Source organism: Actinoplanes sp. NPDC049265, assembly GCF_043197135.1.
Lineage (GTDB): Bacteria > Actinomycetota > Actinomycetes > Mycobacteriales > Micromonosporaceae > Actinoplanes.
In genome coordinates, this window is the sequence record NZ_JBICSP010000015.1 from 1 (window position 1) to 56,806 (window position 56,806).

Annotated in this window: 48 protein-coding genes and 1 pseudogene (1 of these 49 cut by a window edge); 23 read left to right on the forward strand and 26 right to left on the reverse strand. The window is 73.1% G+C overall.

Annotated features, from left to right (window positions below; genetic code table 11):
- Nucleotides 1-404 precede the first annotated feature (404 nt).
- Together ACGFIO_RS30345 and ACGFIO_RS30350 are read right to left on the reverse strand one after the other, a co-directional pair.
- Nucleotides 405-815: a hypothetical protein gene (locus ACGFIO_RS30345; RefSeq protein WP_392831078.1), complete on the reverse strand. Its 411-nt coding sequence runs from the start codon at nucleotides 813-815 to the stop codon at nucleotides 405-407.
- Between the two features lie 1,032 nt (nucleotides 816-1,847).
- Complete coding sequence (locus ACGFIO_RS30350; RefSeq protein WP_392831080.1) at nucleotides 1,848-2,420, reverse strand: malectin domain-containing carbohydrate-binding protein; 573 nt, start codon at nucleotides 2,418-2,420, stop codon at nucleotides 1,848-1,850.
- 127 nt (nucleotides 2,421-2,547) lie between these two features.
- On the opposite strand from ACGFIO_RS30350, the gene ACGFIO_RS30355 reads away from it, so the two are divergent.
- Nucleotides 2,548-2,739 (forward strand): hypothetical protein, encoded by a 192-nt coding sequence (locus ACGFIO_RS30355; protein WP_392831083.1) that lies wholly within the window; start codon nucleotides 2,548-2,550, stop codon nucleotides 2,737-2,739.
- 25 nt (nucleotides 2,740-2,764) lie between these two features.
- Here the strand turns inward: ACGFIO_RS30355 and ACGFIO_RS30360 are convergent, their stop codons facing one another.
- A complete protein-coding gene (locus ACGFIO_RS30360; protein WP_392831086.1) occupies nucleotides 2,765-3,208 on the reverse strand; it encodes a hypothetical protein in 444 nt (147 codons plus the stop codon).
- Nucleotides 3,209-3,483: 275 nt separating this feature from the next.
- Here ACGFIO_RS30360 and ACGFIO_RS30365 point away from each other — a divergent pair, with 275 nt between their 5' ends.
- Nucleotides 3,484-3,885, forward strand: a complete 402-nt coding sequence (locus ACGFIO_RS30365) for an NUDIX hydrolase (RefSeq protein ID WP_392831089.1) — start codon at nucleotides 3,484-3,486, stop codon at nucleotides 3,883-3,885.
- 25 nt (nucleotides 3,886-3,910) lie between these two features.
- Here the strand turns inward: ACGFIO_RS30365 and ACGFIO_RS30370 are convergent, their stop codons facing one another.
- The 4 genes and pseudogenes from ACGFIO_RS30370 to ACGFIO_RS30385 form a co-directional block, all read right to left on the reverse strand.
- Nucleotides 3,911-5,098: an ABC transporter permease gene (locus ACGFIO_RS30370; RefSeq protein ID WP_392831092.1), complete on the reverse strand. Its 1,188-nt coding sequence runs from the start codon at nucleotides 5,096-5,098 to the stop codon at nucleotides 3,911-3,913.
- A gap of 146 nt (nucleotides 5,099-5,244) precedes the next feature.
- Nucleotides 5,245-5,892 (reverse strand): annotated as a pseudogene (locus tag ACGFIO_RS30375) (ABC transporter ATP-binding protein); the annotation flags it as partial.
- Nucleotides 5,889-6,917, reverse strand: coding sequence for a peptidoglycan-binding protein (locus ACGFIO_RS30380; protein WP_392831095.1), 1,029 nt, complete (start codon nucleotides 6,915-6,917; stop codon nucleotides 5,889-5,891). The gene ACGFIO_RS30380 and the pseudogene ACGFIO_RS30375, both read right to left, overlap by 4 nt.
- The gene (locus ACGFIO_RS30385) at nucleotides 6,914-7,399 is read right to left on the reverse strand and encodes a hypothetical protein (RefSeq protein WP_392831097.1); all 486 of its coding nucleotides are present in this window, start codon (nucleotides 7,397-7,399) and stop codon (nucleotides 6,914-6,916) included. Before ACGFIO_RS30385 ends, ACGFIO_RS30380 begins: the two co-directional genes overlap by 4 nt.
- A 193-nt stretch (nucleotides 7,400-7,592) precedes the next feature.
- Here ACGFIO_RS30385 and ACGFIO_RS30390 point away from each other — a divergent pair, with 193 nt between their 5' ends.
- The gene (locus ACGFIO_RS30390; RefSeq protein ID WP_392831100.1) at nucleotides 7,593-8,657 is read left to right on the forward strand and encodes a sensor histidine kinase; all 1,065 of its coding nucleotides are present in this window, start codon (nucleotides 7,593-7,595) and stop codon (nucleotides 8,655-8,657) included.
- A 140-nt stretch (nucleotides 8,658-8,797) separates the two neighbouring features.
- Nucleotides 8,798-9,157, forward strand: a complete 360-nt coding sequence (locus ACGFIO_RS30395; RefSeq protein ID WP_392831103.1) for a YciI family protein — start codon at nucleotides 8,798-8,800, stop codon at nucleotides 9,155-9,157.
- Between the two features lie 19 nt (nucleotides 9,158-9,176).
- Here the strand turns inward: ACGFIO_RS30395 and ACGFIO_RS30400 are convergent, their stop codons facing one another.
- On the reverse strand, nucleotides 9,177-9,746 hold the full coding sequence (locus tag ACGFIO_RS30400) for a TetR/AcrR family transcriptional regulator (protein ID WP_392831105.1): 570 nt from the start codon (nucleotides 9,744-9,746) through the stop codon (nucleotides 9,177-9,179).
- Nucleotides 9,747-9,836: 90 nt separating this feature from the next.
- Here ACGFIO_RS30400 and ACGFIO_RS30405 point away from each other — a divergent pair, with 90 nt between their 5' ends.
- Nucleotides 9,837-10,847: an NAD(P)-dependent alcohol dehydrogenase gene (locus ACGFIO_RS30405; protein ID WP_392831108.1), complete on the forward strand. Its 1,011-nt coding sequence runs from the start codon at nucleotides 9,837-9,839 to the stop codon at nucleotides 10,845-10,847.
- A gap of 3 nt (nucleotides 10,848-10,850) precedes the next feature.
- Here ACGFIO_RS30405 and ACGFIO_RS30410 read toward each other — a convergent pair whose 3' ends face one another.
- Entirely contained in the window at nucleotides 10,851-11,303 is a 453-nt protein-coding gene (locus ACGFIO_RS30410) for a hypothetical protein (protein WP_392831110.1), read from the reverse strand.
- Nucleotides 11,304-11,413: 110 nt separating this feature from the next.
- Here ACGFIO_RS30410 and mycP point away from each other — a divergent pair, with 110 nt between their 5' ends.
- Nucleotides 11,414-12,592, forward strand: coding sequence for a type VII secretion-associated serine protease mycosin (mycP, locus tag ACGFIO_RS30415; RefSeq protein ID WP_392831113.1), 1,179 nt, complete (start codon nucleotides 11,414-11,416; stop codon nucleotides 12,590-12,592).
- A 180-nt stretch (nucleotides 12,593-12,772) separates the two neighbouring features.
- Here mycP and ACGFIO_RS30420 read toward each other — a convergent pair whose 3' ends face one another.
- Nucleotides 12,773-13,066: a hypothetical protein gene (locus ACGFIO_RS30420; protein WP_392831116.1), complete on the reverse strand. Its 294-nt coding sequence runs from the start codon at nucleotides 13,064-13,066 to the stop codon at nucleotides 12,773-12,775.
- Nucleotides 13,067-13,076: 10 nt separating this feature from the next.
- Entirely contained in the window at nucleotides 13,077-13,424 is a 348-nt protein-coding gene (locus tag ACGFIO_RS30425; protein WP_392831118.1) for a WXG100 family type VII secretion target, read from the reverse strand.
- 128 nt (nucleotides 13,425-13,552) lie between these two features.
- Here ACGFIO_RS30425 and eccCa point away from each other — a divergent pair, with 128 nt between their 5' ends.
- Genes eccCa through ACGFIO_RS30440 form a run of 3 tightly spaced genes read left to right on the forward strand, consistent with a single transcriptional unit; the run spans nucleotide 13,553 to nucleotide 19,224 of the window.
- Nucleotides 13,553-17,617: a type VII secretion protein EccCa gene (gene eccCa, locus ACGFIO_RS30430; protein ID WP_392831120.1), complete on the forward strand. Its 4,065-nt coding sequence runs from the start codon at nucleotides 13,553-13,555 to the stop codon at nucleotides 17,615-17,617.
- Nucleotides 17,618-17,621: 4 nt separating this feature from the next.
- On the forward strand, nucleotides 17,622-17,933 hold the full coding sequence (locus ACGFIO_RS30435; protein ID WP_392831122.1) for a type VII secretion target: 312 nt from the start codon (nucleotides 17,622-17,624) through the stop codon (nucleotides 17,931-17,933).
- Nucleotides 17,920-19,224 carry a hypothetical protein gene (locus ACGFIO_RS30440; protein ID WP_392831124.1) on the forward strand — a complete coding sequence of 435 codons (1,305 nt, stop codon included), beginning with the start codon at nucleotides 17,920-17,922 and terminating at the stop codon, nucleotides 19,222-19,224. Before ACGFIO_RS30435 ends, ACGFIO_RS30440 begins: the two co-directional genes overlap by 14 nt.
- A gap of 43 nt (nucleotides 19,225-19,267) precedes the next feature.
- On the opposite strand, the gene ACGFIO_RS30445 is transcribed toward ACGFIO_RS30440, so the two are convergent.
- A complete protein-coding gene (locus ACGFIO_RS30445) occupies nucleotides 19,268-19,846 on the reverse strand; it encodes a nucleotidyltransferase family protein (RefSeq protein ID WP_392831127.1) in 579 nt (192 codons plus the stop codon).
- A gap of 50 nt (nucleotides 19,847-19,896) precedes the next feature.
- Between ACGFIO_RS30445 and ACGFIO_RS30450 the strand changes: the two genes are divergently transcribed.
- From ACGFIO_RS30450 to ACGFIO_RS30460, 3 genes are read left to right on the forward strand one after another with little or no spacing between them, the layout of a single operon-like run.
- Entirely contained in the window at nucleotides 19,897-20,727 is an 831-nt protein-coding gene (locus tag ACGFIO_RS30450; protein ID WP_392831130.1) for an alpha/beta fold hydrolase, read from the forward strand.
- Between the two features lie 23 nt (nucleotides 20,728-20,750).
- Nucleotides 20,751-23,504, forward strand: a complete 2,754-nt coding sequence (locus ACGFIO_RS30455; protein ID WP_392831133.1) for a BTAD domain-containing putative transcriptional regulator — start codon at nucleotides 20,751-20,753, stop codon at nucleotides 23,502-23,504.
- Between the two features lie 37 nt (nucleotides 23,505-23,541).
- Nucleotides 23,542-23,916: a VOC family protein gene (locus ACGFIO_RS30460; protein ID WP_392831136.1), complete on the forward strand. Its 375-nt coding sequence runs from the start codon at nucleotides 23,542-23,544 to the stop codon at nucleotides 23,914-23,916.
- Nucleotides 23,917-23,979: 63 nt separating this feature from the next.
- Here ACGFIO_RS30460 and ACGFIO_RS30465 read toward each other — a convergent pair whose 3' ends face one another.
- The 4 genes from ACGFIO_RS30465 to eccD all read right to left on the reverse strand — a co-directional run bounded on the left by ACGFIO_RS30465 (nucleotide 23,980) and on the right by eccD (nucleotide 28,499).
- On the reverse strand, nucleotides 23,980-24,204 hold the full coding sequence (locus tag ACGFIO_RS30465; RefSeq protein ID WP_392831139.1) for a TM2 domain-containing protein: 225 nt from the start codon (nucleotides 24,202-24,204) through the stop codon (nucleotides 23,980-23,982).
- Between the two features lie 83 nt (nucleotides 24,205-24,287).
- Entirely contained in the window at nucleotides 24,288-25,697 is a 1,410-nt protein-coding gene (locus tag ACGFIO_RS30470; RefSeq protein ID WP_392831142.1) for an NAD(P)-binding protein, read from the reverse strand.
- 83 nt (nucleotides 25,698-25,780) lie between these two features.
- Nucleotides 25,781-27,187 (reverse strand): type VII secretion protein EccB, encoded by a 1,407-nt coding sequence (gene eccB / locus ACGFIO_RS30475; protein WP_392831145.1) that lies wholly within the window; start codon nucleotides 27,185-27,187, stop codon nucleotides 25,781-25,783.
- Nucleotide 27,188: 1 nt separating this feature from the next.
- Nucleotides 27,189-28,499: a type VII secretion integral membrane protein EccD gene (eccD, locus tag ACGFIO_RS30480; RefSeq protein ID WP_392831147.1), complete on the reverse strand. Its 1,311-nt coding sequence runs from the start codon at nucleotides 28,497-28,499 to the stop codon at nucleotides 27,189-27,191.
- Between the two features lie 166 nt (nucleotides 28,500-28,665).
- Between eccD and ACGFIO_RS30485 the strand changes: the two genes are divergently transcribed.
- Nucleotides 28,666-29,910 carry a hypothetical protein gene (locus tag ACGFIO_RS30485; protein WP_392831150.1) on the forward strand — a complete coding sequence of 415 codons (1,245 nt, stop codon included), beginning with the start codon at nucleotides 28,666-28,668 and terminating at the stop codon, nucleotides 29,908-29,910.
- Here the strand turns inward: ACGFIO_RS30485 and ACGFIO_RS30490 are convergent.
- The 6 genes from ACGFIO_RS30490 to ACGFIO_RS30515 are packed head-to-tail and all read right to left on the reverse strand — an operon-like array spanning nucleotide 29,867 to nucleotide 37,897.
- Nucleotides 29,867-31,993, reverse strand: a complete 2,127-nt coding sequence (locus tag ACGFIO_RS30490; RefSeq protein ID WP_392831153.1) for a DUF3488 and DUF4129 domain-containing transglutaminase family protein — start codon at nucleotides 31,991-31,993, stop codon at nucleotides 29,867-29,869. The two genes, ACGFIO_RS30485 and ACGFIO_RS30490, sit on opposite strands and share 44 nt — an antisense overlap.
- Nucleotides 31,972-33,078, reverse strand: a complete 1,107-nt coding sequence (locus ACGFIO_RS30495) for a DUF58 domain-containing protein (protein ID WP_392831155.1) — start codon at nucleotides 33,076-33,078, stop codon at nucleotides 31,972-31,974. Before ACGFIO_RS30495 ends, ACGFIO_RS30490 begins: the two co-directional genes overlap by 22 nt.
- A gap of 2 nt (nucleotides 33,079-33,080) precedes the next feature.
- Nucleotides 33,081-34,031, reverse strand: a complete 951-nt coding sequence (locus ACGFIO_RS30500) for an AAA family ATPase (RefSeq protein ID WP_392831157.1) — start codon at nucleotides 34,029-34,031, stop codon at nucleotides 33,081-33,083.
- Complete coding sequence (locus tag ACGFIO_RS30505) at nucleotides 34,019-35,935, reverse strand: fibronectin type III domain-containing protein (RefSeq protein ID WP_392831159.1); 1,917 nt, start codon at nucleotides 35,933-35,935, stop codon at nucleotides 34,019-34,021. Before ACGFIO_RS30505 ends, ACGFIO_RS30500 begins: the two co-directional genes overlap by 13 nt.
- A 55-nt stretch (nucleotides 35,936-35,990) precedes the next feature.
- Entirely contained in the window at nucleotides 35,991-37,244 is a 1,254-nt protein-coding gene (locus tag ACGFIO_RS30510) for a sensor histidine kinase (protein WP_392831161.1), read from the reverse strand.
- A complete protein-coding gene (locus ACGFIO_RS30515) occupies nucleotides 37,241-37,897 on the reverse strand; it encodes a response regulator transcription factor (RefSeq protein WP_392831555.1) in 657 nt (218 codons plus the stop codon). Before ACGFIO_RS30515 ends, ACGFIO_RS30510 begins: the two co-directional genes overlap by 4 nt.
- A gap of 71 nt (nucleotides 37,898-37,968) precedes the next feature.
- Here ACGFIO_RS30515 and ACGFIO_RS30520 point away from each other — a divergent pair, with 71 nt between their 5' ends.
- From ACGFIO_RS30520 to ACGFIO_RS30535, 4 genes are all read left to right on the forward strand, one after another.
- Entirely contained in the window at nucleotides 37,969-39,171 is a 1,203-nt protein-coding gene (locus ACGFIO_RS30520) for a BTAD domain-containing putative transcriptional regulator (protein ID WP_392831164.1), read from the forward strand.
- A 242-nt stretch (nucleotides 39,172-39,413) separates the two neighbouring features.
- Nucleotides 39,414-40,379 (forward strand): hypothetical protein, encoded by a 966-nt coding sequence (locus ACGFIO_RS30525; protein WP_392831166.1) that lies wholly within the window; start codon nucleotides 39,414-39,416, stop codon nucleotides 40,377-40,379.
- Complete coding sequence (locus tag ACGFIO_RS30530) at nucleotides 40,379-40,963, forward strand: LuxR C-terminal-related transcriptional regulator (protein WP_392831168.1); 585 nt, start codon at nucleotides 40,379-40,381, stop codon at nucleotides 40,961-40,963. Before ACGFIO_RS30525 ends, ACGFIO_RS30530 begins: the two co-directional genes overlap by 1 nt.
- A 15-nt stretch (nucleotides 40,964-40,978) precedes the next feature.
- Nucleotides 40,979-41,641 carry a response regulator transcription factor gene (locus ACGFIO_RS30535; protein WP_392831170.1) on the forward strand — a complete coding sequence of 221 codons (663 nt, stop codon included), beginning with the start codon at nucleotides 40,979-40,981 and terminating at the stop codon, nucleotides 41,639-41,641.
- Here ACGFIO_RS30535 and ACGFIO_RS30540 read toward each other — a convergent pair.
- A complete protein-coding gene (locus tag ACGFIO_RS30540; RefSeq protein ID WP_392831173.1) occupies nucleotides 41,625-43,016 on the reverse strand; it encodes a S28 family serine protease in 1,392 nt (463 codons plus the stop codon). The genes ACGFIO_RS30535 and ACGFIO_RS30540 overlap by 17 nt on opposite strands.
- Before the next feature lie 85 nt (nucleotides 43,017-43,101).
- Here ACGFIO_RS30540 and ACGFIO_RS30545 point away from each other — a divergent pair, with 85 nt between their 5' ends.
- Nucleotides 43,102-44,271 carry a glycosyltransferase family 4 protein gene (locus tag ACGFIO_RS30545; RefSeq protein WP_392831175.1) on the forward strand — a complete coding sequence of 390 codons (1,170 nt, stop codon included), beginning with the start codon at nucleotides 43,102-43,104 and terminating at the stop codon, nucleotides 44,269-44,271.
- Between the two features lie 87 nt (nucleotides 44,272-44,358).
- Nucleotides 44,359-46,488 (forward strand): hypothetical protein, encoded by a 2,130-nt coding sequence (locus ACGFIO_RS30550; protein ID WP_392831177.1) that lies wholly within the window; start codon nucleotides 44,359-44,361, stop codon nucleotides 46,486-46,488.
- A 183-nt stretch (nucleotides 46,489-46,671) separates the two neighbouring features.
- On the opposite strand, the gene ACGFIO_RS30555 is transcribed toward ACGFIO_RS30550, so the two are convergent.
- Entirely contained in the window at nucleotides 46,672-49,251 is a 2,580-nt protein-coding gene (locus tag ACGFIO_RS30555; RefSeq protein WP_392831179.1) for a glycoside hydrolase family 97 catalytic domain-containing protein, read from the reverse strand.
- Between the two features lie 76 nt (nucleotides 49,252-49,327).
- Entirely contained in the window at nucleotides 49,328-50,677 is a 1,350-nt protein-coding gene (locus ACGFIO_RS30560; RefSeq protein ID WP_392831181.1) for a DUF1996 domain-containing protein, read from the reverse strand.
- Between the two features lie 191 nt (nucleotides 50,678-50,868).
- On the opposite strand from ACGFIO_RS30560, the gene ACGFIO_RS30565 reads away from it, so the two are divergent.
- Nucleotides 50,869-52,587 carry a BTAD domain-containing putative transcriptional regulator gene (locus tag ACGFIO_RS30565; RefSeq protein WP_392831183.1) on the forward strand — a complete coding sequence of 573 codons (1,719 nt, stop codon included), beginning with the start codon at nucleotides 50,869-50,871 and terminating at the stop codon, nucleotides 52,585-52,587.
- A gap of 16 nt (nucleotides 52,588-52,603) precedes the next feature.
- On the opposite strand, the gene ACGFIO_RS30570 is transcribed toward ACGFIO_RS30565, so the two are convergent.
- Nucleotides 52,604-53,272, reverse strand: coding sequence for an alpha/beta hydrolase (locus ACGFIO_RS30570; protein WP_392831185.1), 669 nt, complete (start codon nucleotides 53,270-53,272; stop codon nucleotides 52,604-52,606).
- Nucleotides 53,273-53,413: 141 nt separating this feature from the next.
- Here ACGFIO_RS30570 and ACGFIO_RS30575 point away from each other — a divergent pair, with 141 nt between their 5' ends.
- From ACGFIO_RS30575 to ACGFIO_RS30585, 3 genes are all read left to right on the forward strand, one after another.
- The gene (locus ACGFIO_RS30575) at nucleotides 53,414-53,995 is read left to right on the forward strand and encodes an RNA polymerase sigma factor (protein ID WP_392831187.1); all 582 of its coding nucleotides are present in this window, start codon (nucleotides 53,414-53,416) and stop codon (nucleotides 53,993-53,995) included.
- A gap of 70 nt (nucleotides 53,996-54,065) precedes the next feature.
- Nucleotides 54,066-55,301, forward strand: coding sequence for an EAL and HDOD domain-containing protein (locus ACGFIO_RS30580; RefSeq protein ID WP_392831189.1), 1,236 nt, complete (start codon nucleotides 54,066-54,068; stop codon nucleotides 55,299-55,301).
- Nucleotides 55,298-56,806 carry the 5' portion of a diguanylate cyclase gene (locus tag ACGFIO_RS30585; RefSeq protein WP_392831192.1) on the forward strand. 57 nt of this gene lie beyond the right edge of the window, so 1,509 of the gene's 1,566 nt are visible here — the first part of the coding sequence; the start codon lies at nucleotides 55,298-55,300; the stop codon falls past the right edge of the window. Before ACGFIO_RS30580 ends, ACGFIO_RS30585 begins: the two co-directional genes overlap by 4 nt.

Sequence of the window (56,806 nt, forward strand, 5' to 3'; positions counted from 1 at the left end):
CTATTCCCTCGGCCACACCGGCATTCTCAGGTAGGGGAATAACTGGGTTGCTGGACCATCCCGATAGGTCCACGGTAGGCGCGCACAGGCATTTTTGCGCGCGCTCACATCGGCAGATCCGGACGCCGCGGGACGGCCAACTTGACTGACTGTCGGCCGTTGCTAAAGCCAGCTCGACCGCGAGCCCGCAGCTGCACTCGCAGATGTCGATAGCTGCTCTCGACTCGATGGCGGCGTGCGCAGTTTTGCACTCGAAGCGGTACGCCGACACTCGACGCAGCAGGAGGGCTATTGCCTTTCGCTGAGCAGGCGGGACAGGTTGAAGGTTGCGATCGGCGGGCTCATGTGGGGTAGCCAGGTGGTGAGCCGGTCGGCGGGGATGCGTGGGGGCACTGCCGCGATGATCAGGGCGCTGAGCGCGATGGGGGCGGCGGCGTGAGCGTCCAGCGCAGGTAGGCGGGGTCTTGGAAATCGACGACGACGACGGCGGCGGCGATGCCCCAGAGCCCGGCGATGGCGAGCCCGCGGCCGGCGGCGGCGAAGTAGGAGCGGCGTAGCACCATCCCGGTCGAGGGCGGGTGGGCGAGTCCTTGGGGGCTGAGCCAGGTGGTCGGGACCAGTTGGGCGGCGGTGATGGCCGCGACGACGGCGAGCGCGGCGGCCAGGCTGGGAGAGCAATATCGGGGCGGGCAGCCCGGCAGCGGTGGCTGGCAGATCGAGGAGCAGGTCCGCGTCCTCCTGGCCGCCGGCTCGTCGACCGACCACCTCCGACCGCCGAGGAGGCGGCCTGGGTGATCACCTTTGGATGTCTCCACGCTCAACGGCCATGAACGGCGATCCGTCGTGGCTGGCGGCGGCGCACCGGGTCCGATACAGATCGGACCATCCGCCGCCGCGGCTGATCCACGAGACACGACCCGCCGCGGTCGGCTTCAACAGTTCGTGATCGGTCAGTCAACGAGCGTAAGCATTTCCATGAGCCCAGACATCCTGAGGTCCTTCATTGAACTGCGGTCTTCCGTGGACCGTAATGAAGTGGAGGAGCGGGGGACCGTGTCAGACCGCAGATGTCGTTCGGCCGAACGGAAGGTGAAGAGGTGCGACGAGGTAAGCGCAAGACAATCGGCATCGTCATTGCGGTGTTGGTGACCGCTGTCGCCGCGCTGCTGGCGGGTACCAACATTGCATCAGCGAGCGAAACCGGAGGGGGTAACTTCTTTCAGGGTTCCGGAGACTCGGGGAACGGCTCAAGCTGGCTGGGCTAGTCGTTTTTAGGCCGCTCTGCCGAATCCTCAAAGCCAGATCAATGCGGCGATGACTAAGCAAGGATGCGTGGTCGCGAGCTGCGCGTTCAGTCTAGTGTGCGGCCACGGCTAGGTGCACTGTCCAGCGAGGTTGGTCGAGATCGTGTGACGTCTCGCCGGCCACGGCAGCCGTCGTGACCGATCCGGCGCCGGCGCCGCCGTAGCCCATTCCGCGGCGGCGCCGGACGTCACGGTGACGATCCAGCGGCGACGCCCGGCGTCACTGTGCCAGGCGTCGCGGCGGCCGGGTTCCGGTGAACCCGCTCCGCCGGCGCAGGTTCTGGGCCTGCCAGTTGACGGATACACCGCGCAGCGGGGAAGGGCGAATCGGCGGCCGCGGCGGCCGACTCGCCCTTCTCGTACCGCATCGGGCCCTCGCGCCCTAGCGGTTGCGCTTCCAGCCAATCTAGTAGCGGTGGCGGCGGTGCCGATGTACCTGCTGCCGCAATCCGGGACGGCAGGCGCGGCACGCCATCCATCGGGCTGCGCCGGTCGCCCGGACCGATCTGGATATCGCCTGGGCCCGGGCGACCAGCCCAGCGGTCAGCCGACCGGAACCACGGCGATCGCGTTGATCAGTGGCTGATCCACCGGCCCCCGGATCAGGTCAACGGCGATGGTCCCGTCACTGCCGGCGGTCACCGTGAAGTCCTTCTCCACACCCAGGTTGCGGCCGTCGCCCCCGGCCGTTACAACGGTCTGGATGATGTCGAAGTCGTTCAGCACCACGGTGCCGTTGACCGCGACGTCGAACGCCCGCTGCCCGACCTTGCTCCAGTACCAGTCGTCGAAGTACAGCCGTACCTCGTAGCTCGCGCCCGGCGTCAGCCCCGGGACGCGGTAGGAGGACTCGAGGAACCGGAACGTGTTCCATTGTTCCTGCGGAATCGGGTGGGCCACGGTCCGGCTCCAGTTTGGCAGGCCGTTGCCTCCGGTGCGGTTGGTGTCGGTCGCGCCGCCGGTCACGTACGAGTCGGGCAGGAACCCGTTCCCGCCCGCGCCTCCGGAGTCGATCTGCACACCCACTTCGCCGGCGTGGGCGACACCACCCGTCGCCATGCCCACGACGACGCCGACCAGCGCGGCAATCATCCGACTGCGCCAAGCCATCTTCATGACCACTCCTGTCTTCGGGATCCTGCGACGACCTCTAGGACGAGATGCGGCGCACCGTGGTTCATCGCCCATTCGCGGATTGCCCGGCCGGACCGCGTCAGCGGGACATCCGCCGCCGTCGGCGGCGATGGTCTGGCCGGTCATCCCGGCCGACGTGCTGCTGGCGGAGCAGCGTGGCGTCGCTGTCTCGCTGATCCTGTGGCGCCGCACCGGGCTGGTGGGCGGCGTGATGGCCGGGTCCCGCGGGGGCACTCGACAAGTTTCTGATCAAGTGCACACCACCTGGGGCACGAAGAGCTACCGCCAGTCGAAGCTCTGACGACCAGCCGACGGCGCGCGGACCGTCAGGCGTGTCGCCGGCAGAACGCGTCGACTGCCTGCCGCGCCCGGTGCAAACCAATGAGGCGGGTCCGCAAGGGTTTCGACCCGGCGGCCAGCCCGTAAAGGTTCGCGCCGCGGATCGCATCGGTGTCGGTCAGCCGGCTCCAAGCGCCGAGCGCGAACGCCAGATCCTCCCGGCTGATCGTCGCTGGGGCCTGGCTGAGCTCGGTCTTGCACCAGATCCACCAGAGCCGCTCCACCTGCAGGTAGCGTCCGGTCCGGCGGACCGAGGTGAGGGAAAGATCGGCCGACAGCCGCTCCGGGTGGGCGAACAGCCAGGTCAGGCTGAGGACGTCATGGGTCGACCGGTGCTCGAGGGTCGCACTGGCCGTGGTGCCGCTCGCCCCTGTGATGAGATTTTCCGCGGCGACCTCAGCGGTGAACCAAGCAATGGGTACGTCGGACATGCTGACGGCTCTCCTCACAAAGTTCCTAGGGGCTTTGGCTGGTACCTCCCCGACGTTCCGAACCACCGTCCCGGTTCACGAGGAGATGAGATTTTCCGGTTTCTGCCCGAGCGCACCCGCTTCCCCGGGCCCGCTGGGCTTGGCCGGAAGCAGGTGCCACCGGGAACGTGCGCCCGCACGTCGTCGCGACGCGGGCAGCGGGCAGGGGTATGAGGTGGAGTCCGTGCCGCGTGGGCCAGGACACCAAGGGATAGTCGTGCGACTATAGTCGTGTGATGACCGACGAAAACCGACCTGCCGTCGCGGCCGCAGTCATCGTTCGTGGCGGCAAGGTTCTTCTGGCCCGTCGCAGGGTGAGCGAAGGCCGGCTCTCGTGGCAGTTCCCGGCCGGCGAAGTCGAGGCAGGAGAAGCACCGGCCGGGCGCGCGGTCCAGGAGGCCTTCGAGGAGACCGGGCTGAAGGTGCAGGTGACGGGCGACCTCGGCCGGCGCGTTCATCCCGACACCGGCCGGACCATGTACTACTTCGCCTGCGAAGTCGTTGCCGGGACGGCCTACGTCGCGGATTCCGAGGAACTGGCCGAGGTCGCGTGGTGCGACCGTGATGCCCTCGTCGACCTGGTGCCCACCCCTCTTCACGAACCGGTACAACGGCACCTGATGGCCAACCTTCGCTGATGCCAGAGGACCGCTCGATCAGGCTCTAGCCGGCCAGTGCCTCGGTCGGGCTCAGCCGGGCGGCGCGGATCGCGGGATACAGCCCGGCGACCACTCCGACCCCGATCGTGGCCGCGAAACCGCCGCCGAGGGCCCAGATCGGGATCGCCACCGGCCAGTCTCGCCACCACGCCCAGCCGGCGGTGACCAAGCTTCCCGCCGCCGTGCCGGTGCTGCCGCCGAGGGCGGAGAGGAGCAGCGACTCGGTCAGGAACTGCTGGCCCACGTGCGGCCGGGTGGCGCCGAGCGCGCGCCGCAGGCCGATCTCGCCGCGGCGTTCCAGGACCGAGATCACCATGGTGTTGGCGACACCTACGCCGCCGACCAGCAGGGCCACCGCGCCCAGGCCGAGCAACAGGCCGTCGAGTGTGGCGTCGGCCGCGCGGGCCGCGGTCAGCGCGTCGGAGGGCCGGGAGACCTTGACCTCGTGTGGCGCGGCAGGACTGACGGTCGGGGCCAGAAGCTGTTGCACGCGCTCGACGGCCGTTTCGTCGGATCTGGTGTAGAGGGTGGTGGGACGGCCGTCGAAGGCGAGCAAATCCGCGGCGGTCGTCCAGTCGATCAGTGCGGCCGCGTCCGCCTCGGGTGCGAGTGGAACCGGTGCGAGGATGCCGATGACCGAGAACCACTGGCCGCCGAGCCAGACCCGGGGGCCGGGGGTCTTGATGCCGAGCCACTCGGCCGCGGCGGAGCCGAGCACGACCGCGGGCGCCCCTGGCATCGAGGCGTCGAGCCAGCGGCCGCGGGCGGTGGTCGCCTGTAGGCTGCCGAGCAGGTTGGGACGGGCCGCGAAGACGGCGATGCTGCTGCTCTCCCCGACGGGGATGTGGTCGTTGCGGTAGACCTTCGCGTCCAGCCGGGCTACCGCGCTGACCTCCCGGATGCCGCCGATCCGGGCGACCATGGCGAGGGACTCGGGCGGCAGGACCGCCTTGTCGCCCGTAAGGGTCTGGCCGGGTGCGGCGGTGAGCAGGTCGGTGCCGAGCGCGGCGATGGCCTGGTCGAGCCCGGCCCGGCTGGACGCGGAGATGCCGACGACGGCGAGCATGGCGGCGATCCCGATCGCGATCCCGGCCGCGGACAGCACCATTCGCAGCGGCCGGGCCCGCAGGCCGGCCGCACCAAGGCGGAGGACATCACTGAAGGCCAGCCGGGCGGGGCGCAGGCGGCTCATCCGGCGACCAGCCGGTCGCACGGATCTCCACCCGGCAAAGCCGGCCGACGCGGATCTCCACCCGGCGAAGCAGACCGATCAGCCGGCCGACGCGGATCTCCACCCGGCGAAGCAGGCCGACCAGCCGGCCGACGCGGATCTCCACCGACCAGCCGGCCGTCGCGGATCTCGGCCCGGCGAGGCAGGGCGGCCGCGATGTCCCGGTCGTGGGTGATCACGATCATGGTGGTACCGGCCCGGTGCAGCTCGTGCAGCAGGCCCATGACGACCGCCCCGGCGGCGGTGTCCAGGTTGCCGGTCGGCTCGTCGGCCAGCAGCAGTGGCGGGTCGCCGACCACCGCCCGGGCGATCGCGACGCGTTGCCGCTCGCCGCCGGACATCTCGTGCGGCCGGTGCCGGGCCCGGTGTGCGAGCCCGACCCGGCTCAGCGCCTGGGCGGCGCGAGCCCGGCGCTCCCGGCGGCGTACCCCGGTGTAGAGCAGCCCGTCGGCGACGTTGTCCAGCGCGGAGACTCCGGCCGCCAGGTGGAACTGCTGAAAGACGAATCCGACGGTACGCGCCCGCAGCGTCGCCAGGGCCCGGTCGGGCAGCGCGCCGACGTCGTGGCCGTCGATGTGGACGGTGCCGGTGGACGGGCGGTCCAGCGCCCCGAGCAGGTGCAACATCGTCGACTTGCCGGAACCGGACGGTCCGACCACGGCCAGCATCTCACCGGCCTCGACCCTCAGCGTCACCCCGTCCAGCGCGGTGACCCCACCGGGATAGACCCGGCGGACATTCGTCATGGCGATCACGACGGCATCCCCACCGCCATGCCCTCGGCGACGTCGCCGCCGCTGATCTCGGCCCGGCCGTCGGCGATCATCCCCACGTCGACCGGCACCAACCGGCCGTCGGGTGCGACCTCCAGGCCGTACCCGGATTCGGGCCGTGCGAGCAGCGCCGCGACCGGCACCGTGAGCACGTTCCGCCGTTGCTCCCGGACGTAGGCGACCTTGACCGGACCTTCGCGAACCTTGCCGACCGCCTTCGGGTTCGTCAGCTTCACGGTTACCGGCACGGTCGGCTCCTCACTCGATTCGCCCGGCTCGGACTTGGCGCCGACCGACGCGATACTGCCGGGGGTCTCCTTGCCGTCCGGGAGCGTCACGCTGACCTTCACCCCGGGCCGGGCCCAGCCGGCCGCGCCCGCCTTCACGTTCACGGTCACCACCGATCCGGCCCCGGTGTAGGCGAGCACCTCGCCGGTCGCGGGCGCGCCCAGCCGTACCCGGCGGTCGGCGACCCGGATCGCGCCGTCGGTCACCACCACCCAGGAGGCGTCCACCACCCCGGTCTCCTCGCGGCCCAGGTCCCGCTGCCAGCGGCGCACGGCGGCCCCGGTCAGCTCGGTGTACTCCTCGTCGACGGTGAAACCCGCGTAGCCCAGATCGCGCAGGTTCCTCTCGACCAGGGCGACGTCGGGGCCCCGTACGCCGGGCCGCACCTCGCGGTAGAGCGGCAGCAGACCGTACAGCAGCACCACCGGGGTGTTGTCGGCCCGCAGCAGGACATCACCGCGGGCGACCTTCGTGCCGATGCTGGGCAGCCAGGTCACGGTGCCGCCGGCTTTCGTGAGGATCGGAATGCTCTCGCCGTATCCCAGATCGCCGGCGACGGTGGTCCGGCTGGTCAGCGTCTCCCGCTTGACCTCGGCGGTGACCGGCGGCGCCGGCTTCGCGGGCGGGGTGGCGGGGCGGCGCGAGACGGCCACCGCCGCGCCCGCGCCACCCAGGACCGTCACCGCCGCGAGGACGCCGACCACGATCCGCTTTCTCATTTGTTCAGGGACTCGCAGTTCTCCAGGGCCTTGTTGGCCTCCTCGGCGGTGTACCCGGTTTCCTTGAGGGGGACCTCGCCGATGTTGGGGTCGGGGTCGGGCCAGTTCGGCAGGCCGTTCTTCCGAAGGCACTGCGCCAGTGCCTTCATCCGCGCGAGTTCCTCCGCCGTGGGCTTTTCCGGTTTGCCGCCGTTCGGCAGCAGCGGGCTGCATTTCTCGGAGGCGGCCTGCATCTTCGCCTGTTCCTCGTCGGCCCCCTTCGGCGCCGGCGGCACCACGACCGCGCCGTCGGCGTCGGGATCCGGCATGTCCACGCCCGCCTCGCGCATGCACTTCGCGAAGTCACGCGTCTTGCTGACCGCCTCGACCGCGGGATCGGGGGACGCGGTCGAGGCGGGTGCGTCGGCGCCGCCGGAACATCCGCCCAGGAACAGGACGGCCATCAGTAGCGGGGCGGCGAGAACGAGTGGTGATTTCGGCATGGCGCCAGCACATCAAGGCGGCCGTACGGCGGATGTCAGAGCGGCACCGACAGTTCCTTTATGAATGTACGGAGAGCGTCGGCGACCTCCTTATGGATCTTTTATCCGGGCTGTGCCAGCCTGTGCGGGTGCTGCTGGAACAGGTGTGGGACGGGCCGCACACCGTGGTCGGGGCCGGCTGTCGGCTCGGCGTATGAGGCCACGGCTGCTTCTGCTGTGCGCGGCTGCGCTCGTCGTGGCCCAGTTCGCGCCGAAGATCGCCGACCGGCTGGTCGAGCTGTGGTGGGAGCTCGGTCTGGACTGGTGCGCTTCGGGGTATCCGAACGTCGAGGTCACCACCTTCCCGTGCCCCTACATCAGGCACTGGCCCAGCTTCGGCCCCGGGATCGCGCTGGTCGTCGTGCTGATCGCGTTTCTGGCTGTCTGCCGTCCGGCCCTGTGGTGGTGCCTGCGCCCGCTCCGCGAGCTGACGCCGTTGATCGAGAAGATCGGCCCGCAGAACCTCGGCTACCGGATGCGGCCGGGCCCCGGCCGGGACGAGCTGGCCCGGGTCAGCCGCGCCCTCGACGCCATGATGGACCGGGTCGCGGCCGGCTACGAGGCTCAGCGCCGGTTCGCCGCCGACGCCTCCCACGAGCTGCGCACCCCCCTCGCGGTGCAGCGGGTGCTGGTCGAGGTCGGGCTGGCCACCGCGCGTACCCCCGAACAGCTCGCCCTGCTGGCCGGCCAGTTGCTGGACGCCAACGAGCGCAACGAACGACTGATCGAGGGTCTGCTCGTCCTGGCCGAAACCGACCGGGGCCTGATCTCCCGGACCCCGGTGCGGCTCGACATCATCGCCGAGCAGGTCATCGACGATCACCGCGCCCGCGCCGCCGACGCCGGCCTTGTCATCACCAGCACGCTCAGCCCGCGACTGGTCAGCGGCGAACAGGTCCTGCTGGAACGCATGATCGCCAACCTGCTGCAGAACGCCGTGAAATACAACCGGCCCGGCGGCACCATCGATGTGCAGGTGACCGGCGACCCCGCCCTGACCGTCGCCAACACCGGCGACGACATTCCGCCGGCCACTGTCGACTCGCTCTTCGAACCGTTCCGTCGCCGCTCCGGCAGCCGCCTCGATCACGGCGGCGGCGCCGGTCTCGGGCTCACCATCGCCCGCTCCATCGCCCGCGCCCACGACGGCACCATCACCGCGGCGCCCAACGGCAACGACGGCCTGCGGGTCCGGGTGACGCTGCCCGGGGAGAGCTGACCGGCCGAGGGGCTGGTTGGCATTGACCATGGTCTCGCCTGTGAATCTTGATCTCATACGGTGTCGGATCCAGGGTGAGTCGTTCGTTGAACGGGTGAGGCGGCGGCTGGACGCGGGCGCCGGGACAAGGGAGCCAGACGATGACGCGGTACTTGATCTCGTTCGATGACGGCGGGATGGATCACATCAGCGAGGCGGATCTGGGCGCGGTGGGCCAGGCCGCGCACGCGGTGCTTCAGGAGGCGGTGGACGCCGGGGTGTTCGTGTACGGGGCCGGGCTCGAGCGGCAGAGGGCCAGCGTCGTGGGTACGGACGGGCTGGTCACCGATGGCCCTTACCCGGAGAGCAAGGAGGTCATCGGCGGTTTCGTGGTGGTCGACGTGGCCACGCGGGACGAGGCGCTGACGTGGGCGGCCAAGGTGGCCGCGGCTTGCCGGTGCGCGCAGGAGGTGCGGGAGTTGCTGCCCGACCCCGAGCTGGAGGCGATGCTCGGCCGGTGACGCCGAGGCGGGCGGATCCTCAGGGGTTCAGGAGCCGGGACACGGCCAGGGACAGGGCCTCGCGGTGGCGCTGCCGGTCGGCTTCGGTGTCCTCGGCTCCGTAGTGGGTCAGGCTCGCCGCTGACCAGGTCAAGGCCATGGAGACGGTCAGCTTGAGGATGTCCTCGGCAGCGATGGCGGCGGTGACGGCGCCGGACTGCTGGGCCTCGGTGACGGCGGCCAGTTTGGCGTCGTCGAGGGTCATCCCGGTGTCGAAGGTATCGCTCGTCACCTGTTCGAGGCGGGCCCAGGTCAGCAGCCGGGCCAGGGCGGGACGCTCGGTGAGGACGTCGAGGAGGCGGACCGCGTACGCGGGCAGATCGAGCGCCGTGAACGGGCTGGAGTCGGTCACCGCGTCGGCCTCGTGGCGGAACACGGCGTCGAAGAGGCGCAGCTTGTCGCCGTAGTAGTCGTACAGGCGGGCCTTGTTGACGCCGGCCGTCGCGGCGATCCGGTCGACCCGGGCGCCGGCCACCCCGTACGCCGCGAATTCGGCCGTGGCCGATTCCAGCAGCCGGCGGCGGGTGGCGTCGGAATCGCGGGCGGGCATGTCCCCGATCGTAGCTACCAGGCCATTCGCGCCCGTCGCGGACAGCTGCTACTTTCGAACGAACCAGTTAGTTCGAAAGAAGGGCTCACCATGACGACGACGTACGCCGTACGCGAGGCCGGCGGCCCGGTCACCGCCCTCGACGTGGAGCAGCCGCCGCTCGGGCCGCTCGAGGTGGACGTACGCGTGACCCATTGCGGCATCTGCCACACCGACCTCGGCATGATCGACAACGAGTTCGGCATTTCGACGTTTCCCCTGGTCGCCGGGCATGAGGCGGTCGGCGTGGTGAGCGCGCTGGGTGACGCCGTCCCGCCAGGGCACCTGCACGTCGGGCAGCGCGTCGGCGTCGGCGCCATCGCCGGCTCGTGCTTCGCGTGCGAGTGGTGCCTGAGCGGCCGGCAGAGCATGTGCCCGCAGAAGGACGACACGGTGCTGCGCGGGACCGGCGGCGGCTTCGCCCGTACCGTCCGGGCCGGCGACTGGCGGCACGTGCACGTGATCCCGGACGAGATCGCCTCGGTCGACGCCGGTCCGCTGCTGTGCGCCGGCACCACCGTGTTCGCCCCGCTGGTGCGGCACGACGTCAAGCCCACCGACCGGGTCGCCGTGGTCGGTGTCGGCGGCCTCGGCCACCTGGCGATCCAATTCCTCGCCGCGTGGGGCTGCCACGTCACCGCCGTCTCGACCACCGAGGCCAAGGCGGCCGACGCCCGCGAGCTGGGCGCCAACGACTTCGTGACCTCGGCCGGAGACGGGCTCGACCGGGTGGCGAGCACATTCGACTTCGTGCTGTCGACCGTCTCGGCCAACCTGCCCTGGGACCGCTATCTGGCCACCGTCCGGCCCCGCGGTGTGCTCTGCTCGGTCGGCATCGTCGACGAGCCGATCAGCTTCCACCCGATCAACCTGCTTCCGGCCGAACGCAGCGTGGCCGGCGGCGTCGTCGGCTCCCTCATGGTGACCCGCCAGATGCTCGGCTTCGCGGCCCGGCACGGCATCCGCCCGCGCACCGAGGTCTTCCCGGTCGAGCGGATCGACGAGGCCCTTGATCATGTACGCCGGGGAAAGCCCCGTTACCGCGCCGTGCTGGAGTTCTGAACGCTAGAGCGGGAGGTGCTGGCCGGCGATGAGGCGGCGGCCGGCTTCGATCTTGGCGTTGGTCGGATCCTCGATCTTCCACAGGCGGGCCAGCTTGACCGCGTCGTCCCACTCGTACCCGGCATTGAAGAAGGCGTCGAGCTCGGAGCGGCCGTAATCCTCCGGCGAGGCCGAAGCCGCAGGCGAGGGCGACGGGGGCGGCGTGGACGGCGGGTCGGACACCATGGCACCGACCACCGGCGGCTTGGCCCCGCCCTGGATGAACGCATGCATCTGCACCAGGCCGACCAGGAGCCCCGCACCCAGCACCGCACTGCCCGCGGACTGCATGATCACCCGGCGGCGCCGGTAGATCTGGGACAGCACGTTGACCCGGTCGTAGACCGTCAGTGCGTTGGGCGCGAGATACTCGTGGTCCTCCATCGCCTTGCGGAGCCGGTGCTTCGGGTGAGACACATCCCCTAGACGCGCGCGGGAGCGGGTTTGTGCACACCTGTGGCAAAGTCGCCGTGACCGCATCCGGTCAGCATCGACACTGGTCAGGGGCCGGAAGCCACGATGCCAGGATGGGAATCGGATTTGTTCTGCTGGCCGCCGCCCTGACCGTCCCGCCGGCCGGCGCCTGCTCGGATCCGCCGCCGGCCCGTCCCCTGATCACCGCTCAGCCGTGGGCGCAGCGGACGCTCGACCCGGCCGCGGTGTGGCCGTTCAGCACCGGCGCCGGTGTGACGGTCGCGGTGGTGGACTCCGGCGTCGACACCGGCCACCCCCAGCTGCGGTCCCGCGGCGCGGTGCTGCGCGGCCAGGACTTCGACCTGGCCGGCGACCTGCCCGGCACGTTCGACTGCGATTCCCACGGTACGGCCGTGGCCAGCATCGTCGCGGCCCGGCCGGCGGCGGGCGTGGGCTTCGCGGGTCTCGCTCCGGGCGCGACAATTCTGCCCGTACGGGTGAGCGACCGCGGCCTCACCGACGAGGGCGCCGTCCGCATGATCGACCCGAATGTGCTCGCCCGCGGCATCTGGTACGCCGCCGACCACGGCGCCACGGTGATGAACCTGTCCCTGGCCGGGGCCGGCGACAACCCGCGCATCCGCGACGCGATCCGCCACGCCGTGGCCCGGGACGTCCTCGTGGTGGCGGCGGCCGGCAACGGTCAGCAGGGCCTGACCCCCGAGGTGTCGTACCCCGCGGCCTATCCCGGGGTGCTCGGGGTGGGCGCGGTCGACGAGAACGGCCAGCGGCTGCCCGGCTCGCAGATCGGCCCGCAGGTAGACCTGGTCGCACCGGGCGGCGCGGTGATCGCCGCCACCCGGGCCGGCGGCCACCAGTATCTGCAGGGCACCAGCTTCGCGGCCCCGTTCGTGACGGCCACCGCGGCCCTGGTCCGCTCGGCCTGGCCCGAGCTGACCGCCCCCCAGGTGGCGGCCCGCATCCTGGCCACGGCCACTCCGGCGCCGGGCGGGCGGGGCAGCCGGGCCTACGGGGCGGGCCTGGTCAACCCGTACCGGGCGGTGACTGACGGCCTGACCAGCGCGCCGGCCGCCCTCGCGCCACCCGTGTCACCGCTGCGGGCCAAGCCCTCACCGAGAAGCTTCCCGGCGTACCCGATCGTCGCGGTCGCGGTGTGTCTCCTGCTGGTGTCCGGCCGAGCCCTGCTGACCCGGCGCAACTGGCGACCCCGCCGGGCGGCGCCCCTCCCCGAACAACCAGCCACTGTCGACGTACCCGTCAATCTGTTCTGAAGCGTGCGTCGCGCTCCTGCTCGGCGCTCCCCCGAGAATGCACTAATCCCCATCATATCGATGGGGATTAGTGCGCTCTCGGACGGCCCGCTGGAGCTCGGCCGACACCGTCGGTGCGGGCGAGTGGCCGGGACAGAGGAGCGGCAACAGGCGCCGCTCCCCCGCCACCGGCGGTCCGGGCTACCGCCCCCAGACCGCGCCGACCTGGGCGGCCGCCGCCACCTTCGCGCCCACGTAGTGGGCCAGGGCCTCCTCCAGCGCCTTCTTCGTCATCATGCCCATCGTGCGGTGGGCCTCGGCCACCTGCTCCATCGCCTGGGTGCCGCCGTTGAACGACTCGCCCACGTCGTCGAGCCAGTCGGCGAACGTGGCGGCCCGGTTGCTGGACCAGTCGCCCATGTCGGCCTCCATGGTGCCGAGCACTCTCAGCAGGTTGTCGGCCGCGGTCTGCATCGCAACGAAGTCGACCTTCATCTCGCCCATGTCAGACCGCCGAGGCGGGGTTGGTGGTGGTCAGGTCGCTGAAGCCGAGGACCTGGGCCATACCGGAACCGCTGGCGTCCTCGGCGTCGACATAGCGGCCGGACGAGAAACGTACGGCGTGGCCCATGCGTTCGGCGCCGCCGGCCAGGCGGGTCATGCCCTCGTCGAAAGCGTGCACGACGGCCTGGAACTTGGCGGGGGCCAGATCGCCGCGCCAGGTGGCCAGTAGGTCCTCGGCGGCCTGGACCACCGCCAGGCGGTGCGCGGTGAGGCGCTCCGAGGCGGTCGCCGCACCGAGCGCACCTCGATCCATTGATTCGGTGACGCCGTCCAACCATTCGCCGGCCACCGCTCACTCCCTTCGGTTGTCTTTGATCCTGCGCACCGAAGGTAGGGGGCGGCGACGGGAACCGAGGGGGGTCGGCACCTTCCTGCCAGGATCGGTCGGGCGGGCGCCGACGGCGCGACGATCGCCGCATGAGTACGGTCACCGTCCGCCGCCCGGCCCGCCGCCCGGCCCCGGAACCGCCGTCCGGAGAGTTGCTGCTGGAGGCGCCGCCGGAGATTCCGCCGCCGGGCGACCGGCAGTGGACTCAGGCGCTCTACGTGCTGCCGGTCGTCGGGATCCTGGGGTTCTACGGGTTCAACGCGACCGGTGGGCTGGGCGGCACGGCGCGGCTGGTCGTCCTCGGCGTGATCGGGGGCGCCGCGCTGGTGCTGGTGCTCGTCCTGGTCCTGCGCGGGGGCGGGCCGAGCAGCACCTCGATGGCTCAGGCGCGGCGGCTCTACCTGCGGCGGCTGGCCCAGCACCGGGCCCGGATGCGCCGGGACGTCGAACGCCAGCGGGCGGCCACAGCCTTCCTGCACCCGGGACCCGAGACGCTGTGGGCGATCGCCGCCGGGCCCCGGCTGTGGGAGCGGCGGGCCGACGACGAGGACTTCGCGGTGGTACGCGTGGGCAGCGGCCCGCAGGCACCGGCGATCACCCTGGTCCCGCCCAGCACCAAGCCCTTGGAGGAGCTGGAACCGCTGTCCGCGCTGGCGTTGCGGCGGTTCATCTGGGCGCACGCGGCCATCCCGGGCCTGCCGCTGGCCCTGCCGCTGACCGGGTTCGCGCGGGTGCACGTCCAGGGCGACCGGGAACAGGCGGCCGCGCTCGTCCGGGCCATGCTCGCCCAGCTGGTCACCCTGCACGCCCCGGACGACGTACGCGTCGCGGTCTGCGCCGAACCGGCCCGCCTCCCGGAGTGGGACTGGGTGAAGTGGCTGCCGCACGCCGGCCATCCGGCACTGTCCGACGCGGCGGGGCCGGTGCGGTTGGTCGCGCCGGGGCGGAGCGCGCTGGAGCAGTTGCTCGAGGGGATGCTGGCCAACCGGCCCCGGTTCGACCCGGGCGGCCGCAACCCGGCCGGCGGCCCGCTGATCGTGATCGTCCAGGACACCGCCAGGACGGTCGGCGGCGGGCAGGACGGCGGCGGGTTGGAAGGCGTGGTGGTGCTCGACCTGGGGACCGCGTCGCCCCGGGCGGTCGAGCACGGCACGCTGGTGCTGGAGGTGTCGCTGGGCGGGGAGCTGGCGGTGCTCGGGGTGGACGGCCGGACCGTGCTGGGCACGGCCGACGGGCTGGCCACGGCGGCCGTCGAGGGGCTGGCCCGGCAGCTGGCGCCGCTGCGGCTGGCCGGCGGCGACAAGGGTGAACCGGTGCTCGCCGCCGACCTGGGCCTGGCCGACCTGCTCGGGCTGGGCGATCCGTGGACGCACCGGCCGGACCGCGGCTGGCGTCCGCGGCCGCCCCGGGACCGGCTGCGGGTGCGGTTCGGCCTGGGTTCGGACGGCGTACCCATCGAACTGGATCTGAAAGAGTCGGCACAGGACGGGATGGGCCCGCACGGTCTGCTGATCGGGGCGACCGGCTCGGGCAAATCGGAGCTGCTGCGTACGCTGGTCCTCGCGCTCGCCCTGACCCACCCGCCGAGCGAGCTGAACTTCGCGCTGATCGACTTCAAGGGCGGTGCAACCTTCGCCCGGATGGACGCGCTGCCGCACACCAGCGCGGTCATCACCAACCTGGTGAACGCGTTGTCGCTGGTCGACCGGATGACCGACGCGCTCAACGGCGAGCTGCTGCGCCGCCAGGAACTGCTGCACGCGGCCGGGGACTTCTCGTCGTTCCGCGACTACGACCGGGCCCGCGCGGCCGGTGCGCCGCTGCCCGAGGTGCCGACCCTGCTCGTGGTCTGCGACGAGTTCAGCGAGCTGCTGTCGCACAAGCCCGAGTTCATCGACACGTTCGTCCAGATCGGACGGCTGGGCCGGTCGCTCGGCGTACACCTGCTGCTGGCCAGTCAACGGCTCGAGGAGGGGCGGCTGCGCGGGTTGGACGGGCACCTGTCGTACCGGATCGGGCTGCGGACGTTCTCGGCGCTGGAGAGCCGGGCGGTGATCGGGGTGACCGACGCGTTCGAACTGCCGCGGGCGCCGGGGCACGGCTTCTTCCAGTACGGGACCGAGCCGCTGGTGCGGTTCCGGTCGGCCTACGTGTCGGGGGTGCACCCGCGGTCCTCGCTCGCCGCGGCCGAAACCGTCGCGCCCGCCGCCGAGCCGGAGCTGCTCGACTGGACCGCCGCGTACCTGCCGCCGTCGCCCTTTGCTCTGAGCACAAATACGCATCACCCTGGCAGCGCAGCTCTGAGCACAAACACGCATCACCCCGACCCCGCAGCTCTGAGCACAAACACGCATCACCCCGACCCCGCAGCTCTGAGCACAAACACGCATCACCCCGACCGCGAGGCTCTGACCAGCGATGCATATTTGTGCTCAGAGCAAAGGGGCGCGGAGGGTGACACCGGGGCGAGCCTGCTCGACATCCTCGTCGAACGGCTCGCAGGGCAGGGCACCCCGGCGCACCAGGTCTGGCTGCCGCCGCTCGACCAGCCGCCCACCCTGGACGATGCGGCCGGCCGGGACCACCTGCACGCGGTCATCGGGATTGTCGACAAGCCATTGGACCAGCGGCGCGACCCCTTCGAGGTGGACCTGTCGGCCGGCGGCGGCCACGTGCTCGTCATGGGTGGGCCGCGCAGCGGCAAGAGCACCGCCCTGCGTACCCTCATCGCCTCCCTCGCCCTGGCCCACCGGCCGCGCGACGTGCAGTTCTACTGCCTCGACGTCGGCGGCGGCGGGCTCACCGCGATGCGCGGGCTGCCGCACGTCGGCGGGGTAGCGCACCGGCAGAACCCGAGCGCCGTACGCCGGACCGTCGCCCAGGTGACCACGCTGCTGAACGACCGGGAACGGTGGTTCGCCGAGCGTGACATCGACGGGATCGCGGCCTACCGGGCGGCGCGGGCGCGAGGCGAGCACACCGAGCAGGAGTACGGCGACGTGTTCCTGGTCGTCGACGGGTGGGGGACGCTGCGCAAGGAGTTCGAGGACCTGGAGGACCGGTTCACCGATCTGGCGGCGCGGGGTCTGGCCTACGGCGTGCACCTGGTCGTGTCGTGCGCGCGGTCGTTCGAGTTGCGGCCGGCCATGCGCGACCTGTTCGCCACCCGGGTCGAGCTGCGGCTGGGCGAGCCGGTCGACACCATGATCGACCGTACGCAGGCCCAGCGCGTGCCCGAGAACGCGCCGGGGCGCGGCGTCGCACCGTCGAAGCACCAGATGCACCTGGCCCTGCCGAGGATCGACGGGGTACGCGCCGACGAGGGCCTGCGGGACGCGACCGCCGCCCTCGTGCAGGCCGTCGCCCAGCGGTGGCCGGCCGAGCGGGCGCCGCGCGTACGGCTGCTCCCCGCCCTGGTCCCGCACACCGACCTGCCGGCGCCCGACGACGGCCTCGACCTGCCGGTCGGCCTGGACGAACAGGACCTCGGGCCGGCCCGGGTGGACTTCGGGGCCGAGCCGCACCTGATCCTGATCGGCGACGGGCGCTCGGGCAAGACCGGCTTCCTGCGCACGCTGGCCCGCCGGATCGTCGCCGGCCGCACGCCCCAGCAGGCCCGGATCATCCTCGTCGACCACCGGCGCGGACTGCTCGGCGAGGTGCCCGCCACGCATCTGCTCGGCCACGGCACCGACGGCACCGGCACCCGCCGGCTGACCACCGAGACCGCCAACGCCGTCCGGCAGCGGCTGCCCGGGCCCGGCGTGACGCCCGAGCAGCTGCGCCGGCGCTCGTGGTGGAGCGGGCCCGAGCTGTTCGTCCTGGTCGACGACTACGACCTGGTGGTCAGCACGGCCGACAACCCGCTGCTGCCGCTGCTCGAGTTCCTGCCCCAGGGCCGTGAGGTCGGCCTGCACCTGATCGTGACCCGGCGCAGCGGCGGGGCCGGGCGGGCGCTGTTCGAACCGTTCCTGACCCGGCTCCGCGACATCGGCACGCCCGGCATCCTGCTCAGCGGCGACCGCGCCGAAGGGCCGCTGCTCGGCGGGCTGCGCGCGGATCACCTGCCACCCGGCCGCGGCCGGCTGATCACCCGCGGCGAGCCACCACGCACGGTCCAGCTCGCCTGGCATCCACCCGCATCGGAGGTATGACGACATGACCGACTTCATGGTGGCCGACACCGGCGGGCTGCGCGAGGTGGCCGACCGGCTCGACCCCGCCGCCGCCACCGCCGCCAAGGCCGCCGCCACCACGGCCCGGCAGGCCGCCCTGGTCTGCGGTGACCCGATGCCCGGCTGCCAGGCCTTCAGCGCGGCGGTGGGCCGGGTCGCGGACGAGATCATCGCGTTCTGCACGACGGTCGAGGCGGGGGTTCCGGCGTACGCGTCGGCCGTCCGCGGTGGCGCCGGCTTCTACGACACGGCCGAGAACGACGCCGCCCAGGGGGTGCCCGGTGGGACTGTCTGAACTGGTCACGGCCATGCAGCAGGTCCTGCGACAGGCCGAGGCGCAGCTGGCGCACGTGCCGGTGCTGGACCGCAGCCGCGACGCCTGGCAGACCGTGGCCGACCGGTTCGGCGACACCTCCGACCAGCTGAGCCACGCGTCGGCGGCCGTGTCGGCGTGCTGGCCGGACGACGTCGGCGCGCGGTGCTCGGAGCGGATGGACGGCAGCGCCACGACCGTCCGCGACTGGCGGGAGACGCTGGCCGCGGCCGGCCTGCCCGAGGTCGTCACCGCGCTGGCGGCGGCGGTCGGCACCACTGTGGACGGTGTGCGGCAGCTGTGGAACGTGTTCACGCAGACGCTGGGGCAGCTCGGGATCGTGGGCGCCGACCCGGGCGCGGTGGAGGCGGCGCTCGCGGCGATCGTGTCGCGGGCCAACGCGATGATGGGTGAGCTCGATCAGCGGTTCGCGGAGGCGGCCGAACGGGTGTCCCGGGCCGCGGCGGGTACGGCCTGGGACGGCCCGGGCGCGGGTACGGCTTCGGACGGCGCCGGCGCGGGTACGGCTTCAGGCGGTCCGGGCGCGGGTACGGCCCCAGGCGGTCCGGGCGCGGGTACGGCTCAAGCGGCGGGCGGCGGCGGTGGCGGTGCGTCGCCCAGGGCCGCGACCTCGCCGGCCATCGGTGGCGGCGCCGGGACCGGGCTCGGAGCTTCGCCCATACCCGCCGCCTCCCGGCCGTTCGACGTTCCTTCGCCGTTGACCCCCGACCCGTCCTTCACGCCGAGCCTGGCCGGCGCCGCCCCCACGTTGTCGCCCCTCAGCCCGTCCCCGAGCCCCGCCCTCGGCAGCGGCGGCGGCATCCCCGGTTCACCGGGTGGTGGGATTGGGATCGGGCCCCTCATGGGCGGAGGCGCGGTCCCCCGGGCCGGCCGCACTCCTACCGGTTCCGTCCCGACCGCGAGCGGCATGGCCCCCGCGGCGACCGGAGCGACCCCGGCCGGGACGGCCGCGACCCGGGCGGCGGGCGGGCGGTTCGTCCCACCGTTCTACGGCGCGGGCCGGCACGGCCGGGGCGGCGGCCACAACGGCGAGGCGAAACCCGGCGACGAGGCGAGTGCCCACCGTGCCCGCCCGGTTCAGGACGTGCCCGGCGTACCCCCCGAACTCCGCGGCCGAACCGCCTCGCTCGCGGCCACGCCCGGCTTCCTCACCGGACCGTCCGGCCCGGACGACGAGCCCGACCCGATCCGCGAGGACTACTGGCACGCCGAGCGCCCACCGAACCCGTTCACCCCACGCGGATCACGGTGAACCAGTCGCGTCCGGCCGGGGATCGGCCGCGATCAGGTCGAGCTCACGGTTCGATGACTGTCACACCGCGGAAGCGGGCGGCCGGACACTGGCGGGCCAGGCGCTCGCGGGAACGCGGCACATCGACGCGGGCCGGGTTGCGGCGCCAGACGCCGGCCAGGAGGTCGTCCAGGCCGTGCGGCGCGCAGATCTCGAGGGCGCGCGCGGCGGTGCGGCGTACGGCCACAGCGGTCGCGTACTCGGGGAAGGTGGCGACGGCGTCGGCGATCGACCGGTACGGCGGCCGCGGGTGGCCGCCGAACTTCACGTGGTACCAGAGGTGGACGGCGGCCTGATTCTTCGCCTCCCAGGGCGGACCGTCCCAGAGCTCGGTCAGCGCCGCCGTGGCCTCGTCGTCGTCCCGGCGTTCGAGGTGGACGGGGTCGAAGTAGACGACGTCGACGTCGCGTACCCCGGCCGGGTCGAAACCCGGACCGAACAGCTCGCCCCACACCAGGTCGCGGAGCAGCCCGGCGGCCACCCAGGCGTCGGGCAGGCCGGAGCGGGCCACGGTGTCGAGCACGTTCGTCATCCAGCGTGACGATGTCACGACGGCCGTGAGGCGTTCCTCGGAGGTGGCCATCGACACATTGTTCACCCCGTTCGCGCCCGTATTCCCTAGGGTGGGATGCCATGGCGATGAAGCAGATCGAGGCACGTGGGCTCACCTTCGACGTGACGATCGACGGACCCGCCGACGGCGTACCCGTGCTGCTGCTCCATGGTTTTCCGCAGGATCAACGGGAGTTCGAGCTCATCCGGCCCGAGCTGCACGCCGCGGGGCTGCGGACCATCGCGTACGACCAGCGCGGCTACTCCCCCGGCGCCCGGCCGGCCGACCCGGCCGAGTACACCGTGCTCGAGGCGGCCGGCGACGCGGTCGCGATCCTGGACGCGCTCGGCGTACCCGAGACGCACCTGATCGGTCACGACTGGGGTGCCGTCGTCTCCTGGCTGGTCACCGCCCTGCACCCGGATCGTGTCCGCACGCTGACCGCGGTGTCGGTGCCGCACCCGAACGCGATGGCCCAGGCCCTGCGCGACGACGAGACCCAGCGCAAGCAGTTCGACTATCAGGCGATGCTCGCCGCACCGGACGGTGAGGACGCGGCGCGGGCCGACGACTTCGCCTGGCTCCGCCGGGCGCTGGCCGGGGCGGGCGACCGGGCCGGGCTGTACGTCGACGCGATGCGTGACCCGGCCCGGCTGACCGGTGCGATCAACTGGTACCGCGCGCGGCCGGCGGGCGGCCGCGCCGCCCTGCCCGCGGTGACCGTGCCGACAACCTTCGTGTGGAGCGACAAAGACCTGGCCATCGGCGCGACCGCCGCGCGTCACTGCGCCGACTGGGTGACCGGCGACTTCCGGTTCGTCAGCGTGCCCGGCGTCAGCCACTGGGTGCCCGAGGAGGCGCCGGAGGTACTGGTCGAGGCCGCGCTGACCCGGATCGGTTCGACCGGTTAGACACCGCTCAATACCCTCACCCCATGTGGATTGGCGTTCTCGGGCCGGTCGTTGTGCGGGTCGACGGGGCCGAGTGGGATGCGGGGCCCCCGCAGCAGCGGGCTCTGCTGGCCGCGCTGGCGTTGCGCCGCGGGGTGGCCGTCACCGCCGATGAGCTGGTCGCCGATGTGTGGGGCGGTGCCGCGCCGGACAGCGCGGTGGCGATCGTGCAGACCTATGTGAGTGGGCTGCGTAAGCGGCTCGGCAAGGCGGCGATCGTGTCGTCGGGGCACGGGTACGCGCTCGTGGGGGCCGAGGTCGACGCCGTCGCCTTCGAGGACGCGGTGGCCACGGCCCAGCAGGCCCGGGCGGCCGGTGACCAGGAGACCGCGGCCGGGGGTCTGCGACGGGCGCTGGAGTTGTGGCGCGGGCCGGCGCTGGCCGATCTGCCCGGGCCGGGCGCGGAACGCCACCGGCTGGCCCTGTCCGGGCGCCGGCTCGCCGTCCAGGTCGAGCGCATCGAGCTCGATCTGGAGCTGGGGCGGCATCGCGAGCTGGAGCCGGAACTGCGGGTGCTGGCCGCGGAGTCGCCGTTCGACGAGCACCTCCGCGCGCTGCTGATCACCGCGTTGTACCGGTCGGGGCGGCAGGCCGACGCGATCGCGGCCTACCACGACTGCCGCCGGCTGCTCGCCGACGAGCTCGGCGTCGACCCGGGTCAGGCCCTGCGGGATCTGTACGCGCGGATCGTCCGCGCCGACCCCGGCCTCACTCCCGACGTCCCGCCGTCCGCGCCGGTGCCGCGGCAACTCCCCGCGCCGCTGGCGCTGTTCACCGGCCGTGACGAGGTGCTGGAACGGGCCGACGCGCTGCTCGACCGGCCGAGCCCGATGATCGTGTTCGCCGGGATGGGCGGGGTCGGCAAGACGACGACCGCGCTGCATTGGGCGCACCGGGTCGCCGCGAACTATCCGGACGGCCAGCTCTACGCCGAGCTGCGGGGGTACGGCGATGAACCACCGGCCACCGCGAACGACATCCTCGACCGGTTCCTGCGGGCGCTCGGCTCGCCGATCCCGGCCGACCTGGACGCCCGGGCCGCCCGGTTCCGTGAGCTGACGACCGGGCGGCGGATGCTGGTGCTGCTCGACAACGCGGTCACCGCCGACCACGTCCGCGACCTGCTGCCCGGCCCGGGTGATTCGCTCGTGGTGGTGACCAGCCGGGGAACGTTGCCGGAGCTGGCGGTGCGGGCCGGGGCGCGGGTGGTGGCCCTGCACCCGCCCGGCCACGACGAGGCGCTGGCGATGCTGGCCGCCCGGGTCGGTGCCGATCGGGTACGCCGGGAGCCGGCCGCCGCCCGCGACATCGTCGAGCTCAGCGGACGTCTCCCGCTGGCCCTGTCGGTGGTGGCCGCCCGCGTCGCCGGCCAGGATCATCTGCCGCTGTCCCGGTTCGCGGCCGAGCTGTCGGCCACCCACGGCACGCTGGAGGCGTTCGGCACCACCGAGGCGGCGATCGATGTCGGTACGGTGCTGTCCTGGTCGTACGGCCGGCTCGAGGCCCGGACGGCGGAGGCCTTCCGGCTGTTGTGCGCGCATCCGGGGCCGGATCTGACGGTCGAGGCGGCGGCGAGCATGCTGGCCCGGCCGGCCGCCGAGACGCGCGCGGTGCTCCGGTCGCTCGTCGGCGCCGCGCTGCTCACCGAGCATCTTCCGCACCGGTACGCGATGCACGACCTGGTCCGCGCGTTCGGCCGGGAGACGTCGGCCGGGCGGGGGGACGACGAGCGGCGGCCCGCGCTGCGGCGGCTGCTCGACCACTATGTGCACACCACGACCACGGCGGCCAAGCGGATCTTCCGGTCGATTCACCTCGCCGAGCCGGAGCCGGCCGCCCCGGGTGCCCTGATTCCCGACCCCGACCCCCGGGCCTGGTTCGACGCCGAGCATCCGGCGCTGCTGGCCGTCTTCGACGTGGCCGAGCGGGAAGGTGGCTTCGACGGGCATCTGTGGCGGCTGGCCTGGGCCCTGCGCGACTATCTGAACCGGCACGGCCTCTGGCATCACCTGCAGGTGTCGCAGAACCGTGGCCTGGCCGCGGCCGAGCGGTCGGCCGATCCGGTCGCCCAGGGGCACAGCCTCTGGGGTGTCGCGCTGGCCGAGTCCAACCTGGGCCGGCACGCCGCGGCCGAGCAGCACCTGCGCCGGGCCCTGGACATCTTCACGGCCATCGGCGATCACCAGCAGACCGCCGTCACCGATTATCGGATCGCCTACGTCCTGAGCAACGCCGGTGAGTTCGAGGACGCGCTCGCGCACGGCCTGCGGATGCTCGACGCGCGCCCGCCCGGTGCCGGCACCGCCCACCGGGCCCGCGTCCTCAATCTGGTCAGCGACCACTGCGTGCAACTCGGCCGCTTCGCCGAGGCCGCCGGGTACGCCCGGGAGGCCCTCGACCTGGCCGGCGACCACGGCCCGTTCTGGCGCGCCGACACCTGGGAGACCCTGGCCGCCGCCCAGTCCGGCCTGGGTGACAACGAGGCGGCCGAGGCCAGCTACCGGCGGTCGGTGGCGCTCTATCGGGAACTGGGCGCCGATTTCCTGGCCGCGACGACCCTGCGCGCGTCGGGTGACGCGTGGCGGCGGGCGGGCCGCGACGACCGGGCCCGCACGGCGTACCGCGAGGCCCGTGAACTGTTGCCGGCGTGCGAGGACCCGCGGGCTCCCAACCTCGACGCCGAACTGGTCCGGCGGCTCGCCGCGACCAGCCCGGCCAAGACCCTTCCGGAGCACTGACCGACGGGTTAACCTGCGGAAAAGCCGGGAGGTCAGCATGGACAGAGTGGTCCATTTCGAGGTGCCGTTCGACGACGGCGAGCGGGCGACGTCGTTCTACCGGGACGCGTTCGGGTGGGATCTCAACCCGATGCCCCAGTTCCAGTACGTGCTGGCGACGACGACGCCGACGGACGAGTCGGGACGTCCGGGCGAGGCCGGTGGCATCAACGGCGGCATGCTGCACCGGCAGGGCCCGATCCAGGCGCCGCTGATCACCATCGGGGTCGACGACCTGGACGACGCCGTGGCCCGGGTGGAGAAGCTCGGCGGCAAGGTGGCGATCGGCCGCCAGCCGGTCGGCGACATGGGCTTCAGCGCCTACGTTCACGACACCGAGGGCAACCTGATCGGCCTCTGGCAGGCCGCCTGACCGATACGACGCGGCACCCGGGACCGCGAGGGTCCCGGGTGCCTTGGCCGTGCCCGGTGCGGGTCAGCGCGCGAGCGGCTGGCCCTGCTTGTCCGAGAACTTGCCGATCAGGATCGTGATCAGGTCGATCAGTGCCCACAGGCCGAATCCACCCACGGTGATCAGCATGAGTACGCCGGTGCCGATCTTGCCGACGTAGAACCGGTGGGCGCCGAGCACGCCGAGGAAGAAGCTGAGCAGCAGCGCGACGAGCCAGGACTTCTGGCCGGTGGCGGTGGTGGCGGTCATGGAAAGCCCGTCTCCTTGTTGGGTCGGCTTACAAAATCGCCGAACCATAGCGGAGGTCGCCAGCGGAAACAAAGCCCCGGTGATCATGGTTGCCCGATTTCGCCTAGCAATTCGGGAATTCGGTTCACGGCCGGCTTCAGGAACTCCTTCTGGCGCCGGGTCGCCTCCACCATGGAAGGCTCGCCGGCATGCCGGGCGACGTCCTTCAGGTAGTTCAGGCGCGAGCTGTCCACCCACTCTTGCACGTCCGGGTTCTCGGCCCAGACCCGGGCGGCGGTCAGGGTCACCGCGGTACCCCGGAGCCAGTCATGCGGTGTGCGGGGGTAGGGGTTCACCGGGCAGAGGCGGTTCTTCGCGGCGTCATCCTCCCGGACGGTCTCGACGAAGCCGACCAGGGCCGCGCTGAAGGCGGGCTGGCACGTCCGCACCAACTGCACCGTGATCCGGTCCGCCTCGAAGATCGGCTTCGCGGGGGCCCGGTTCAGCCCGCCCGCGCTGCAGTCGACGTACAGCTGGCCGGCGTCGCTGTCGATCGTGCCGTGGTCGAGCGTCACCTCACCGGACCCGATGTGCCGCACGTGGCCGAGGCGCACGACGTCGCGGACCCGGCGCAACTGCACCAGTTCCCGGCGGCTGACCGTGGCACAGTGCCACATGGTAGGCGGCACGGCCGGGTCGAAGGTCAGCATCCGGCCGTGCGTCTCCAGCCGGCGGACCAGATCGTCCATCGAGGTGGCCCGGGCGATCGCCTCGATCTCCCGGGAGACAGCGTCCATGAGGGACGGGACCTGGTCCAGCGGCTGGAAGCCGGCCCGATCGAGGAGAAGCGGGTCGCGGGGCATGATCCATCGGATTCGGTCCGGGTCGACCTGGTTCCCGAGCAGCCACAGGACCGCGTCGATGCCGGTCTTGCCGGCGCCGATGACGGTGTACCCCGAGGGGGGCTCGCTCAGCCGGGCCAGGGCGTTGATCGGCACCAGGCGTACGCCCGGGTCGGCCTGGAAGGACGGCGTGTGGGTGGCGGGTATGTCGTTCTCCAGGTACGCCGCGTTCACCAGCTTGCGGTTGACCGTGACGTCCACCGTGTCCCCGGTCAGGCGGGACACCAGCCGGTGGCGGCCGGACGCGTCGGCCTCGTACTCGTGCATCCCCAGGAACCGGACCCGCCCCGAGGCGATCAGCTGCTCGTTCAGCACCCGGTCGTAGTAGTCGCAGATCTCCGCGCCGGTCGCCTGCTCGTACAGCCCGGCGCTGAGCCCGTCCGGGATGATCGCGTCCTGGCCCAGCGGCCGCGAGTTCACCCCGTAGATCGCCGACGGCGAGTGCAGCCGGACGAACGGGTAGGCGTCGATCCAATGGCCACCGGGCCCGTGCCGCCGGTCGACCAGGACCACGTCGGCATCGGAATGGGTGACGATCGAGTCGGCGAAGGCCATGCCCGCGGCACCGGCACCCACCACAAGATAGTCGGTCGAGATAGTCGCGTCGCTCACCCGGCCCATCCTGACCGGGCCACACAACCGCGAACCAGCCGGAACCACCGGCCCGGGTACGGACGGGCAATCCTGGAGGGTGGTCAGAGCGGGTCACGGGCGTGCGCCGGGTCCAGGCCGGCGCCCACGGGCACGCGGGCGACCAGGCCGGCCGGGAGCCGGACCGGGTGGACGGCGGCGTAGCCGAGCACGGCCAGCACGTCCCGAGTGGCCAGCGGATAGGCCCGGCCCTGGTCGGACACCAGGACCAGCGTCCCGGTCGGCGCGGTGGCGCTGGGCAGCACCTCGGCGACCGCCGCGCGGCCGGGCGGCACGTACACCCGGTCGGCCAGGGGCAGGCCGTCGTCGGTCCGGCCTCGGGTCGGTACGGTCTCGGCCGGCAGGACGCCACCGACGCGCAGCCGGGGCACGGCCGACCCGTCGTCGTACGTGACACAGACCGGGCCGTCGCCGGCCGGGGCGAAGGACGGCCGCGTGGCCGGCGGCGCGCCCGGTGACGGCTCCGGCCCGCCGGTCGCCGCCGCGGCCGCCGCGGACACCCCGAGCGGGATCAGCACCGGCTCGTCGCCCGGGTAGGCCGGCACGGTCACGGGCGCCGCGAGCTGGACGTCGGCCTGCAACGGAGAGATCGGCCGCAGCCGGTCGTCCTCGGCCAGATAGTGCTGCCGTTCCCCACCGGTGTCGACCACGAGCAGCTGGCCGATCCGCAGGTCGGTCCGGCCGGGGACGGCCCGCGACGGGCGCCCGGACCCGCGTACCGGAACAGGAGCGATCGCGTCACCGGCCGGAAGCACGTCGACCAGCGCGGCCCCCACCCGGGCCACCGGCTCGGCGCGCAGCGCGAGCCCGACCGCGACCGTATCGGTGTGCCGGATCTGATGCCGGAGGCCGTGCCAGATCAGGTACTCGTCGCCGGACGCGGGCACCTCGACCAGCAGCGCCCGCTCCCCCACCGGACGGGCGCCGGGCGGGTCGGCCCCGGCCAGCAGCACCGAGGTGTCGGCGGCGGCTCCGGTCGGGCCGGTGGCCGGCTGCGAACACAGCGACCACCCGCCGGTGGCCAGGCGGTTGGCGGCGGGCAGCGTGTCCGGCAGGTCGGGGATGCCGATCGCGGGACCGCGCGCCACCCCGACCAGCGACTCCCGCGACACCGTGCGGATGGGCACGTTGCGGCCCAGCGCGAGCAGCGCCGACGGGTAGTTGACGACCGGGTGCAGCCGCTGGTCGACGAACACGTAGCGGGCGCCGGTCTCCTTCACCACGATCACCGCCTCGCCGTCGCGCCAGGCGTTGTTGCCGCCGGGTACGAAGAAGCCGTACGCGCCCACCGCGACCAGCGCCACCACGGCCAGCGCGACGCTGCCCCACGCGGCCACGGCGGCCCGGCGCAGCGGGGGCTGTTCCGGATCGGTCTCGTGCACGACCAGGGCCGAGTGCACGCGCCGGCCCAGAAAACGGTGGGCCTGCAGCAGGTCGCGGCGGGTGGCCATGTCAGCCCGCCAGCCCGCGGACCAGGCCGTAGAGGCCGAGCACGGCGCACAGCACCGGCACGCAGGCGAGCACCAGCAGGATCTCGAGGATCTCGGCGTACCGGCCGAGGGCGGCGCCGGGCGGGCGGCGGCTGTAGGTCAGGCCGGCGGCGACGGCCAGCGCGGCCAGGACGAGCAGGGCCGGCGCGGCGAGCGCGGGCGGGTGCGGGAGGCGCCAGGCCAGGGCCGAGGCGGTGGTACCGGCCGCGATCAGCAGCGGCAGGCGGTGGCGCACGGTGGGATGGATGCGCGCGCGTACGCCGAGACCGGACGCGATCACGGCCAGCAGCAGCACTGTGGACACGCCGCGCCCGGCCGCGGCCACGATCGCCGCCACCGACGCGGTCAGCGCCCCGCCCCACAGCATCCCGGTGAGCAGCGCGTCGCTGCGGATTACGGCCTCGCGTACCGCCGACCGGGCCGGCTGTGGGTCGTCGCGCACCAGGTCGGCCGCGGTGCGCGGCAGGGCCGGTGCGGGCAGCCGGCCGAGCCGCGCGGCCAGCGGCCCGGCCAGCGGCGAGAACAGGAACACGGCCGCCGCGACGACCGCCGCCGCCCCCGGCGGGGTGACCGGCCCGAGCACGACGAGCCCGGCCGCCACCCCGCCGAGCAGCGCACCGGCCGCCGCCGCGACGAACACCGGCACCCGGTCGGCCACCCCGATCCCGCCGGCCGTGGCGGCCACCAGCACCGCCGCGCATCCCCCGAGCACCGGCCCGCCGACCGTCAGCTCCCCGCCCGCGAACGCGAGGGGCAACGCCAGCCCGGCCAGCACCGCCCCGGCCCCGGAGTCCCCGCCGGCCCGGGCCAGCACCGTCCCGCCGGCCAGCAGGGCCACCGCGGCCAGCAGCGCCACCGGCCCGGCGCCGGCCTGCGCGGTCACGGCCAGGACGAGCGCGACCGCGGGGACGGCGGCGGCCAGGCCGGCGATCCGGGTGTGCCGTGGCCCCCAGCGCCGGCCTTCGCGCGCCGCGCCGGCGATCGCGTCGACCAGGTCGTCGTACTCCATTTCGGGCCAGACCAGTGTGCCCGGCACCAGGTGCAGCACCTCGCCGTCGCGAACGTGCTGCGCGGCCAGCGTGGCGGCCGGGTCGACCAGGGTGCCGTCGGGTCGCCGCAGCACCCAGCCCGTGTCCGGGTCGTCGGCCGGGAGCGCGGCCCGGCGCAGCAGGCCGGGCAGCATCTCGGCGACCGGCGCCCGGTCGGGCAGGGCCAGGTCGACCCGGCGGGTCGGTGCGGCGACGGTGACCCGAACAAGCCCGGTGACATCCATGAACCTCTCCAAAGACGAAGTGGTAGCCCATCGCGTCCTCGGGTATCGCGAGGGAGGCAGCAAGCTGCCGGGCGGTGGAGGGTGGCGGCTCGCGTTTCTACGATGGGCTGGCCGTCGCCGCGACGGAACGGCCACGGCCGCAAGCGGACACGAGGATGAGCGCGCCATGACGATCGACGACGAGTACCGCGACCTGGTGCCGCTGGGTGACCCGCCGGGCTCGGCGCTGGCCGCGGTGCAGGCCGGCAGCGGTGCCGCGTGGGCGCTGAAGGTGCTGCCGGGGCGGCTCGACCGGCGAACCCGGGGCGAGGTCGAGGCCGAGCTGCGCCGCCTGGCCGGGCCGGCCGCGACCGCACCGATCGTGGTCGCCGACGCGATCGTCGAGCTGCCCGACGGCCGCACCGCGCTGCGCCGCGAGCTGTGCACCCAGTCGCTGCCGGAGCTGATCGAGGCGTTCGGGCCGCTGTCCGTGCCGGACGCGATCGCGCTGGGCGGGGCGCTGGCCGAGGCGCTGTCCGCCGCGGGCGTCGTGCACGGCGGCGTGACCCCGGGCAACGTGCTGTTCCGGGAGTCGGGCGAGCCGGTGCTGACCGACTTCGGGGCGGCCGTACGCCGGGCCTGGCCGCCCGGGCACGACATCGGCTTCCGCGCCCCGGAGACGATCCGGGACGCCGTGCTCGACGCGCGGGCCGACCGCTACGGGCTGGGTGCGATCCTGCACCTGGCGCTGGCCGGTACTCCCCCGTTCCCGGCCCGGCCGGGCGAACGGGACGGCGACCACCTGCTGCGCGTGCTGACCGAACCGCCGCCCGCGATCGACCGCGACGACCTGCCGGCGTGGCTGGGCGAGCTGGTCGGCGAGCTGCTGGACAAGAACCCCGACCGGCGGCCGGCCGACGTCGGCGCACGGCTGGCCGGGGCGGCCAGCGACGGGCCGCGACCGGCCGGTGCGCCGATCATCGAGTTCGGACCGGAGCGGCCCCGCCGGCTGACCCAGCCGCCGGTGCTGGTGGCCGCGGTGGCGGTGCTGCTGGCGGTGGTGGCGGTGCTGCTCGTGCTGAACCGGCCGAAGGACATGGACGTCCCGCCGCCTCCGCCGGCCGCCGCGTCGAGCGCCGCACCGGCACCGAGCGCGTCCGGGCCCGCGGTGACCCTGGCCCTGGCCGACCCGGTCGACCGGGGTGATGTGGTGACACTGCGATGGACCAGCAGCGTGCCCGGCCTCGACTACGGGATCGGTGTGGCCCCCGAGGGCGCCGAGGCCACGGTGCGGATCGTCGGTCGCGTGACGACCACCGACGTGCGGGTGGAGCCCGGCCGCCGCTACTGCTTCGAGGTGCGGGCCACCAACGGCGGGAAACCGGTGGTCAGCGCGCCCAAGGCCATCCGGGGCGCCGCCTGCCGCCAGTAGCCGGCGGCAGCAGCGGCCGGGGGTCGAGCAAGGCGCGTACGCGCGGCAGCCGCCCGCCCCGGCCCAGTCCCCGGCGCACCGCCCGCACCGACGCCCAGGCCCGGGTGACGTCCTCGGCCCCGACCCGTCCGCCCGCCCACAGCGCCCGGTCGACGAGGCCGGCCAGCTCCCGGATGTCCCCGACGGTCCCGTCGTCCGCGACCGTCCGCGCCGCGGCACCGAGGTCGCGGACGGTCATGCCGGGCGTGACGGCCACCCCGTACGCCCGTAGCCGATCCCGCACCTCGGCCCACGCCCCCAGCACCGCCGCCGCGCCACCACGTCGTCGCCGCCGCCACGACCGCACCGTCCACAGTGCCGGCACGCCCAGCGGCCATCCGACCAGCGGCGCCGCCACCAGGGCGACCCACGGCACTCCCGGCCCGGCCGCCGGCCCCGGACCCGGCGCCACCGGCGTGATCTCGGGTTCGCGCAGCTCACCGAGCGGCGGCAACGCGGCCCGGGCCTCGGCGGTCGCGGCCGACAGCCCGGTTCCGGTGGTGGCGCCGGTGGCCGACCCGGTCGGGTCCAGGCCCACCCACCCCACGCCCTGCACGGCCACCTCGGGCCAGGCCAGTACGTCTCTGTTGCGCACCACGATGGAGCCGTCGGCGGCCGGCCGGGGCGTCCGGAAGCCGACCACCAGCCGGGCCGGGATGCCGACCGCCCGGGCCATCACGACGTATGCGGCGGCGAACTGCTCGCTCGTCCCGTCGCGCGTGCCGAGCAGGAAGTTCCGCAGCTGCGGCCAGCCGTGCCCGGTCGGCCGCCCCGGCCCGCCCGCCGCGTGGTAGTGCGTGCTCAGGTATTTCTCCAGCACCAGGGCGCCCTGGAAGGTCGGCCGCTGCCCGCTCATCGCCTGCTCGGCCAGTTTCACGACGTCGTCCGGCGGGTCGGGCAGCGGGTTCAGGCCGCCGGGGGCACCGGCGTCGACCGGCAGGCGGGAGAGCGTCGGCCAGTCGACGTCCGGCTGCCACCACCGGATCGTGTAGCGCGCCGGCCCCGTCCCGGCGTCCGGTCGCAGCAGCACGCCGGACTCGGGCACGACCAGCGGCGCGATCCCGTCCACCGAGGCCGGCCAGGTCTGGCTGGGCAGCCACGGCCCGCCCGTGTCGGCCACCGTCACCTCGGCGCCGCGCTGCCGGGCGCCGACCAGCACCCGCGGGCCGGGCGGCAGCGAGCGGCCCATCCGCCGGTATTGTCCGGTCGGGTTCCAGTTGGCCCCGTCGAAGTCGTCCAGCACCACCAGTGGCCACCGGTCCACATCGGATCCGCCGGTCAGCCGGAACACTTCGGCGTCCGGATGGTCGAGCCGGTAGGCGATCTCGTCCAGCGGGTTGGCCGGCAGCAGCGCGTCCACCGGGGCGGGCCGCCCGTCGTAGAGCGAGAACCGCGCCGGCCGGTCCGGCAACAAGATCAAGGTCAGGCCGGCCACCAGTACGCTGACCGCGCCGGCCGCCGCCAGCCGGGCCAGGGTCACCCGGGAGGCCAGCGTGACCGCCGCCGCCATCGCGTAGGCCAGCGCCGCCGCCACCGCCACACCCGGGCTCAGCGCCCGGTACAGCTGACCGACCACCAGCACGGCCAGGCTGGGCAGCAGCGCGGCCAGGGGCGCACGCAGCCGCAGCCGCAGCTCGGCGCCGAACACCGCGGCCGCGGTCACCAGCAGCGGGACGAACAGCAGCAGGTCGGCGTCGGCGCGCGCGGGCCAGGTCGACTCGAGCACCAGCCGCCAGGAGCTGGTCACCCCGCCGGCCAGGGCGCCGAGGGTACGCCCGGTGGGCAGCCCGGCCAGCGTGGTGCCGAACAGCAGCGTCTCGGCCACCGCGAGCAGACCGGCCAGCGTGGACAGCAGCGGCCGCCAGTCGACCAGGGCCGGCCGCAGCCCGCAGAGCACGGTCACGGCCAGCACGACCAGGGCCGGCACCAGCACCGGGACCAGCAGCCGGGTGAGCCCGTAGACCGGCGCGAAGCAGAGCCCGGCCACGGCGGCGGCGAGCACCGGACCGGCCGCGCGCCCGCTCAGCCGATCGAGTCGTTCCACTGTCGCACCGCCTGTGCCGCGCCGAGCGCGCGGAGCACGCGTACCCCGGCCGGAGCCTCCAGCCACCCGCCCAGGGCGACCACCACCACCTCGGCGAAGCCGGTACGCCGGGCCAGCACCGCCTCGACCGCCGTCCCGCCCCCGGTGACCAGCACCAGTCCCCCACCCGCGCGCAGCACCGGGGCGTCGCCGGTGGCGTCCTGCCGCACCTCGCTCAGCTCGTCCAGCAGCCGCCGGGTGGCCAGCGCCCCGCCCTGCACCGCCACCGTCCGGCCCGACCAGGTGACCAGCCGGGTGTCCTGTGTCGCCTGGGTCGACGCGCACAGCAGCGAGGCGGCCAGATCCACCGCCTCCTCGAACAGGGTCGGGGTGAGCGCCCGCGGCCGGTTGTCGAGCAGCACGGTGGTCCGGCCGCGGCGCGGGTCGGCCAGGTCGCGGACCATCAGCCGGCCGGTCCGGGCGGTCGCCTTCCAGTGCAGGTGGCGGACCTCGTCGCCGGGCACGTACTCGCGGACGTCGAGCAACTCGACCGACCCGCGCAGGGTCTGGTCGGGTGCGCCGTCGTGATGGTGCCGGGGCACGCCGGCGATCAGCGCCCGGGCGGCGTGCCGGCGCGGATGCACCCAGAGCGTGGTCGTGCCGCCCACCGGCAGCTGTCGCCGGGCCAGGTCGAACGGGTCGGCCCGGTGCAGCGTCAGGGGGCCCACGGTCAGCTTGCCGCGGGTGGCGGTGGGCAGTTCGTACGCCCGGGTCGCCTCCGCACCCGGCAGCAACCCGGGCAGCCGCACCTCGCGCACCGCCCCGCCGGCCGAGTCCTCGGCGTGGAAGCCGGTCTGCCGCCGGCGACCCGTGCTCCGCACCCGCACCCGGGCCAACGCCGGCCGGCCCCGCTCGACCCGGTCCGGGTGGACCACGCGCTGCACCTCGACCTCCAGCGGCGGCGCGGTCAGCGCGACCGCGGTCAGCACCGCCCCGGCCACGATCACGCCCAGCGTGGTCAGCACCGGAAGGCGCAGCCAGAGGCCGGCCGCCAGCAGCAGCACGGCCGCCACGGAGGCCGCGACGCCCCGGCCGGTGAGCCGCACGGTCAGGCGCTCGCGGTCGGCACCGGCACCGCGGCCAGCACCTCGGCGACGATCCCGTCGGTGCTGCGCAGGTTGAGCTCGGCCTCGGCGGTGCGGATCAGGCGGTGGGCCAGCACCGGGCCGGCCACCGACTTGACGTCGTCCGGGGTGACGTAGCCACGGCCGTCGATCGCGGCGATGGCCCGGGCCGCCCGGACCAGCGCGATGCTGCCCCGGACGCTGGCGCCGTAGCGCAGGGCGGCGTGCTCACGGGTGGCCTCGGACAGGCGGACCGCGTAGTCGGCCACCGCCGGGTCGACGTGCTGGCCGCGTACCTCGTCGATGGCCTTCCGCAGGGTCTCGGTGTCGGCGACGGCGGGCAGGTCGTCGGGCGTGGTGCCGGCCGCGCTGCCCAGCACCACGCCCACCTCGGACTCGCGGTCCGGGTAGCCCACGGTCAGCCGCATCAGGAATCGGTCGAGCTGGGCTTCGGGCAGGCGGTAGGTGCCTTCCAGCTCGATCGGGTTCTGGGTCGCCACCACCAGGAACGGCCGCGGCACCGGGTGCGCGGTGCCGTCCACCGTGACCCGTCGCTCCTCCAGCACCTCGAGCAGGGCCGACTGGGTCTTGGGGGTGCCGCGGTTGATCTCGTCGGCGACGACCACGTTGGCGAACACCGCGCCCGGGTGGAAGACGAACTCCTCCTCGCGCTGGCGGTAGACGGTCACTCCGGTGATGTCGCCGGGCAGCAGGTCGGGGGTGAACTGGATGCGGCTCCAGGTGCCGCCGATGCTGCGCGCGATCGCCCGGGCCAGGGTGGTCTTGCCCAGGCCGGGCACGTCCTCGATGAGCAGGTGTCCCTCGGCCAGCAGGCCGGCCACGGCCAGCCGGACCAACTCGTCCTTGCCCTTGATGACCTCGCGCACGTTGGCCGCGATGGCCGCCGCGGTGGTGGCCGCGGTCACGACGGCCACGACACGTGGTTGGACTCCAGCCCGTCGACGACCACCCACACCGGTCCACCCGTCCCGTTGTAGGGGAAGTGGTGGGAGACGGTCAGATTTCCCTTGTCATCGGTCGACAATGCGGCCCCCGGATTGAAGTTTCCCCAGTCGCGCGAGTAGACGTCGATCTGGTAACTGGTCTTCGGCTTGAAACCGCGCATCACGACCTTGATGTACGCGCACTCCGGCGGATTGCAGTCGTCGCCGTGCTGGGCCGGGTCGCCGCGGGACACGGTCACCGATCGGGTCGTCGCGGGCGGCAGCACCACCCTCGTCGAGGCGGCGGCGCCGCGCCCGCCGGCGTTCTGCGCGGCCACCGTGATGCGATAGGTCTTGCCCCGGGTCAGCCCGCTCAGCGTGGCCGACCGGCTGCCGCCACTCACCGTACGGTTGCCGCTCGACCCACCCGACCAGGTCACCCGATAGCCGGTCACCGCCGAGCCGTTGGCGTTGGCGGCGTTCCAGGTCACCTTGATCGAGCCGCCGGACACGGTGGCCTTCAGCCCGGACGGGATGCCCGGCGGTGACGGCGGATTGCTGGTCGCGGTGGTCTTCTTCGGAGTGCCGGTCCGTGTCGGCCCGGCCGGCGGCTTGGGCGGCCTGGGCTGCTGGGTCCGTGGCGGTACGGTCCCCTGCGACTGCCCCTTGTCGGCGCCGGGCCGCGGCGTGTTCTGGTCGGACTGCTGGGTCGGGCCGGCCGGCGACGTCGTCTCGCCCGGCGGCGGCACCGGATCGCGGTCGCCCTTGCCCGGTCGCGCGACCAGTTCCACCGGGTCGACCTTGCCCCGGTCACCGACCACCAGGACCCGTTTGCCCTCGCCGCTCTCGACGTAGATCCGCTGGTCCTCGCCGCGGGTCAGCCGGCTGCCGGTGCCGCCGGCCGACACTGGCAGGTCGCGCTGCCGGCGGCCGTCGCGGTCGTACGTGTAAAGGTGGTTACCGCCCCGGTCGAGCAGCACCACCGAGTCCCGGCCGACGGCCGGCGTCTCGAAGGTGCCGGGCGGCACCTCGACCGTCGCCGCCGTCGACACCCGGCCCTGGTCCAGCCCCGACGCGTCGATCAGGTGCAGCCGCCGGCCGCCCGGGTCGAGCACCGCGAGCCGACCGGCCGCGTCGGTGGTCGCGATCTTGGCGTCGGCCGGCAGGTCACGCCCGATCCGCACCGGCCGGCCGAGCCCGTTGGCGTCGACCGGGGTGAGGGTGTCGCTCTCGGTGTCCACGAAGACCGCCCGCTTGCCGACCACGGTCAGCCCGCCGGTGTGCCCGGCCGGGGCGGCCGGCCCGCAGGTCACCCGGTCGGCGTCCGGGGTGAGGAAACACAGCCCGTTCGAGTCGCGGTGCTGGACCCAGAGGGTGCCGTCGGGGGTGACCACGGTCGTGCCGAGCGGCCCGCCCGGACCGGCCGCGATGGACACCGGGTCGGCGCCGCTGAGGCGGACGATGCGGCCCAGCTCGGGATAGACGTAATACGGTCCGCCGCGGGCTTCCAGCCCCACCGGCTGCTCGCCGGCCGCGGCGGGCGGCATCGTGAAGCCGTCCTCGACCATCAGGTTGGACTTGCCGAACCGCAGGCCGTGGCGGTCGCTGATCACGTAGCCGGCGGCGTCGCCCTGCACCACCTGGTCACCGGGCTTCAGGCCGCGCGCCTCGAACTCGGCGTCGACAGTGCCGGTGGAGCCGTTGACGTGGAAGATGCGATTTTGCGCGGGCTGGGCCGTCCAGTGCCCGAACGGCGCGAAGTGCAGGCCGCCGGAGGAGGCGGACGCGTCCGACACGGCCGCCGTCACCCCGATCGCCACGACCAGGGCGAGCAGGGCCAGCGGCAGGCGCCCGCCGCGGGCCGGCCGCAGTGCGCGAAGGAGTCGGCTGGTCACCCTCGCGAGCATAGAAGAAGGTGTACATGATCGGTCCATTACGGATCCGTGACGATCAATCGGGCGCCGTGGGCAGCGACAACTCGAAGATCGCGCCACCCCCGTCGGCGTTGAAGACCCGCAGCGTGCCGCCGTGCGACTGGGCCACCCAGCGCACGATGGCCAGGCCCAGCCCGCTCGACCCGCCACCGCTGGCGAACCGGTCGAACCGCTCCTTGGCCATCGCCGGGTCGATACCCGGGCCCTGGTCGGCCACGATCACCCGGCCGCCGGCCACTGTCACCTGCACGACCGCCGGCTTGCCCTCCACCCGGCCGTGCCGCAGCGCGTTCTCCAGCAGGTTGCCCACCGCCCGCTGAATCAGCCCCGCGTCGGCCCGCACCTTGGTCGGCGCCGTGGTCACGGTGACCGCGGCGTCGCCCGTCGGCGTCTCCTCGACCACGGCCGCGACCAGCTGATCCAGCCACACCGGCTCGATCGCCATCGGCTCCACGCCGGCCGCCAGCCGGGCCCGCATCAGCACCCCCTCGACGATCGTGCCCATCCGGCGGGCCAGCTCGACCGTCCGCGGCAGCAGCTCGGCCCGCTCGGCCGGGTTGGCCACCGCCGCCTCGGCCAGCGCGCGCAACGCCGCCGCGGGTGTACGCAGGTCGTGGGCCGTGTCGGCCAGCAGAGCCTCCTGCTGCTCCAGGGCGCCCGCGGCGGGCCGGATCGCGCGCACCGCCAGCAGGAACGAGGCCGCCCCGATGGCACCCAGCAGCAGCACACCCCCGCCGACCAGGAGAAGAATGAACGTGCGGTGCGCGGCCAGCTCGTCCGACGGGTCGGAGACGGCCACCACGGCGCCCGCGTACTGCCCGCTGCGGAAGCGGAACGGCTCGGCGTACACCCGGATCCGGTGATCGCCGGCGGTCTCGTACCCGGACTGGACCTGCCCGCTGGTCACCGCGGCCTCGGCCAGCCCACGCGTCACCTCCGGCGGCGCCTGGACACAGTCGAGCAGGCTGTGGAACGAGGCGAACCGCGTGGTCGGCCCGGGCAGCACCTCGAACTCCGGGCACGAGTTGCTCAGCGGGTCCTTGGCCAGATCGGTGGTGACCACCGCGTCCTGGTCCTCGTAGACCACCCGCTGCACGCTGCCGGTGACCCGGCTCAGCGCGCCGTCCATCCGCAGTTCCCGCTGCCTGGTGTCGGACCGGACCAGCAGACCGGCGCAGATCAGACAGCCGACCGCGCTGAACAGGGTCACCCACAGGGCCAGCCGGCCGGGCAGCCCGCGCAGCTGGTCCAGCACCGAGGCGCCGGTCACGCGTCACCACCGATCCGATAACCACGCCCGCGTACGGTGTGCAGCACCTCCGGCTCACCCAGCTTCCCGCGCAACCGTTTGATCACCACGTCCACCACGTTCGACATCGGATCGGTGCTCGAATCCCAGCAGTGCTCGATCAGGTCGGTGCGGCTGACCGCCGAACCGGCCCGCGTCATCAGGAACTCCAGCACCGCGTACTCCCGGTTGGTCAGACCCAGCAGGACCCCCGCCCGCCGCACCTGCCGCCGGGCCGAATCCAGCACCACGTCGGCGTGCCGCAGCACCGACGGCCGCCCCGACCCGGCCCGCCGCGCCAGCGTCCGCACCCGCGCGGTCATCTCGGCCACCGCGAACGGCTTGACCAGATAGTCGTCGCCGCCGTGCTCGAAGCCGGCCACCACGTCGGCGATCGTGTCCCGCGCGGTCAGGAACAGCACCGGCACCGCCCACCCCTGCTGCCGCCGCCGGTGCACGTAGTCGATCGCGTCGCCGTCCGGCAGCATCCGGTCGAACACCACACAGTCGAACTCCCGCGCTCCCAGCACCTCGTCGGCCGACGCGATGTCACCGGCCTGCGCCACCTCGAAACCGGCCCCGCCGAGCTCGGTCGTCACGGCCAGCCGCAGGTCGTCATCGTCCTCGACCACCATCACCCGCACCGCCCGCACCTCCACCGGCTCGTGTCATCGGATCCTCATGCGCGCAGGCGGATGGTAGCCCCATGCTGTTTCGCATCCTCGGCCCGATCGAGCTGCACACCCCCGCCGGGGTGCGCCGGCTCGGCGCCGGCAAACCGGCGACCGTGCTGGCCACACTGCTCCGGCACCCCAACGCGTGGGTCACGGTGGACCAGCTGGCCGAGGCCACCTGGTCCGGCACGGTCATGCCGCCGTCGGCGCCGGCCAACCTGAAGACGTACGTCTGGCAGCTGCGCCGCCTCCTGCCCGAGGTGGACGGAGCCGGCCGCATCGACCGCCAGGCCGACGCCTACCGGCTGCGGGTGCGGCCCGGCGAACTGGACGCCGACCGGGCGCGGACGCTCGCGGCCGAGGCGGCGTCGGCCCCCGCGCCGTCGGACGCGCTCGGGCTGCTGCGCGAGGCGCTGAAGCTGTGGCGGGGCCGGCCGTACTGCGGCGTCGAGTCGGCCGCCGAGGCGGCGCTCGCCCTCGGCGATCTGCGGCTCCAGCTGTGCGAACAACTCGCCGAGGTGCAGCTCGAGCTGGGCGACACCTCCGGGGCCGTGGGTACGCTGCGCAGCCTCACATCCGAGGCCCCGCTCCGGGAGCCGGCGTGGGCGCTGCTGGTTCGGGCACTCAACGCGGCCGGCCAGCCGACCGAGGCGAAGCTGGCCGCCCGCGAAGCCGCGCGCATCCTGCGCACGGAACTCGGCGTCACCCCCGGGCCGCAGCTCACCCACGCACTCTCCCCCACGCGCCGCGAACTACCCCGCGACGTACGCCTCTTCGGGCGCGGCACCGAACTCGCCCACATCCGCCGCGCCGCCACCGGCCCCACCCCGCTCATCCTGCTCACCGGCCCGCCCGGCAGCGGGAAGACCACCCTGGCCGTGCACGCCGCCCACCGGCTGAAGCCCGACTACCCCGACGGCCAGTTCTTCGTCCACCTGCGACAGCCGGCCGGCGCGCTGCTCGACCGCCTGCTCCGCGGCCTCGGCCTGCCCCGCGAAGACATCCCCGCCGATCTGGACGAACGCATGGCCCTGTGGCGCTCGACGATCGCGTGCCGGCGCGTCCTGCTGGTCCTCGACGACGCACAGACCCGGGACCAGATCTGGCCCCTGCTCCCGGCCGGCGCCGGAAGCCTGACCCTGATCACGGCGCGGGCCCGGCCTGGCCGGCTGGACGGGGCCACGTGCATCTCGCTGGCGCCGGCGGCGGGCGCGGGGCGGAGGGCGGCGGTATGACAACGGCCCGTTTCGTGGTGGCGGCCGCCCGCCGCACCAAGCCCGTCCCACCTGTCCCACCCGTGGCGTCCGTGGCGTCCGTCACCGTCCCGGCGCCGGAACCGCAGGTCGCGGGTTCGCCCGTCGCACCCGTCCCGCCGGGCCTGTGGACGGACGACGAAAATCGTCGTACCCAGCGGCTACGTTCAGGCCCACCCAGTGCACGGGGTGGGGGAGGCGGCGGCCCACGAAATTCGACGATCTTGCGGATTGGGCCGGGCAGCGGCAGCCCGCTGGACGCGACGATCTCACGGCAAAACAGCGGCAACCCGCCAGGCGCAACGATCTCGCGGCTGAGCACCGGCAACCCGCCAGGCGCGACGATCTCGCGGCCGGGCCGAGGCAACCCGCGAAGCGCGACGGCTCTGCGGATCGCGGTCTGGCAGATCGGCGTGGTGCTCGGCTGCGTCGCCATTCTGCGGGGCTCGGCCGGCGCCGGGGCACTGGCCGCCCTCACCCTGATCGTCAGCGCGGCAAGGATCCGCGGCGACTGGCTGTCCACTGTCGCCGGTCGGTGGCTGGGCTTCGTCACCCGGCGCCGGGTGTTCGCGGGCGAGCACCTGCCGCTGCCGGCGAACACCAGGCTCACCTCGGCCGGCGTGCTCGTCGGGGCGGGAGGCCTGACGGTCGTCGCGCGTACCCGGGAAGTGGATTTTCCCCGCTTCGAGGGCGAGAGCGGCGGCCCCCGCATCGACCTGCAGTGGGTCGGCCATCTCGGGCCGCGGCAGGACCGTCCGTCGGCGTGGCTGGCGATAACGGTGGTGCGGGACGCCGACTTCGCGGGTGATGAGCAGCTGCGGGTGGCGCTCGACAACGTGCTGCGGCGGGTACGGCCCGATCTGCTGTCGGGGCGGGAGCTGACCGCGGTGCTCGGCGGTATCGCCCACGCGGGGCCGGCGTGTGAGACCTGGCGGCACTGGCGGTCGGGGCCGGTCACCCAGATCACGTTCCGCGGCACCGGGCCGGCCGCGCGGTTCTTGAAGCCGGGCGGGGACGTGGCGGTCACGGTGGCGCGGTGGCCGGACGGCGACTCGGTGATCCGGGTGGCGGCTCGGGACGCCGGTACAGCCGAGCGGGCCGCGCGAGAAGTCAGCAGGAGCGCAGTACGGCTGGACGGGCGGCACGGGCCCGCCGTTCTGGCCTCGTTGCCGATCGGGGGGAAGCTCTGATGTCCATGTCCCAAGCGGGAATCGATGCGGCGCTGGCCACGGCCAGCCGCGAGGTGCTGGTCACGCTGGCGTCGGGGGCGGCGCTGCGGCGGGCCGACCACGACAATCTGCGGCGCGGGGTCCGTTATCGGGTTCTGCTTCCTGATGGGGTACGCGAGCAGCCCGTGCTCGCCCTGCGGATGGGCCGCCTCGCCCCGGCCGGCGCCGAGGTCCGCACCGTGCCGGTCGTGCCGACTGACGCGACAGTGGTCGACGGTGTGCTGGCCCTGCTCCCGGGCACGCTGGTCCGCCTGCCCAGCCTGGTCGGCACCGTGGTGGCCCTGTTCGAGCAGCTGTGGGTGTCGGCGGCGCCGCTGACCCCGTGCGAGGTGACCAACGGCGCGGGGCTGAGCCCGCGCGAGCGGGAGCTGCTCGCCCTGCTCAGTGCCGGCTGCACGGACGAGTCGGCGGCGGCACGGCTGGGGATCTCGGTCCGTACGGTGCGCCGGATGATGGCGGCCATCATGACCCGGCTGGGGGCACGCAGCCGCTTCCAGGCCGGATTGAAGGCGGCCGATCGGGGGCTGCTGGCGCGTACCGCTTAGGGCAATATGTGGTTGGTGCGGGTATTGGTCACCGAGGATGACGACGATCTCCGGATCGCGGTCGACGCCTCGTTGCGGGGGGCCGGGTTCGCTGTGGACACCGCGAGTGACCTGCCCGAGGTCGATCTGGCGTTGAGCGTCAACGAGTACGACTGCGCGGTGTTCGACCGGATGCTGCCGGGTGGCGACGCCCTCGACTATGTGGCCGGGCGGCGGCGTGGCGGCTGGGCCGTGCCGGTGCTGTTCCTGACCGGGCGGGGCGACACCACCGACCGGGTCGAGGGGCTGGCCGTGGGCGACGACTATCTGAGCAAGCCGTTCGCGACGGCCGAGCTGGTGGTGCGGGTACGCAGCCTGTGCCGCCGGTCGGGCCGGGTCACGGCGGCGGCCACGGCCAGTCACGCCGGCATCGAGGTCGACCCGGAGCGGTACGAGGCCCGCCGCGACGGCCGCCCGCTGACGTTGACCGGCAAGGAGTTCGCGGTCCTGGAACGTCTGGTGCGGGCGGCCGGGCGGCCGGTGGCGCGGGCCGAGCTGATCGCCGCGGCCTGGGACGAGCTGCTGCCGCCGGCCTCGAACGTGCTGGACGTGCTGGTCGCTCAGCTGCGGCGCAAGCTGGGCCGGCCGGCCGCCCTGCACACCGTCCGAGGCGTCGGCTATCTCATCCGCGCAGACTGAACCGCCGGTCCAGGGCGGGGTCGCGTTCGTCCACAGCGGACTCGCTCTTCGCCGCGGGCGACGAAGTCGTGACGCCGGCCCAGCGCTGCACGGCGGCCGTCGCGGTCGCCGCCTCGGCCGGCACCAGGGCGGCGATGGACGCACCGTGGTTGGCGCCGGGCGCGATGTAGCTCAGCGAGTCGCGGGTGCCGCTGCCGAGCTCGAACGGCTCGGCACCCCACGGGTCGTTCTGGCCGTACACGAACAGCAGCTCGCTGCCCGACCCGCGTACCCACCGGTCGATGTCGTCCATCGCGTTCGGCCGGAATTTCGGGGCCAGAGCCTCCGGCACGTACGACTTGGCCTCGTCCTCGCCCCGGTAGTGCTGCAGCTTGGCCAGGTGGCGCAGCTTCGGCGTCGGGTAACCGAGCTGGGTGGCCGCCTGGTAGTAGTAGGGCACGTAGCCGGTGATGCCCTGGTCGGTGTTCGAGTCGAATCCGTAGATCTGGTCGATCCAGGCCAGCAGGGCGTCGTTGCTGACGCTGACCGACGGCACCTGCGCGCACTGCGCGAGCCCGCTGTACTGCCAGAACGCCCACGTCGTGCCGTTCACCATGAACTCGAAGGCCCGGTCGGCGCCGTGCACGATGGTGAAGGTGCGACCGTTGGCCGCCGCCCACGCCTCGTACTTCGCGACCAGTGCGGCCCGGCGGTTCAGGGCCTCGACCTGGACGTCGTCGAGGGCCTTGCGGCAGGCGGCGGTACCGACCCGGGTGAAGAACTGGTCGTAGCGCGAGTCTTCCTGCTCGTTGACGTCCTGCGGCGCCACGTAGGCGACGGTGCCGTCGACGTCGCCGGGGTAGAACCGGCGGTGGTAGATCGAGGTCATGCCGCCCTTGCTGGCCCCGGTCGAGATCCACTTCTGGGTGTAGATCTCCTGGAGCGCGACAACGATCCGGTGGTGGTCGGTGGCGGCCTGCCAGATGTTCAGGTCGGTCCAGTCGGCCGGCTCGGGGCGGGACGGCGTGAAGAACCGCTGCTCGACCGAGAGCTGGTTGCCGTTGACGAGCCGGGTGGGCTCGCTGCGGAAGGCGTAGTCGGGTACGCCGTACCCGGTGGTGTGCAGGACCATCGGGCGGTCGGTGCCGACGTGCAGCAGGGTCATCCGCTGTTCGAAGGTCCCGGCCGACGGGTCCCGGTGGTCCACCGGCTGGGTCACGGCCAGGTGGAAGAAGCGCAGGCCGGCGGCGGGTGGCGGGTCCTCGGCGAGGATGGTCAGGCCGGGTACGGCGCGGAGCTGGTCGGCGATGTCGGGTGGCGCCGCCCGCGCCGGGGCGGCACCGACGAGCAGGCCGATGAGCAGGGTCAACGTGGACAACAGAGCACTACGTTTCATGGCACCCCCAGGCCGGAAGATCGACGCCTGACCATATCGTGTGGCTCGTTAACCTCCGGTGCACCTGACGGCTATCGTGTGGCCGGTGAGAATCCGCTACGTGCTCAACAACGCCTATGGTGCCGGTGGGACCATCCGCACGGTCATCAATCAGGCGAACGCGCTGTGCGCCGAGCACGACGTCGAGATCGCCAGCGTGCTGCGGACCCGGGAGCGGCCGGTCTTCCCGCTCGACCCGCGGGTCAACCTGGTCTCGCTGACCGGCCTGCGTGACGACGGTTCCCGGTTCACCGACCCGCCGGGGGGAAATTCGCGGTTCTGGCGCAAGACGCGGCGCTTCCGCAATCCGCTGCCGCACGGCCGGGACTTCCGCTTCCAGCGCTTCGACCCGCTGCTCGACCTCGCGATCGTCCGGTATTTCCGGCGCGAACGGGACGGCGTGCTCATCACCACCCGCCCGGGGCTCAACCTCCTGGCCGCCCGGTACGCGCCTCGCGACCTGATCCGGATCGGCCAGGACCACATGAACCTCAGCACCTACAAGCCGACGCTGCGCAAGCAGCTGATCCGGGCGTACCCCCGGCTGAGTGCCGTCGCCGTGCTCACCGACCACGACCTGGCCGACTGGCGGGCCGCGCTGGGCGACAGCGTCCGCCTGGAACGGGTGCCCAACGGCATTCCGCCGGTGGCCGGGGCGAGCTCGTCGCCCGACGCCCGCTATGTGGTCGCGGCCGGCCGGTTCGCCCGCCAGAAGGGCTTCGACCTGCTGGTCGAGGCCTGGGCCACGGTGCACGCCAAGCACCCGGATTGGCGGCTTTCGATCTTCGGTAACGGCCCGGACCGGGAGAAGCTGATCGCCCGGGCCGCGGAGCTGGGTTTCGGTGATTCGGTCCGCATGCCCGGCATCACCCGGCAGATCGACAAGGAGCTGGCGGCCGCCTCGATCTACGTCTTGAGCTCCCGTTTCGAGGGGCTGCCGATGGTTCTGCTGGAGGCGATGTCGCACGGGCTGCCGGCGGTCGCCTTCGACTGCCCGACCGGCCCGCGCGAGGTCATCGAGGACGGCGTGAACGGCCGCCTCGTACCCGCGGAAGATGTCGACGGTCTGTCCGCCGCCCTGTGCGAGCTGATCGAGGACCCGGAACGCCTGCGCGCCATGGGGGCCGGCGCGCTGAAGAGCAGCGAGCCCTTCACCATGCCCGAAGTTTCCGCCCATTGGCTGCGTTTCTTCGCGGAGCTGGACAAAATCCGCTAGGACTCAGGAACCTTTCAGGATTGCGTGAGCCAGGCCACTGGAGCGTGTCCGAATCTTCCCCTCTGTGCTGACCCCGATAGGAGTCCCATGAGGAGAACGCTCAGCCGCCTCGGCCTTACGTTCGGCGTGATGGTGGCGGTCATCGCCCCGGTGGCCACGACCGCGTCGGCCGTCGTGATCACCCCGCCCACCCCGCGAACCGGCAAGCTGGTGCAGGTCGGCCCGACCGCCGAGCACGGCTTCCCGGCCTGGTATCGGGACAGCAACAACGTCCGGCTGGAGGCCTGTGTCACCGCGGACGACCCGCTGTGCCCGGTGCTGCTGGACGAGGTCCCCAACCCGGATCTGCCGGTCTCGTACCCGGACAACTTCCCCGGCGAGTTCTTCTACCAGCTGGCCGGCTCCACCGTGACGCTGGCCAACGGCGTCCGCGCCACGGTCGGCCTGGACCTCGAGGGCGCCTGGGCCAACGGCGAGGTGATCGACGGCGACCAGATGGTGTTCGGCCGGATCCGCATCCGGTTCGCCGCGCCCGAGGGCCAGCGCTTCCGGATCACCCACCCGTACGGCATCGACGACATCGTCGCCACCGACAAGGGCGTCAACATGACCGAGGACATCGGCACCACGCCGCTGGCCTTCGGGCAGGCGCTCAACAGCCGGGTCGGCCCGTTCCTGAAGTGGGACCCGGCCGTGCTGCCGGCCGCCCCGGCCGGCTACACCGGTGACCCCGGCGTCGACCACAAGGTCGTCGGCAGCCCGTACAACACCAACTTCGTCCGGATCGAGCAGCTGGACCCGGCCACCGGCGCGGTCACCGCCCAGGTCGGCTTCAACGACCTGTTCAGCGTCCAGGGCCGGTTCGCCACCAACGCCGGCGTCGACATCGACCAGGCCACCTACACCACCAACGCCGACGGCACCGGCTTCGTCGAGGTGTACGCCACCAGCGAGCCCGGCCAGGCCATCGAGGTGGCCAGCAACCCGGCGCTGGGCTTCCGCGGCACCCGGCTGCGCGGCCAGAACGGCAAGTACTACGGCCGGTTCCCGGTCACCACCGAGGTCCCCGACGGCGCGACGATCGAGGTCGTCAACAACAGCGACCGCCCGGTGGCCCGCAAGACGGCCAAGCTGGTCGACGTCGTCCGCATCACCGGCGTGCAGTACAACGCCAACAACGGCCGCCTGCAGGTCAGCGCCACCTCGTCGGACGACGACGCCAGCCCCGGCGTGCTCACCGTCGACGGCTTCGGCCCGATCACCGGCCAGCCGTTCACCGGCGTGCAGGCGCCCCCGCCGTCGATCACCGTGCGCTCCTCGGGCGGCGGCTCGGCGACGGCCGCGCTGACCGGCACCGGCCGGCTGTTCCTGCCCGACCGTCCGGTCGCGGCGGCCACGGTGGCCAACCCGGTGGTGGTCGGCCAGACTGTCCAGCTGGACGGTTCGGGGTCGACGGGCCAGATCGACTCGTACGCCTGGACCCAGGTGTCCGGCCCGGCGGTGACCCTGGCCGGGGCCGACCAGCCGGTGGCCACGTTCGTGCCCACGGCCGTCGGTGACTACGCGTTCACCCTGACCGTGACCGGCCCCGGCGGCGTGAGCCAGCCGGTGACCCTGACCGAGCAGGTGATCGACGTGCAGGCGCCGACCGCCGACGCCGGTGTCGACCAGACCGTCGTGCGTGGCCGTGCGGTGGCCCTGGACGGCAGCCGCTCCCGGGCGGTGGAGACCTACTCGTGGCGGCAGGTGTCCGGCCCCGCGGTGACGCTGACCGGTGCGACCGGCGCCAAGCCGACCTTCACCTACCCGGCGCAGACGTTGCCGGCGACCCCCGGCCCGAACCCGGCGTTCGTCTTCGACAACGCGCCGATCGTGCTGGAGCTGACCGTCCGCAACCCCGGCGGCATCGCCACCGACCAGGTGATCGTGCGGCCCGCGGCGGACAACTTCATCGGCGGCATCACCGCCCGCTACCGCACCGGCAACAACGAATGGCGGGTTTCGGGCACCAACAGCCTGCTCGCCGGGCAGCGGGTGCAGGTGGTCCTGGGCAGCACGCTGACCGGCCGCACGATCGGCGCGGCGGCCTCGGTCGACACGACCGGCGCCTGGGCCGTCCGGGTCACCGGCCCGGCCCCTGGCACGATCCGCACGGTCAGCGTCGTCTCCTCGACCGGCGCGGTGGCCCTGGCCCAGGCGGTGACCGTCACCAACTGACCGCAGGCCCCACCCCCAGTGGTAGTCCCGCGCGGTATTCCATCCAGGAATACCGCGCGGGGCTACCACTTCGGGTTGTGGGACCGCCTGCTGTCACGCGCAGGTCAGCTGCTCGGCCACGGCGTCGCGGATCAGGCCGCTGTGGGGCCGGACGCGCCCGTCGCCGTCCTCGGCCGCCCGACCCTAGGTTCCGCAGGTCAGGCGGGCAGCGGCCCAGTCGGCGTGGTCGAAGTTCTTGTTGTCGCCGCCGTCGGTCACGCGCAGGGTGAGGCGGTTGACGCCGGTCACGTCGGCGGTGATCGGCTGGGCCGGGTCGGTGCCGCGCAGGACGCCGGTGGTCGTCAGGGAACGGTCGTCGCCGAGCACCTCGAAGGCCACCGAGCCGGGGGAGGTCACCTCGTCGTCGACGCCGGCCGAGGCCGTGAACGACGTACAAGCGCCGCCCAGCCACACGGTCACCTCGGCGGGAGCGTGGGTGCCGAGGCCCTTGGGATATACCGTGCCGCGCAGGGTGATCGGGTTGCCGTCGGCGGGGGCGTTCTCGCCGTTGGAGCGGTCGCGTTCGATCGGGCCCCAGCCGTTGGACTCGTTGAGGAACGGCAGGTCGCTGACCCACGCGTCGCCGGTCGGGGCGGGCGGCGGGATGAACAGACGCACCGCCTGCTCGACGTGCACGGTCTCCCCGTGCCAGCGGTAGGTGGCCACGATCGGCAGGTCGGCCGGGCCGGTCACGCCGGTGGGGGCGGTCAGCGTCCAGTCGCCGGAGAGGGACTGGCCGCCGCGGAGGCGGGCCGCGGTGACCGGGTCGCCGCCGGACGCGGGGGCGAGGCGGACGTCGGTGATCGGGCCGCCGGCCGGCAGGGTGAAGGTGGCGGAGACGTGGACGGCTTGGCCGGGCGAAACCGTGGCGGACGGCGGGTCGACGGTCAAGGTCGTCGCCGGCACCGGCTCGATCGGCTGGTCGCAGGTCGCCGATCCGGTGTACGGGCAGAGCGCGGTCACGAACCCGCCGTTGGTGGCCACCGGCACGGCCAGCTCGTCGGCCCGCCGGACGATGCGGCTTTCCCGGATCAGCCCGTGGTCACCGTCGCGCAGCGTCTCGGCGAGCCAGCGGCCGGCGCCGGCGAAGGAGAGGTCGATGGACTCGGTGTGGGCGGCGACGGCGCTGATGCCGCCGATCCACCACCGCCGGCCCGACCGGCGGGCGATGACCGCCGACGCGCCGGGTGCACCTGAGACGAGGCGGGTCTCGTCCCACACGGTCGGGATCTGGTCGAGGGTGCGCAGGGCCTCGGGATGCGACTCGTACGTCTCGAAGCGGTCGGCCAGGTGCTGCCAGCCCGACTCGTACACCACCGACAGCGCCACCTCGTGGGCGTCGGTGGTGTCCCGGTCGGTCACCGCCCAGGTCACCGGCGTGTAGTCCATGCCGCCGGTGACGTTGCGGGTGAACGGGAAGATCGTGTTGGTCGCCGCGCGGGTGCGGAACTGCTCGGCGCCGCGTACCGCCTCCTGGGTCAGCACGTGCGGCCAGGTGCGCTGGATGCCGCGGGGGATGGTGGCGCCGTGGAAATTGACCATCAGGTGCTGCGCGGCGGTGGCCGGGAGGATCTGGTCGTACCACTGGAAGCGGGCCTGGCTGTCCGAGTCCATGAAGTCGATCTTCACGCCGGCCACGCCCCACGACTTGATCAGTGGCAGCGTGGTGTCGCGTTCGGCCTGGGTGTCGAACGCGCTCCAGTGGAACCAGAGCAGCACGTCGACGCCGCGGGACCGGGCGTAGCGGACCACGTCGGGCACCCAGGACGCGTTCCAGCCCTCGTCGATCAGCACGTAGGGCCAGCGGTTGCGCGCGGCGAAGTCGATGTACTGCTTCTGGCGGACGGGGTCGGCCGGGCTGGCGTGCTCGGACAGCCAGGACCAGGCGACGACGCCCGGGCGTACCCAGGAAGTGTCCTCGATCTTGGATGGTGGTGCGAGGTCGTCGGTCAGGGTGCTCTCGGTGACGGTGGCGAGGTCGCCGACGACGGCGACGCGCCACGGGGTGCTGAGTGGTCCGGTCGCGGTGATCCGCGGGTCGGCCAGCTTGATGGTGTACGCGCCGACCGCAGCCCCACCGCCACCCTTGGCCGGGCTGAAGGCGGAGCTCGAGTGCGTCAGCCGTGCTCCGTCGTAGCGGCCGTCCACATCCGACTCGCTCAGCAGCACGTATTTCTCGCCGATCCGGAACAGCGACGGGAACCCGTAGTCGGCGGCCGGGGCGGCGCCCGCCGTGGTCTGGATCCGGGTCTCCTCGTAGTTCGGGGTGTACGGCAGCAGCCACGCCCCGGCGTCGGCCGGGATGGCGTAGGACGAGGCCTCGCCGGTGACGGTGGCTCCGTCCGGCAGCACGTACCGGTAGGCGGCACCCTCGTCCGAGACCCGCACCACCACCTGGAGCCGCGCCCCGCCCGCGCCGGTGAAGTCGAACGTCGACTCACGCAGAGTGGTGTCGCGTTTGAGCTGCTTACCGGTGGTCATCGTGTACTTCTCGCGGACCGTGCGGTTGCTGCGCCGGACGAACGACAGCCCGCTGCTGAGGTCGGCGGCCGTCGTGCGGATTCCGATCGGCGCCGGGGGCAGCGGGTCCAGCCCGAAGCTCAGCCGCCCGTCCTCCAGGGCGAGTCGCGCCGGGCCGATGCCCCACTCGTGCGGAGCCGCCGCCGGTGCGGCCGGGGCCGGAGCCATGGAGAGGACGAGGGCGGCGGTCAGCAGCACGTGCACAGGGAAGCCTCCATGGACAAACATCGATGGCCACCCGCGACGTTATGCGACCGCCGCCCCGTCCGGCTAGGGGGTACTAGTAGTTACCGGCGCTGTTGCACTTGGCGTTCTGGACGACGCAGTTCTTGACCCGCTGCCCGAGGGCGGCGTTGTCCCAGGCCATCCACGCGTCACCGTGCATCGAGGACGCCATGCCCGAGGCCAGCGTGAAGCCCTGGGAACTGCCCGAGGTCGGGTACGCGATCAGGAACGACACCGACGGGATGGCCACCGGGAACTGGCCCGAGCAGACGCCGTTGTACGTGTAGGCGACGTGCTCCTTGTGCGACGGGCTGTCCAGGTGGATGCCGTCCCAGCAGTCCGGGAAGACCAGCTGGAACATCAGGTTGGCGGTCGGCGCGCAGATCGGCCAGTTGCCGTCCGCGCTGCGGCCGATCTCGCCACCCGGCCCGGCGCAGTAGAAGGCGTTGACCGATCCGGCCGGGGTCGGCACCTGCCGCCGCGCGTCGCCGGCGATGTACCGGAAGCCCTGCGGGAACGGCTTGGTCGCGGTCGGGTCGGGCAGCCGCGAGCCGTAGTAGACGACCACGTCGTTGGGCTCGATGACCTGGCCGCGGTCGGTCAGGCTGGGGATCCAGTACGCCGACAGGTCCTGGCCCGGCCGGCAGGTGGTGCCGGCGTTCTGCAGGAGCGTCTGCGTCGTGGTGGCGGCGTTGGTGCTGGGGTTGCCGAGGAAGCTGTGCATGTGCGAGGCGCCCGGCATGTTCGGGAACACGATCGGGTCGTCCGGCTTGGAGTGGCTGTACGAGCAGGTGGCGTTGAACTCCGGCACCCGGACCGCGTTCGGCGGGATGGTCCGGTTGGGGATGGCGTTGAACTGGGCCAGCTGCTGCTGCCAGGCCGCCTGGTCCAGGTCCACCCAGCCGGGTCCGCCGGGCGTGCCGTCACCGAACGAGAACCAGTTGATGTTGACGAAGTCGCCGCCGCCGTTGCGCAGGACCGCGAACACGGTCTGCGCGCCGGTCGGGTGGCTGGCCACCGTGTTGCTGAGGGTGGCCCAGGTCTGCCAGCCGCCGGTGCCGGTGACAGTGAACGTGGTCAGCAGCGGGCCGGTGGCCGAGCCGGTGCGCAGCTCGACTGTGCCGCCGCCGGGCACCGACGCGACCCGGGCCTGGACGACCAGGTTGCCGGCCGCGCCGAGGTCGACGTTGTCGTAGCGCATCCAGTCGCCGTTGGCGAGGTAGGAGGCGTTCTGGCCACCGCCGGAGTCGCCGGTCTGTTCCAGGACGACGCCGGACTGGGCGGCGTACGACTCGGCCTGGACCGTGCGGGTGACCGCCTGCGCCGGAGTGGCGGCGGCGATCACCGTGACGCTCGCGACCAGGGTGGCGGCGAGCAGGGATCTGAGGAAGGGGGATTTGCGCATCTCATAACCTCCGCGGGAAACGGTGTCGGGAGTATGCCTGTTGGGGAAGCGCTTTCTCATCATCAACGCACGTCTATCCGCGTTATCTGAGGAAATCAGTGTGAAACATGGGGAAGCGGTTACCCGGACGAAAGGCTTCAGGCCGGGCGTCCGCCTGCCGATCTGAACAGCAGGTCCTACAGGAGGGCGCCATGCGGGTTCGCGTGCTCGGCCGGCTCGACGTGGCCGGCGACGACGGCATCACCCTGCCCGCCACCGGGCTGCCGCGGCGTGCCCGCCAGGTCCTCAGCGTGCTCGCCGCCCGCTACGACCGGATCCAGTCCAAGGACGCCCTGGCCGACGCCGTCTGGGGCCGCGACCTGCCCGGCAACCACGTGGCCGCGCTCGAGCACTACGTCTCGGTGATCCGCCGCCGCCTCCAGCCCGACGGCACCGCCGCCACGCACTTCATCGTCACCCGGGCCGGCGGCTACCTCTTCGACACCACCCGCGCCTGGCTCGACCTGGCCGACCTGCACCACCGCATCCGCGGCCTCGACCTGGTCGCCACCGGGACACCCGAGCGGCTCGCCGTACAGCAGGAGATCTGCACGCTGGCGCACGAGCTGCCGTTCGCCGACGACCCGTACGCCGACTGGGCCGAACCGGTCCGCAACGAGGTCCGCGGCGTGCTGCAGAACGCCAACCTGGAGATCGCCGACGGGATCATGGACCGCGACCCGGCCCGGGCCCTGCGCCTGGCCCTGGCCGCCATCGAACTCGACCCGTTCCTGGAGGCCGCCTACCAGACCGGCATGATGGCCGCCGCCGCGCTCGGGCGCCCCGACGACGCGCTGCGCCTCTACGAGCGGTGCCGCAAGGCCCTGGACGACGAGCTGGGCGTGGCGCCGTCCGCCCGTACCGCCGAACTGCAGCGCAACGTCCTGCTCAGCCGCACCTCCACCCCCGCGCTGGCTTCCCCGCCGGCCGAGGAACCGCGCCCCGGTCCCGTGCCGGAAGCACCCCGGCAGCGCTTCCTCGGCCGCAACGCCGAGATCGAGCTTCTGCTCAGCGACGACCGCGTACCCGTCGTCCACCTGGTCGGCCCGAGCGGCGCCGGGAAGACCGCCCTGCTCGACGAACTGCGCCGCCGCTCACCGGCCCGGGTCGGCATCGGCCACGGCCCCGCCTCGGCCGGCGCGCTGCGGCTCACCTGGCTGCACAGCGCCCTGGCCGACCTGGGCGTCCGCGGCGTCGTGCCGGCCACCGTCGAGGCCGCGATGACCGAACAGCGGGCGCTGCGCCGCGAGGAACTGGCCGCGATCGCCGACGCCCTGTGCGGCCCCGAGCCGCTGCTCATCGCCGTGGACGACGCCGAGAACCTGGACGACGTCAGCGTGGCCGAACTGGCCTGGCTGGGCCGCCACTGCGCGAAGCTGCGGGTGGTGCTCACCTACCGCTACCCGTCGCAGATCCGCGGCCGCCCGATCGGCGGCCTGGGCAGCCCGCTCGTCCTCCGGCTGGGCCCGCTCACCGAAACCGACCTGGAACGCCTCGACGAGAAGCTGACCGAACGCACCGGCGGCATCGCCGCGCTGGTCGCGGTGGCCGAGCGCGGGCCCGAGGTGACCGCGGCGGTGGCCATGCAGGTGGCGCGGACCCGCACCGGGTGGATGCCGGAACCCGGCTGGGAGGTGCTGCGATTGTGCGCCGCCCTCGGCGAACTGACCGTGGACGATCTGGCCCGGCTCACCGGCCGCCCGGTGACCGACGTGCTGGCCTGCATCGACCGGCTGGTCCACGCGCACCTGCTGGCCGAGGACGGCGACGGGCACGTCCGGCATCGCAGCAGCCTGATCCGCGACGCGGTGGCCGAGCAGGTGTCCAGCGCCTCCAGCCGCCACCTGCGTTCCCAGCTGACCCGCGCCTAGTCCCGGACATCGGTGCCTAACCGTTGGCCAGCTCGCTGAGCAGGGCGGCCACCTCCTCCTCGTGGGAGAGGTAGCAGCCGTGGTCGCTGGACAGCGTGACCGACGAGGTGGCCCGGGTGCTGAGGTGTCGCTGCAGGCTCGGATGCACCGTTCGGTCCTCGGCACAGATCACGTAGGTGCTCGGCCGTGAGCGCCAGGTCGCCGTGGCCGCGGGCTCGTGGCCCGCGGTCATCACCTGGGGCACCAGCTCCGCCACGTGCTCCCGGCGCCGGGCCGGGGCGAGCTGGTGGTGCAGGAGTTCCCCCGCCCGCGCCGGGTCGATGGTGGTGGTGTCGCCCGGCCCCGGGATCAGACAGCTGAGCAGGTCGGTCGGGAATGGGGCGATCATCCCCAGCGTGGTCTCGCCGGCGTCCGGCATGGGGGCGGCCAGATAGATCAGATGCGCGACGAGCTCCGGCGGCAGACCGGAGATCACCATCCCGCCGTACGAGTGGCCGCAGGCGATCACCGGTCCGCCCAGCGACTTAGCCGCCTGGGCCGCCGCCTCGACATCAGCGGCGAGCGTGCCGCGGTGCAATTCGGCCACGGCCACCGGAATGTCCCGCGCCCGCAGCCGGGCGGCCAGGTGCCGCCAGGTCCGCCCGGTGTGCCAGGCGCCGTGCACCAGCAGAATGCCGTACCCCATGATCTAGTCCCTTCGACGGTCTCTTTCGGCATGAGAGGCGGCCGGGGGCGAGAAGGATTCCGGGAATCCTTTCCGGGGTCGCCGCCCTCTGATGACCGGCCGGTCCGTCCGGCCGGGAAACGCGTCCGGGAGGTGCGTACGGTGACGAGATCGGCTTGGCCGGCGGAACGGATCGTGGCGGCGGCGCGGGCCGGCGACCAGGCCTCACTCACGGAGCTGGTGGCGGGCTCGCACCCGCACGTCCGCCGGTTCGCCTTCGCCCTGTGCGCGAACAGTCACGACGCCGAGGACGCGGCCCAAGAGGCGATGATCATCCTGTACCGGCGGATCAGCACGCTCCGGACCGCGGGTGCGTTGAGCTCGTGGCTGTTCCGCGTCGTCGCCAACGAGTGCCTGCGCCGGGGCCGGGCGATGCTGCGCCCGGAGCCGGACATCACGGGTCGAAACGCGCCCTCGGCCGAGGATGAGGCGCTCCGCCGCTGGGAGGCCGAGCGGATGGCCTCCGCGATCGCCGCTCTCCCGGCCGACCAGCGCGCCGTCCTGATCCTGCGCGACCTGCACAACCTGCCGGGCCGGCGGGTGGCCGAGGCGCTCGGGCTCAGTCTGGCCGCGATGAAGTCCCGGCTGCACCGGGGACGGCTGGCCGTACGGGACCGGCTGATCGGCCCGGCCGTCTCCGATGGCCGCCGGCCCGACCGGCGGGGGTCAGGCCGCGGCGGGTGACCACGACGCCCGGGAACCTCATGCGGCCCAAAACCTCAGGATCGGGCCGGTCGCGTCGATCTGACGCTTCGTGATCCCCCCGCCCGTACCGTCGCTCAGCCCCGGCACCCGCCTGGTGCACGTGGCCCGCCAGCCCATCTTCGATGCGGCCGGTGATGTCGTGGCGTACGAGCTGCTCTTCCGCGGCCGGATGGACGCGATCGACGCCGACCGGCGCGACGCCTACGCCACCAGCCAGGTCATCCTCAACGCGTTCGCCGAGTTCGGCGTGGACGAGGTGGTCGGCGACCGCACCTGCTTCATCAACGTCACCCGCGAGTTCCTGGTCGGCGAGCTGATCCTCCCGTTCGGACCGGAGGGTGTGGTGCTGGAGGTGCTGGAGAGCATCACCGTGGACGACGAGGTGGTGGCCGGCGTGACCGCGCTGGCCGAGGCCGGCTACCGGATCGCCCTCGACGACTTCGAGATCGGCACCGCCCATGAGCGACTGTTGCCGCTGGCCTCGTACGTCAAGCTCGATCTGTTGAAGTCCGACCCGGCCGAGGTCGAGGAGGCGGTGCGCCGCAGCCGCGCGTACCCGGGCATCGTGCTGGTCGCCGAGGGCCTGGAGACCGGCGAGCAGCTGGCGCTGACCAACCGGCTCGGCGTCGAGCTGCGGCAGGGCTACGTGCTCAGCCGCCCCCAGGTGCTCACCGCGACCGCGCTCACCCCGTCCCGGATGCGCAGCCTGCAGCTGCTCGGCGCGCTCAGCGGGGCCGACGGTGACCTGGACAAGGTGCTGGAGATCATCGCCGCCGATCCGGCGTTGACCCTGCGGCTGCTGCGGGCCACGAACTCGGCCGCGGTGGGCATGCCGGGGCGGGTGTCGTCGGTGCGGCAGGCGGTGGTCCTGGTCGGTCTGGCCCAGGTACGCCGCTGGGCGATGCTGATGGCCGTCGAGGAGGCCTCCGACGCCACCCCGGCGCAGATGGGCGACGCGCTGACCCGGGCCCGGCTGTGCGAGAACATCGCGCCGTCGTTCACGGTGAGCCCGGACGCGGCGTTCATGGCCGGCCTGATCTCGGCGGTCGCGCAGCTGCTCGGCACCACGCCGGCGGCGCTCGCGCACCAGCTGCCGCTGAGCCCGGAGATCGGGACGGCGCTGACCCGTGGCACCGGGGCCCTCGGGCAGGTGTTGCGGGTGGTCAGCGCGTACGAGCACGGCGACCTGACCGAAGCCGCCACCGCATACCGCGGGGAGGACCTGGTGGGCAGCGTGATGGCCGCGATGCGCTGGTCGACGATGACGTTGGGAGCCGCGCTGTGACCGCCCCCGCACTGGTCGAGGATGAGGCGGCTGTTCTCCGGGACGCCGTGGTCGAGCTCGAGGCACGGCCCGTGTCGGCGCTGCGTACGCTGGTCGAACCGGCCACCGCGATCCGTCTGCGCGCCGAGGAGCTGGGCGAGACCGAGATCGCCCAGCGCGCCCGCCTGGTCGTGATGAGCGTCGGCCTGCGCGAGGGCAAGATCGAGGAAAACGGCCGCGAGGCCCACGACGTGCTGGCCTGGGCGCAGCAGAACGGTCACCGCTATCTGACCGCGCGGGCGCATCAGGAACTCAGCATGTTCTACCGCCTGGTCGGCGACCTGGAGTCCGCGCACACGCACGGCGTAGAGTGCGTTTCCTGCCTGCCCGACGACGTGCCGCCGCACATCCGGGCCCGGCACGTGGTGCGGATGGCCATCGCCGTCGACGAGAACGGCCACCACGCCGAGGGCGACCGGCGCTTCCAGGAGGCGCTCGACCTGGCCATCGCGGCCGGCGACAGCGAGCTGACCGTGCAGATCCTGAACAGCATGGCCTACACCGAGTACGAGCGCGAGAACGAGCCGCTGGCCCTGGCCCTGGTCCAGCGCATGCGCGACATCGAGGCCAAGCACGCGTTCTCGTTCAGCGCCGGGCAGCTCGACACGATCGCCCGCATCGAGATGATGACCGGCGACTACGACCGGGCCATCGCGACCCTGCGCGCGGTGCTCGACCCGGCGTCGACGGTGGACGGCAACGAGGGTGACGCGATCGCCATCTGCCTGCACTCGCTGGCGCTGGCCTGCCGGCTGGCCGGCCGCTACGACGAGGCCCAGCAGGCGCTCGGCGGCGTCCTGGCCCTGGCCGAGGAGCGTGGCCTGCACCGGATCCGGGCGCTGGGCCGTGAGGAGCAGGCCGCCCTGTTCGCGGCGACCGGGCAGTTCGAGAAGGCGTACCACGAGCACCGCGCGTTCCACGGCGAGATGAACGCGCTGTCCTCGCTGGCCCGTGAGGCCCGGGCGCACGCGCTGCAGGCCGTCTACGACGCCGAGGAGGCCCGCCGGGTCGGCGAGCACTTCCGCGAGATGGCTCACCGGGATGCGCTGACCGGCCTCTACAACCGCCGGTACGTCAACGAGCGGATGCCCGCGCTGCTCGGCGAGGTGTCCTTCGACGGCACGCCGTTGTCGCTGGCCCTGGTCGACCTGGACCACTTCAAGCGAATCAACGACACGCTGTCGCACAACACCGGTGACACCGTGCTGCAGCACCTGGGCCAGTTGCTCAGCGACGCGGCCGGCGAGCGGGAGTTCGCGGCCCGGATGGGCGGCGAGGAGTTCGTGCTGATCTTCCCGGCCACCGAGGCGGACGAGGCGGAGCGACGCTGCGAGGCGTTGCGCCGGCGGATCGCCGACTATCCCTGGTCGACGATCACGGGCACGCTGCCGGTGACGGCGAGCATCGGCATCACGACGGTGTTCGACGGCGATCTGTCGCCGTCGGCCGTACTGTCCCGGGCCGAC

Coding starts and splice junctions, on each gene's coding strand:
- ACGFIO_RS30350 (WP_392831080.1), bottom strand. CDS start 2,420: ATGAAGATGGCTTGGCGCAGTCGGATGATTGCCGCGCTGGTCGGCGTC.
- ACGFIO_RS30355 (WP_392831083.1), top strand. CDS start 2,548: ATGGTCTGGCCGGTCATCCCGGCCGACGTGCTGCTGGCGGAGCAGCGT.
- ACGFIO_RS30360 (WP_392831086.1), bottom strand. CDS start 3,208: ATGTCCGACGTACCCATTGCTTGGTTCACCGCTGAGGTCGCCGCGGAA.
- ACGFIO_RS30365 (WP_392831089.1), top strand. CDS start 3,484: ATGACCGACGAAAACCGACCTGCCGTCGCGGCCGCAGTCATCGTTCGT.
- ACGFIO_RS30370 (WP_392831092.1), bottom strand. CDS start 5,098: ATGAGCCGCCTGCGCCCCGCCCGGCTGGCCTTCAGTGATGTCCTCCGC.
- ACGFIO_RS30380 (WP_392831095.1), bottom strand. CDS start 6,917: ATGAGAAAGCGGATCGTGGTCGGCGTCCTCGCGGCGGTGACGGTCCTG.
- ACGFIO_RS30385 (WP_392831097.1), bottom strand. CDS start 7,399: ATGCCGAAATCACCACTCGTTCTCGCCGCCCCGCTACTGATGGCCGTC.
- ACGFIO_RS30390 (WP_392831100.1), top strand. CDS start 7,593: ATGAGGCCACGGCTGCTTCTGCTGTGCGCGGCTGCGCTCGTCGTGGCC.
- ACGFIO_RS30395 (WP_392831103.1), top strand. CDS start 8,798: ATGACGCGGTACTTGATCTCGTTCGATGACGGCGGGATGGATCACATC.
- ACGFIO_RS30400 (WP_392831105.1), bottom strand. CDS start 9,746: ATGCCCGCCCGCGATTCCGACGCCACCCGCCGCCGGCTGCTGGAATCG.
- ACGFIO_RS30405 (WP_392831108.1), top strand. CDS start 9,837: ATGACGACGACGTACGCCGTACGCGAGGCCGGCGGCCCGGTCACCGCC.
- mycP (WP_392831113.1), top strand. CDS start 11,414: ATGGGAATCGGATTTGTTCTGCTGGCCGCCGCCCTGACCGTCCCGCCG.
- ACGFIO_RS30420 (WP_392831116.1), bottom strand. CDS start 13,066: ATGAAGGTCGACTTCGTTGCGATGCAGACCGCGGCCGACAACCTGCTG.
- eccCa (WP_392831120.1), top strand. CDS start 13,553: ATGAGTACGGTCACCGTCCGCCGCCCGGCCCGCCGCCCGGCCCCGGAA.
- ACGFIO_RS30435 (WP_392831122.1), top strand. CDS start 17,622: ATGACCGACTTCATGGTGGCCGACACCGGCGGGCTGCGCGAGGTGGCC.
- ACGFIO_RS30445 (WP_392831127.1), bottom strand. CDS start 19,846: ATGGCCACCTCCGAGGAACGCCTCACGGCCGTCGTGACATCGTCACGC.
- ACGFIO_RS30450 (WP_392831130.1), top strand. CDS start 19,897: ATGGCGATGAAGCAGATCGAGGCACGTGGGCTCACCTTCGACGTGACG.
- ACGFIO_RS30455 (WP_392831133.1), top strand. CDS start 20,751: ATGTGGATTGGCGTTCTCGGGCCGGTCGTTGTGCGGGTCGACGGGGCC.
- ACGFIO_RS30460 (WP_392831136.1), top strand. CDS start 23,542: ATGGACAGAGTGGTCCATTTCGAGGTGCCGTTCGACGACGGCGAGCGG.
- ACGFIO_RS30465 (WP_392831139.1), bottom strand. CDS start 24,204: ATGACCGCCACCACCGCCACCGGCCAGAAGTCCTGGCTCGTCGCGCTG.
- eccB (WP_392831145.1), bottom strand. CDS start 27,187: ATGGCCACCCGCCGCGACCTGCTGCAGGCCCACCGTTTTCTGGGCCGG.
- eccD (WP_392831147.1), bottom strand. CDS start 28,499: ATGGATGTCACCGGGCTTGTTCGGGTCACCGTCGCCGCACCGACCCGC.
- ACGFIO_RS30485 (WP_392831150.1), top strand. CDS start 28,666: ATGACGATCGACGACGAGTACCGCGACCTGGTGCCGCTGGGTGACCCG.
- ACGFIO_RS30515 (WP_392831555.1), bottom strand. CDS start 37,897: ATGGTGGTCGAGGACGATGACGACCTGCGGCTGGCCGTGACGACCGAG.
- ACGFIO_RS30520 (WP_392831164.1), top strand. CDS start 37,969: ATGCTGTTTCGCATCCTCGGCCCGATCGAGCTGCACACCCCCGCCGGG.
- ACGFIO_RS30530 (WP_392831168.1), top strand. CDS start 40,379: ATGTCCATGTCCCAAGCGGGAATCGATGCGGCGCTGGCCACGGCCAGC.
- ACGFIO_RS30540 (WP_392831173.1), bottom strand. CDS start 43,016: ATGAAACGTAGTGCTCTGTTGTCCACGTTGACCCTGCTCATCGGCCTG.
- ACGFIO_RS30550 (WP_392831177.1), top strand. CDS start 44,359: ATGAGGAGAACGCTCAGCCGCCTCGGCCTTACGTTCGGCGTGATGGTG.
- ACGFIO_RS30560 (WP_392831181.1), bottom strand. CDS start 50,677: ATGCGCAAATCCCCCTTCCTCAGATCCCTGCTCGCCGCCACCCTGGTC.
- ACGFIO_RS30565 (WP_392831183.1), top strand. CDS start 50,869: ATGCGGGTTCGCGTGCTCGGCCGGCTCGACGTGGCCGGCGACGACGGC.
- ACGFIO_RS30570 (WP_392831185.1), bottom strand. CDS start 53,272: ATGGGGTACGGCATTCTGCTGGTGCACGGCGCCTGGCACACCGGGCGG.